This is a genomic window from Candidatus Tisiphia endosymbiont of Ditula angustiorana (assembly GCF_964026425.1).
Classification (GTDB): domain Bacteria; phylum Pseudomonadota; class Alphaproteobacteria; order Rickettsiales; family Rickettsiaceae; genus Tisiphia.
Genome location: NZ_OZ032143.1, coordinates 1960830 through 2018500, shown reverse-complemented (window position 1 = coordinate 2018500; position 57671 = coordinate 1960830). Strand labels below are relative to the sequence as shown.

The following is a 57671-nucleotide window of genomic DNA, read 5'->3' as shown; positions in this document are numbered from 1 at the left end:
ACAAAGCAACAGCTACTGGATTAGCTGATTTATTATGTGGCGAGATAAGTCATGATAAGTTTACTAGATTTTTAAATGGTAAGGCTCTAGGATCAGCATAACTTTGGATTTACATCAAAGCCGAAGTCAGGAGAAATGAGAAGAAAGCAGGCGGTGTTTTAATATTAGACGATTCAATTGAAGAGAAGCCATATACTGATGAGAACGAGATTATGTGTTGGCATTATTCGCATGCTAAATCTAGGCATGTTAAAGGTGTAAATATACTATCATGCCTTGTTCGTTATGGAGACATTACCTTACCAATAGGATATGAGATTGTCCATAAGGATGTAGTTTTTTCTGATATAGCCAGTAAAAAAATCAAGAAGAAAGCTAGCCTAACTAAAAACGAACATTTTCGTAATTTGATAAAACAAAGTATGGCAAACAAAGTGTTGTTTGAATATGTGCTAGCCGATAGCTGGTTTGGAGCAAAAGATAATTTGGAATATATACATAATTTGAATAGGTATTTTATAATTGTAAATTGTAAGCAGATTTTGACCCACTATTGTAATCACATCTGACAATTAAAAGAATATGGCAAATAAATTAATGGATTTAAAAGAGAAAATCTTACTTCGAAAGCGAAATTTAATCGAGACAGTTTTTGATTTTCTAAAGAAAAAAATGAATCTTGAGCATACAAGGCATAGGTCTGCTATAAATGTTTTTGTACACATATTATCATTCACTAAAGAAAAATAAGCCTTCAACAAAACTTGACTTTAATATGCATATCCACAACTTCCTTATCCCGAACGTAAAAAATGTTAAGAATAGTTTATATGGAATATTTAAAACACCAAAGTAAGTGGTTATTGATATTTGATAATCTCCATATTAATGAGAACGATAAAATTAAAGATATTATAGATTGGCATCATGGTGGACATATTATTATTTGTTCACAAGATGATAAATATTTAATTTCAAAAATCCCAGTGCCTTATTTAAAGGAAAAGCATGCTACTGTAATAATCAACAAGATTATGAAGAATCAATCACCTAAATCTAATTTTTACACATACAAGTAGTTATAGAAATTGCATCGTTGTTACTTTTTATAATGTTGTTGGATAAGCCATTTTATGTGGATATTATCCGCATGAGTCAAATTTAGATCCATGGAATATTTATAAACTTCTCTTATTAGTTTCAAAATATTATTAGGTTTTATTGTGTATTTATCACATATAGGAGTTATTTCTACAATAACTTTCTTGCAAGTATCCAATAAAAGAGTAAGGTTAACATTCTCCTCTTTGTCATCTTCATGTAAAAATTCTTCTATGTCTACATTTAGTGCGTCAGCCAAAGATTTTAGGATATCTATACGGGGATTGTTAGTAGTACCATGTATAATATTATGTACTACTCGTCCCTTTTTTGCTTTATTTTCTAAATCAACAACTCTCCATTCTCTCTCTTTGAGAAGTCTTTCAAGATTCTTTTTTATATTAGCAGCGTTATTAGACATAAAAATTTTATAAATGTATGCTGAATACAGTAAAATTTATTGCAAAATACAAAACTCTGTAATAATATGGTATTATTATTAAGTTAAGTAATAATACAATTAACTACCTATGGAATTTTTTGAAGTTATATAGGTATGTAAAAATAACAAAGTACCCACCAGTATTCTTCTGAGGTCGCTAAACTTTTAGATAGTACTGGTTAAACTGACAACGTTGTTTAGAACGCAGGTAACTATGCTTATAACACAAAACCATTCTGCGTGCAATAATGTAGATGATAAAAAACAGTGTAAAGAAAAGGAAGACAACGAAAATAACAATTAACAGTAAAAAAACTGTTATTGACTTTATAGGAGTATAGTTTAAAATTAAAAATGAAGTAACTGCAAAGTTACTTTGGGGTGTCGAAACCTGTAGTCCGTTAGTGGTAAGCATCAGTCATTAAATGATGAATCCTCGACTTTTATGGTCGGGGGGATGTTAGCTATGTTCAGGGCTTAAGGTGGAAACCTTAAGCCTAAAGGCTAACGTAGCTGTCTAGCGGCGGTTTTTCGAACTCCCCGATCGCCAAAGTAATCTATCAAGATTCTTTGGTGGTTAAAACTTGATAACTTTAAGTTTAATCATAAAGGGGATACCATCATGACAGATAAAACAACTTTACCTTCCAAAGCAATAATTTTTTTTGATCCAGCTTGTGACAATGCTTATGACCTTAAGCTTAGAAATGATGTCATTACTATCAGCCAACAAGAAGGACTAACAGTAGTAGAAATTATCGAATCTAAAGGATCTTATGATCATGCCACTCTTGGTCAATTAATTCGCCAAGTAATGACTTGTAGTAATAAGCCTGTCACCATATGAAAGATATTAATAACTGGCAATCAAAATTTGCACCTTGTGAATATTATTACAGGTTGATGGAGAAACCGCATCAAATGAATCAGGGAGTAAATATGCCAATAGATTTAGATGAAGTAAAAAAGGCTGTTTACTATGCCAAGAAATATCATGGCAGCCAAATGAGGCAGTCAGGTGAACCTTATTACACCCATCCAATAGAGGTAGCCTATATTGTCTCTGATTATCTTCCTCGCACTGACATTATTGTTACCAGTATATTGCATGATACAATAGAAGACACTGAATTTACAGAACCCATGATTGCCCATATTTTTGGCAATAAGGTTGCTAGCCAAGTAGAAGATTTAAGTAGAAACAAGCCCTACGGCAAGATTAGCTCAGCAGAGATGGTAAAAATATTATATAGACAAAAGAAATATGATGTCTTAATGATTAAGATAATTGATCGACTTCATAATACGCGAACTATAGGAGCTAAGTCTCCTGAGAAAATTAAGAAAATTATAGAGGAGACTTTTAAACAGTTCTTAATCCTCGCTATAGCCCTAGATATGTACGAAGTTGGAGAAGAGTTAAGTGAATTATGCTATAATCATTTAGCTTGTACTCCATTTTTAGAGGAAGATTGTAGAATGTTTTCCGAGGATCATTTCAAGCTTCAAGTTATAACTTTTGAAAATGATTTAGACCCAGTATACACCCTATAAGTATTGGCATCATAATCACTAGTAACCCGTATGAACCAAAATATTTTGTCAAATATATCATTCCAAAAGAAGTAACAAGATACATGCCAGCTCTTGAAATAGCGTATATCATACTATTATAGGTAAAACGTTTAAAAACGGGAAATTTCTTAAAAAATATGGGAAGAGCGGGTACTAGATCAAATGAAAACAACACGAGGCATACTTGTACTATTAAGACATAGAATGGATCAGTTGATTTGTTTAGAAAATATGGAGAGAGTACAATGAAAACAGTTAACAAAAATAACTTAACTTTAATAATTTTCAAAGGGTATATTTTGTAACTTAAATAACTTACACATATTAAGCCTATTAAGTGGAATATTGAAACGATGAAATTTTGATGAATAACTTGTGCGGCACTATAACCAAATGAGTTCTTTAAAATTCCTCCACATGCTATGTAGGCAAAATAGAAACATATAGGCCATGCACATTGCATTATGAAGTAATATATAGTTGTTTTCCTAGCGACCTTTTGGTTAAGAATCTCATCATTTTTTAATTCTTTTGTATCCATATTAGCTTTTTTATATTTTTGCAAAAGCCTCTTCTGTGCATCTGCAAACTCCGGTGTTTCTCTAAGTGTATTCCTTGCAACACCACCTATTACAGCAATTATAGCACCAATCCAAAAAGCGATTCTCCAATTTAGTCCAAAAGATGTTACTAAAGAAGCCATACCTAATGCGGCTGTTGTGCCAATTACTGATGCAACTGTCATGAAAGCAACTACAGGATATTGTATTGGTGGTTTTGTAAGTTCGGTTAAGTAAAGCACTGCTCCTATTATTTCTCCTATCGATGACATACCTTGAACAGCACCTCAGTACAGGACAAAGAGATTAAGGAGAGAAGAAAATAAGTAGATAACGCGTAGCCAAAGCTCTATTACTTAGGTTATTGAAGACTTAAGAGGCAAGAGAATGATTACAGCGTTATCACAATTAATAGGAGACTACTTTTTTAATAGTTTTGCAAGCATAAAATTAATAGAACAAATAATATTAGGATTATTGCAAGTGAGAGATGTAAATCTTACACAGCTTGCCTTAACGATAAAAGGAGATAAGCAAGAATCACGCTATAAGAAATTACAGAGATTTTTTGCCAAATGTGAATTATCATATACGTCCTTAGCCAAGTTACTGGTTAGGTTGGCTGGAATTGATGCTGAACAATGGTTACTAGTGCTGGATCGGACAAATTGGAAATTTGGTAAGCTTGACATCAATATTTTAGTATTATCTATTTGCCATAAAGGCATTGCTATACCAATTATGTGGGATATGTTGCCAAAAGCAGGAACTTCTAATAACGTTGAACGTCAGCAATTAATGGAAAGGTTTATTACTATATTTGGCATAGAGAAGATGTCAGCATTGCTTGGGGATCGGGAGTTTATAGGTGATTTATGGCTAAAGTTTTTAGCCGATAAAATGATACCATTTTATATTAGAATCAAAGCCAATCTTACCATTGGTAGAACAGAAGATGAGTTAGTTACTGCTAATCATTTAATTAAGAAGTTACAGAATGGTGAATATATGTTGTTTAAAGGAAAAAGATATTTGGGTAAGAATTATAAAGGACCTAAAGTATCTGTAGCAGCATTGCGTAATGCTCAAGGAGAATTAGTAATCATAGCTACCAATGATAACCCTAATATAGCACTAAATATATATAAAAAAAGATGGGAAATAGAAAACCTTTTTGCTTGCCTTAAGACGCGGGGCTTCAATTTTGAAAATACCCATATAATACATTTAGATAGAATTAGTAAATTGCTTGGTTTACTTGCTATAGCATTTACTTTTGCTTATGTTGTGGGTCAATGGCAAAATTCTATCAAACCTATAAAGCTTAAAAAACATGGTAGAAAGTCTATATCCTTATTCAGGTATGGCTTAGATTACTTGCAGAGAATATTTTTGAATATTGCAGAAATGATGGAAAAATGGATGGAAGTTATAACAAAATTTATTAAGCCAATAATACCATCTTTACTCCGATTATCACCTTGTTAATCTCTTTGTCCTGTACTGAGGAACAGCACGACAAATTGTAACTAATATAGCCGCAGAAAGTCCTATTTGCTTATATTCAGGTATATTCGTCATAACAATACAGGACATTGACATTAGAATAGTGGTCATAACAACTGTAGATTTACGACCCCATGTATCACCAATTTTACCAAAAATCAAAGCTCCTATTGGTCTAAATATGAAAGTAGAACAGAACGCAAAAGCGGAGAGGAAAGCAGCTGGGTAATGTCATATACAACATTACAAAAAAATTTAGATAAAATTATTAAAGACCGTAATTACCAAGTTACTGAACTTGAAAGAAAAGCTGGTTTAAAGAAAAATAATATATACAATATTCTAAAGGGGATATCTAAAAAACCTTCAGCAGAGTTGTTACAAACGGTAGCCGATGTACTAGGTATAACCGTTAAAGATTTATATAATACGTCAATTCGGGATAAGGTTATAATTTAGAGGGAAGTCGAGATTGCAATTTATAGAAGGTTTATTTTTCTTAAGAGAATAGGCAACTAGTGTAGAAAGTATATGAACAAAAGCATTTATAGGTGATCTGTGTCTAGTATGCTCAAGGTTCATTTTGTTCTTTAAATAATCAAAAACTGTTTCAATTAAATTACGTTTTCTTAGCATAATCTTCTCCTTTAAATCCATTAATTTATTTGGCATATTTTTCTTAATCCCATGTACCATTTTTAATCCTCTTTCATATAAACTGACGAATAAGTTTTGCTTAATATATACTACTCATAAATGAAGAGTTGCAAAGATAGGAGAGATATTATAAAGTTTAGGACATTATGAGTAAGAATGTATTGACAGAAGAACAAAGAGAAAAGTTGAAGGAACGTCATAAGACAGAACGAGACGGACGCATACGTGATCGTATTAAGGCAGTTTTGATGTATGACGATGGGTATAGTAATGTAGAGATTGCTAAGGTACTACTCTTGAGCCACGAAGCGATAAGAAAACATATTGTTGATTATCAAAAAGCCAATAAGCTTAATACCGACAATGGGGGTAGTGCAAGCAAATTAAGTGATGGTGAGAAGACAGAATTAGTGACTCACCTAGAAGCAAATAATTATGTTTATGCGAAAGATATTATGCATCACATTGAGAACAAATATGGTGTGACATATACGATAACGGGAGTAACAAAATTACTATACAAACTGGGATTTGTTTACAAGAAGCCGAAAATAGTACCGGCTAAGCTGGATTTTGACAAGCAAGAATTATTTAAGTTAAACTACAGTTTGCTAAAAGGGAATCTCAGAGATAAGGAAGCTATATATTTTATGGATGGTGTTCATCCTCAGTATCAAGCAAGGGCAAGGTGTGGTTGGATAAGAAAGAACCAAGATAAAACCTTACCAACATTCAGTGGCTGGAAAAGAAAGCACATGATTGGTGCTATTAACCTAGCCGATTTGCAGTTAGTAAGTACAGAGAACCCCAAAATAAATGGGGAGCAGATAGTTAATTTTTTACAAAAGTTAGAAGAGGAGAATAGTGACAAGGAGAGAATATATTTAATCTGTGACAATGCTAGTTACCACAAATCCAAGAAAGTCAAGGAATACCTAGTAAATACGAAAATAGAGCTAGTATTTTTGCCATCATATAGTCCAAATCTGAACCCAATTGAGAGATTATGGAAGTTTATGCACCGTATTACAACTAATAATAAATTTTATCATAATTTTGAACAATTTTCGGAAGCAATAAACAAATTTTTTAGCAACATCGGTGATTATAAAGATAGGTTACGTACCTTAATAAACGATAATTTCCAAACTATTACCGTTAACCATTTCTGCAACTCTTCAGGTTAATTGAGTATATCCTTTATCTGCATACATAACTCCAGTTAAACCATCTGTTAACTCAGGTACTGGAATCCTATCATCAACGTTTCCTTTAGTCATTTTTAATGCTATAAATTGTCCTTTTTCATTAATAATTAAGTGTAACTTGAACCCATAAAAATAACCCATCGATGATTTGCTATGTTTTGCTAGCCCCTTAAATATTTTATTACTATATAGTAAAATACATTGAATTAGGTGACAAAGAACATAGAAATAGCTTCGAATAATTTACTAGTTTCTGTTATCTTATTTTTAATCCATTTTTTCATATTAGCCCAAAATTTTTCTATTGGATTTAAGTCTGGTGAATATGGGGGTAAAAAAATAACCTTACAACCTATTGATTCTATTAATTCTTTCGTCTTCTTTGATTTATGGAAACTAGCATTATCCAGTACTACAACCTGTCCTGCTTTTAATTCTTTAATTAAAAACTTCTCAACCCAATTATTAAATAGTTCTGTATTACAAGTTCCATTAAACACAAAAGGGGCTATCGGCTTATTATTTACCAAACCAGCTATGATATTAGTTCTTTGATACTGTTTACCACTTTTTTGTCCTAGCAACAATTCTCCTATCTTACCCCAACCTCTATCTTGGCAAATAGTCCTATCTATACCACTTTCATCAAGATATACTATTTGCTCTTTGTCATATTTACTGACCTTTTCTAAATATTCAGATCGTTTCTCTGCACTTGCTTCCAAATAACGTCAATTCGGGATAAGGATATTGAGAACATGTAGATTAAAATCAAATTTTGTTGAAGGTTTATTTTTCTTTAATGAGTCGGGTAATGAAAGAAAGTTACCTTTCTCCCATCCCCTAAGAACCGTACAGGATACTTTCGCATCATACGGCTCAAGCCTCTTAAAGCCCAATTTATTTAGAACCAGCTTCAACATTGAATCTCCGATTATGGATCTGTTTATGGCAATTGATGTGTAGCATCATCAAATTTGAGCTCCTATTATCACCACCTTTTGATTTTGGGATAACATGATGTATATCCCAATCTGTTTCTAATGTGATGATTTGCGTGCAATTCGGACACTTACCTTTTTGCTTATTCCATAGACTTAATAATTTTCTGTTATCTGATAAAGATTCATACATTTTATGTTTTAATCTTTTTTCAAAATAATCATCCCATTGCTTATCATATGGATTAGCTTCGGACAAAATCTTTACATGTCGCTTAATAGGTAGTTTAGCTGGGTCAATAAGCTTATAAATAATTGGTTCTTCCCCTAATTTTGGCTTGTCAGCTATACAAGCAAATCTCCAAGCATCACCTCTTATAAACTTAAAATACTTATTCTTAACCCAGTTACTACTCTTATTTGGATGCCGACGTTTAGACCATCGCCATACAATCTTAAATATCTCGTGCCTTAATTTACTGAAACTCTCTTTAGCAACTATATGTCTATGATATAAAGTCCAACCCCTGATAATAGGGTTGAGCATAGTTATCAATAAAACTTGTTTGATCATCTTATTATCTTAGCAATTTTCCTTATCTTTCTTATGACGTTTTGTAAGTTGTTTTTAGATGGCTTGATAAGAAACTTGCCATTATATACTGCTCGTAAATGAAGAGTTGGTAGACGAAGATCAAAATCAACAAGTGCTAGGAGTGTCCAAGCCGAGGAGCACAGCGTACATTAGTACGTGAGCACCGCAGGTCTTGGACAACAACAACGCAATTGTTGATTTTCATCGAGTATATTTCCGTACATTCTGTCCTAAGAAATCAAAACCTTGATCAATATGAGTAATTTTGGTTTTAGTACTAGATAGCTTCAATCCTCGCTCTTGTAAAAATTGCTCTACAATAGGTAAAACAAGATTCTCTAATTGTTCCTTGGATCGACCTGTGATAATAAAATCATCAGCATAGATAATATAGTTGATCTTATGAGCCGGTTTTCTTGAGGATATTTTCATCGGAAACTTTTCAGCTAGTAACTTACCCAATCCACTTAGAGTCATATTCGCAAGTAATGCTGAAGCGATGCCACCTTGCGGAGTGCCAGATTCAGTAGGGTAGATATTACCAGCTTCCATATATCCAGCTTTTAGCCATTTTCTTAATATGGTTTTATCCATTGGAATATTATCTAGAAGCCATTGATGACTAATGTTATCATAACATCCTTCAATATCAGCTTCCAGTATCCATTGAGCAGCGCATTTCCTAGAAAGGACTATATAACACTGTTCTATGGCATCTGCAGCTGATCTTTCTGCTCTAAACCCATACGAATGTCTATCTGCTGTTGTTTCTGCAACTGGTTCTAATGCTAGCTTATAAAGAGCTTGCATAGCTCTATCTTTCATAGTAGGTATACCAAGTGGTCTCTTACCATTCACCTTTGGTATATAAATCCTTCTAAGAGGGGATGGATTATAACCATGTTGCCTCAAGTTTATTATTGCCTGAGATTTAAGATCAGGTGTATGCCAAATTTCTTGATCTACACCCGCAGTTCTTTTTCCTCGATTCTCAGTCACTCTTCTAACTGCAAGAGCTTTGCCGCTAAAAGAATGGGTTAATAGTCGTTGTAAAGCTTTAACTTTACCCCATCTACCTTCCTGTATTGCTTTTACGATACGCATCTGATGACTTCTAATAACTCTGTTACATCGACTCCAGTTAATACTGTGCCAACTCACATTGCTGTCAGTAGATGCACTAGCTACAATTTGATTTGTAACCACCATTTGCTTTTCTCCTTTAAAAGTTTCATCAAATTCTCTCGTAATAAGAGACCATAACGGAAGTCTGCCCGCTTTCGCGTAGGATAATGTTACAACCCTTATCTGCCTCATTACAAAACAGCCTTCGCTTTCTCCGTCTCTCCTCTACCTGCATCCCTATCAGTTTACCTTACGGCTTACTTTCCCAGTCCGGGAAGAAATACAGGCTTACTGTGTTCTATATATATGACATAGATAGGTTAGGTTCTACCTTTCTGCCGGTGATCATAAAGTCTACGTATCGTGAGCCTATAGCACAATAACCAGATCACTTATCCTTTTGGACAGAGCTTATCAGCATCTTTAGCTCCTTACGACTGTAACGACATTTATCAGTAGTTCACATATGTTAACCATACCATCTAAGCCTAGCCTCTAACCACATGATGCTTGCAGTTTAATCTTTACCTCACAGCTTAGATTCTCTTTAAAAGCCGAGTACATTGTCCTGGTAGCTTCAAACAAAGAATTACTTCAATGCATGTACCAGTAGGCTACTGTTGGTAGAACAACAGGTTTAATCAATTTTCATAGTTAAACAATCATATATATAACCTCACATCGCCCATAAGCAACAGATACATAAGGTCAATACCTATAGTTTTAATTCATTTAGTAAATCGGTGAATTTGTGTAAAACTGATAAGAAGGACGCATTTAAATTAGCATATTATGGCGATAAGATGCAACTTACAGCTAATTATTTATATCAAGTTGAATCAGAGACTTTGAAGAGATATCAGCAAAGGCGAGAAGATTTAGTATTAATTCTTAGCAATGAAAAGAAGAGGCTACATCATAGTATACTGCTCGTAAATGAAGAGTTGGTAGACGAAGATCAAAATCAACAAGTGCTAGGAGTGTCCAAGCCGAGGAGCACAGCGTACATTAGTACGTGAGTACCGCAGGTCTTGGACAACGACAACGCAATTATTGATTTTCATCGAGTATATTGATGGCATTGATAAAGAGAGTATAGAAAAACTCATTAAATTTTTACAGAATGAAATAGCTGAGCTTGATAAAAAATTAAATGAGGTAATAGACGAATCAGAAGAGTTGAAAGAGAAGGTAAAAATATTAGAGAGTGTGCCTGGTATTGGTAAATGCGTAGGTAAAAAACTAATTAGTTTTTTACCTGAATTAGGAAATAAAAATTATAGTAGTAACGAATTGTCAGCAATTGTGGGAATAGCTCCTTATGCTCGTGATAGTGGTAATAAGCAAGGACGAAGATTTATTAGAGGTGGCAGGAAAATACCACGAGATGCTTTATACACTTACTATTACCCACAAAATAACAATGGTGAAAAAGAAGTAAAAATAATATACTGATTTGCAATTAAAATATTACATTGTAGAGGTATAGTATGAGTCAAGAAATAATAAATAATTATTTGACCGAGGAATTTAGTGGAGCTATTTTGGGTGATAAAAGGCTGACAAATAGGTTAATAAAGATAGCTGATAATTTTGCAAATATACCTGAAAGCTCAATTAATCAAGCATGTGGAAATTGGGCAGAAACAAAAGCAGCATATCGTTTTTTTAAAAACGATAATGTTAAGGAATCAAAAATATTAGAAGCCCATATTGCTAAAGCAGTAGAAAGAATCAAAGAGCATGATAAAGTTCTTGTTATACAAGATACTAGTTATATCACATATACTAGTCATAAAAAAACTACTGGATTGGGTGTGTTATCAAGAAAAGAGGGAAAGAATGTTAAAAATATTGAATGTAAAGGTCTGATAATGCATACTGCCTTTGCGGTTGCTACCAATGGATTAGCACTTGGGTTGTTGGATCAAAAGATTCACAATAGACCAGCAGTGCCTGAAGAAATACAACAGTTAAAAAAAACTAGTCATGGTAATGCGGTACATATTAAAGATAAAGAAAGTATGAAGTGGCTTAATGCATTACAGAACACTATTAATGCAACGAATAATAGTAATACCCAAATTATAACTGTTTGTGATAGAGAAGCTGATATATATGATTTTTTTGAATTGGCACAAGCTCAGAAATCTAAAGTTTTAGTTAGAGCTGCACAGGATAGAGAAATAAATAAAAAGTCAAAATATTCCAAAAAAGATAGACAATATTTGTGGAAGGTAGTATCGGGTTTCCAGTGTGCTGGAGAAATAGCAGTTAAAGATACTAGTCAAGAAAATAAAGCTAATAGGATTAGACATTTGGAAGTTAGATTTGGAAAATTTATAATGAATCCTCCTGTAAACAATGTAAGACATAAAACAGAAACATTGCCAAATTTACCAGTATATGCCATCAATGTTATTGAGCGTCGTCCCCCTAGTGGAACAACACCATTAGAATGGATGTTACTAACCAATATAGTTATCAATAATTTTGAAGAAGCTATAGAGAAAGTAAGATGGTATTGTTTAAGATGGAGAATTGAAATTTTTCATAAAATTTTAAAATCTGGATTTAGGGTTGAACAATGTAGACTTGCAACAGGAGAAAGATTAATAAAATACTTGACAATCATGAGCATAATTGCTTGGAGAATTTTTTTTATTACTTTAATTGGCAGAACTAATCCTAATCTACCATGTAGTGTAATATTAGCTGAAGAAGAATGGCGAGTTTTGTATGTAAAGATACACAAAGCAGCTCCCCCTAATAATACAATTCCTACAATAAAAAATGCTATAATATGGGTTGCTAAATTGGGTGGGTATTTAGCAAGAAAAAATGATCTAGAGCCTGGTCCTATTGTATTGTGGAGAGGATGGCAACGGTTATTTGATCTAGTTCAAGGTTATCAATTAGCTAACTCTAATATTTGTGGGTAATAGTAAGGCTTTATACATGGCGGTATTGGCGGGGAAGAATGGTGTCAAGAATGGTTTTCAATATTTAAAAGCTTTATATGATAGGCTTGTTAACAATTTTAAACCTAAAAAGGTTGCTATAGTTGCATGCATGCGTAAACTACTTGAAGTGTGCCATAAACTTATTCAACAAAAACGTTGTTTTGTTATTTAGATAAATATTTTTTATTTTTTTGAAAATTTAGATAAAAGATAATTGCTGTTAACAAAGGTATAGGAAAGAAAGTAAGAATAGGGTAGAATGGTCTTAAAAAGGAGATATATATGGATCAACGATTATATCCTATTAAGGCTGATTTTTTCCGTAAAGAAATAGAGCCAATTATAGAGAAGAACTATATTTGGAAGGGTCGACCTGTTCAAATAAGTCATTACAGAGTATTTTGTGCAATAATGTATGTGCTGAGAACTGGCGTACCATGGAGAGATTTACCAAAATGTTATGGTTGCTGGCATACTATCTATCAACGTTTTAAACGAGGTAGTGAAAGAGGAATATGGTGGAAGATATTAATGCTTCTACAGTGTAGCAAGAAGATAATGATTAATATAGTTATCTCAGATAGCAGTATATTCAAGCTGCACCGACATGGCGGCGGCTTAAAAGGGGGAGTCAAACCAAGGGGAAGAGCAAGGGAGGAATGAGTACGAAGCTGCACCTTACGATGACAGTACAAGGGCATATAGTAGAAGGATTTCTGACAGGAGGGAATAGCAATGATATTGCTGTGGCAGAAGAGTTAAGTGCAGGAATTGTAGGGTGCTGTGTTATTCAAGATCGTGGATATGATAGTAATAAAAATCGTCAGAATCTTGTTTCACAAAATAATATACCGGTAATTCCCGGAAGAAAGAATAGGAAGATAGAGATTATATATGACAAGGAAAAATATAAGTTAAGAGGAGCAATAGAAAGATTTTTTGGTAAGATTAAAGAAAACAGGAGTCTTGGACTTCGTTATGAAAAAGATGATCTTTCCTTCCTGCCTTTTATTGCTTTTGCTGCTATTAAAATAAATCTTCGAAACCTTTGTTAACAGTGTCTAGAGCAATAACGGTAGCAAGATCACTACGTACTAGATTTTCTATATCAGGACTGGATTGTAGCACTAATTTGCGGGTAAAATCAGTATATGCTGCAATGCTTTTAGGGGAGAGTGTTACTTGGGCAAATGCTTGCTCGCTATGCTCAGGGCTTCTACCTTCCGATACCCAAAAAGTAGTAGCTCCACCAGTTTGTTTTGGTATTGCTACATCGCCATGCAAGCCACTCATTACTTTAGCTCCCATTTGCTTAACAAGCATTTTGTTACGCAACAGTTCAATAGACCTCTTTCGAAACTGGTTGACGTAGTTCAAAATTATAAATGCCAGAGATCAAATTAAATCTAAGACCAAATCTTTTACGTCTATTTCGATATTTGTCAGCAATAATTTTGAACCGTTTTAGCATACCAATAACGTTTTCATTTAGAACTCTTTCTCCTGCTAACCTACGATTATTCTTTTTATCATTTTTAGTTAAAGGATTTTTCTTGCTTTTTTTCTTTGGTAATTCAGAATTATTGTGAATTTTTTGTATATACTCGATGAAAATCAACAATTGCGTTGTTGTTGTCCAAGACCTGCGGTGCTCACGTACTAATGTACGCTGTGCTCCTCGGCTTGGACACTCCTAGCACTTGTTGATTTTGATCTTCGTCTACCAACTCTTCATTTACGAGCAGTATACCTTGATATCCTGTATCAGTAATCGCTTTAACCTTAGGATGGATAAGAATTTTGGATTCCTTAAATAATCTAAAGTCATGTTTTTTACCGTTAGAAAAATCTGTACATATTACTTGGTGTGTTTTCTTGTCTACCACTATTTGAGTTTTTAGTGTATGCCTTTTCTTCTTTCCTGAATAATAGAATTTTTGTTTTTTTTGGGTCTTTCTATAGGACTCTCAGTAGCATCAATCAAGACTACTTCATAATTCATATCACTCTTCATTAGAGCTTTACGACCTGGAAGAGCAAAGTTTGGGTGTTTAACTAGGGTGTCTTCTACCCATTTAACAGCTTTATATGCTGAACTTTCACTAATCCCATAGTTCTGACCTATATGGAAATAAGTACGGTATTCTCTAAGGTATTCTAAGACCATCAGCAACTGTTCCTCCAAATTGAGCTTATTTTTACGCCCACCTTTTGATTTCTTAAGACCATCAGCTTGCCTCAAAATATCCACCATCTTTGAGAATGTTCCCTTCTTTACTCCTGTTAATCGACGAAATTTTTCATCCTCTAACTCTTTAATCTGATCGAATTTCATATTATTACTTCAAATCAGATATTTATAACACCATTCTACATCATTGTCTAGTTTCGAAAGAAGCCTAATAAAATTGCTGCTTAGATAATCGGTACTAACTAGGTAACCACCGGCAACATTTGATAATTTTTCCAACGTTCTGCCTACATAACTTCTTTGCTCTATTTGTTCTAAATTGACATCAAGAGGTACAAAAAAGCTAGAAGGCTCTCGATTAATTTTTTTAGCAACTGCCATTGATGCTTCTTTTTCCAGCTCAGCATCACTCCAATTGCCTGTTACCATTGCTCTAATATACTACTCATAAATGAAGAGTTGCAAAGATAGGAGAGATATTATAAAGTTTAGGACATTATGAGTAAGAATGTATTGACAGAAGAACAAAGAGAAAAGTTGAAGGAACGTCATAAGACAGAACGAGACGGACGCATACGTGATCGTATTAAGGCAGTTTTGATGTATGACGATGGGTATAGTAATGTAGAGATTGCTAAGGTACTACTCTTGAGCCACGAAGCGATAAGAAAACATATTGTTGATTATCAAAAAGCCAATAAGCTTAATACCGACAATGGGGGTAGTGCAAGCAAATTAAGTGATGGTGAGAAGACAGAATTAGTGACTCACCTAGAAGCAAATAATTATGTTTATGCGAAAGATATTATGCATCACATTGAGAACAAATATGGTGTGACATATACGATAACGGGAGTAACAAAATTACTATACAAACTGGGATTTGTTTACAAGAAGCCGAAAATAGTACCGGCTAAGCTGGATTTTGACAAGCAAGAATTATTTAAGTTAAACTACAGTTTGCTAAAAGGGAATCTCAGAGATAAGGAAGCTATATATTTTATGGATGGTGTTCATCCTCAGTATCAAGCAAGGGCAAGGTGTGGTTGGATAAGAAAGAACCAAGATAAAACCTTACCAACATTCAGTGGCTGGAAAAGAAAGCACATGATTGGTGCTATTAACCTAGCCGATTTGCAGTTAGTAAGTACAGAGAACCCCAAAATAAATGGGGAGCAGATAGTTAATTTTTTACAAAAGTTAGAAGAGGAGAATAGTGACAAGGAGAGAATATATTTAATCTGTGACAATGCTAGTTACCACAAATCCAAGAAAGTCAAGGAATACCTAGTAAATACGAAAATAGAGCTAGTATTTTTGCCACCATATAGTCCAAATCTGAACCCAATTGAGAGATTATGGAAGTTTATGCACCGTATTACAACTAATAATAAATTTTATCATAATTTTGAACAATTTTCGGAAGCAATAAACAAATTTTTTAGCAACATCGGTGATTATAAAGATAGGTTACGTACCTTAATAAACGATAATTTCCAAACTATTACCGTTAACCATTTCTGCAACTCTTCAGGTTAATTGAGTATAGCTCTTAAAATAGAGAAGCTTCTTGCCTCCTTTGTACTCATCCCGATAATAGCTGCTTTTGGCGAAGTCGTGTTGATAATTGGATTATTACTCAATGTTTCTAGAACCTTCTGCCTAAAAGCATCAATGCTTTTGCCCTCACGAATAAATTCTATCGCCATATCGTGCATATTATGTTTATTACCGATAGTTAATATCTCATTAAGTCTAGTAGCTTCACTTTGCCTAATGTCTTTAGTAATTTGTTCGGTATTAACGGTAATCGGTGGTTGACTATTTTCTATTACTTCATTTTGCATGTTTTTCCTCATATTAATCATATTATTAGCAATTATTTCTAGTTGGTTTCGACCAATACCCACTGTATGATCAGTTGGTATACTCGATGAAAATCAACAATTGCGTTGTCGTTGTCCAAGACCTGCGGTGCTCACGTACTAATGTACGCTGTGTTCCTCGGCTTGGACACTCCTAGCACTTGTTGATTTTGATCTTCGTCTACCAACTCTTCATTTACGAGCAGTATATTGATACTAATGATACTTCTAGTGGTTTCCATTTGTTGATTCGATAAATGTTAGGATTATCCCCTTTTGACTCTTGCTCAAGTACTATGCCATTTGGTAAATAGCAATAGCCCACTGATATGTTACTTTTAATACCATCTAGCACGTCTTGGTAAGCTGCTTCAGCTAAACTACTCTTACCAAACCTTATTTTGCCCCTAGCTTTACCATCACTAGTTATTTCAGCAGCTTCAACAATACCAATTTGCTTAGTTGGGTCATGGTCAAGAAGTAGGGGAGCGTGGCCAGAATTTAACCAATCCAGCTTGACGCTTTCAGGTTTGTGGTCAAGTATCTCAAGACCAAAAAATCTCTCTACTGGTTCTTCACTTGAAAAAGACAGTTCAAAACTGCGATCTTCTCTAAGTAGCTGATCTAAAACCGTATGTCGGTATAGTATTTCACTTTTACATTAGGCTTCTTTCGAAACTAGACAATGATGTAGAATGGTGTTATAAATATCTGATTTGAAGTAATAATATGAAATTCGATCAGATTAAAGAGTTAGAGGATGAAAAATTTCGTCGATTAACAGGAGTAAAGAAGGGAACATTCTCAAAGATGGTGGATATTTTGAGGCAAGCTGATGGTCTTAAGAAATCAAAAGGTGGGCGTAAAAATAAGCTCAATTTGGAGGAACAGTTGCTGATGGTCTTAGAATACCTTAGAGAATACCGTACTTATTTCCATATAGGTCAGAACTATGGGATTAGTGAAAGTTCAGCATATAAAGCTGTTAAATGGGTAGAAGACACCCTAGTTAAACACCCAAACTTTGCTCTTCCAGGTCGTAAAGCTCTAATGAAGAGTGATATGAATTATGAAGTAGTCTTGATTGATGCTACTGAGAGTCCTATAGAAAGACCCAAAAAAAACAAAAATTCTATTATTCAGGAAAGAAGAAAAGGCATACACTAAAAACTCAAATAGTGGTAGACAAGAAAACACACCAAGTAATATGTACAGATTTTTCTAACGGTAAAAAACATGACTTTAGATTATTTAAGGAATCCAAAATTCTTATCCATCCTAAGGTTAAAGCGATTACTGATACAGGATATCAAGGTATACTGCTCGTAAATGAAGAGTTGGTAGACGAAGATCAAAATCAACAAGTGCTAGGAGTGTCCAAGCCGAGGAGCACAGCGTACATTAGTACGTGAGCACCGCAGGTCTTGGACAACAACAACGCAATTGTTGATTTTCATCGAGTATATACAAAAAATTCACAATAATTCTGAATTACCAAAGAAAAAAAGCAAGAAAAATCCTTTAACTAAAAATGATAAAAAGAATAATCGTAGGTTAGCAGGAGAAAGAGTTCTAAATGAAAACGTTATTGGTATGCTAAAACGGTTCAAAATTATTGCTGACAAATATCGAAATAGACGTAAAAGATTTGGTCTTAGATTTAATTTGATCTCTGGCATTTATAATTTTGAACTACGTCAACCAGTTTCGAATGAGGTCTATTGTTATTTGGAGGTTTTAAAGCATCTACAGCAACATTATTATTTAATGTAGGAAGATAGCTAGCATGTGTCATTAGCTCTTCTATTTCATATTCTACTGGATTATACGACCTAATCTTAACTAGATGATACTGACCCCCTTTATGGTAAACTGAGCCAGCAACCCTAATTGGTTGATGAGCTGATTTAAAATGCATGTCACCACCGAAAGCTAGGGCAATTTGGTATCTAAGTTTTAGAAGTTTCTGCAAATCATCGCCCATTACTGCCTTGGTTAACTGCCAGTAAATATGTAGCTTGGCATGACCTGAATCAGTAGTACCTCCAGACTCAACAACCATAGTTGGCTCACCTAAAGCTGCAGTTAAATCAGTTAGTTTGCATTCAGTATCACCTTCATCAATATCGATAAGCAGTGTTTGCATTTGGATGACATCAATACTGCCAGCTACTCCAGCTTTAGAAACAGTGCCGGGGACAACATAAAAAGCAGAGCTTCGTTGATTAGCTAGCTTTGCAAAATTAGCAGCATGCTCTACCACCTCATCATCAGCCTTTATCCACATATTACTTGGTGGTCGGCTGTTGTTATTGCCCTTTTCAGCAAAAGACCTCAATGGTATAAAACCTTCTAAATAGCCGAATACTACGTAAAAGTAAGTTTTTATATAATCTCTTGATGGTTGTAACATAGTTCTCTTTATGAACCCCAACATTTATTTTGGTAATGGCACATTTTACACTCGAAATAATCCTTGCTAGTAAAAGCCCTTGGCAGTAATTCATCAGCTTCTATAGCCCTGATAATATTTACTGCCTTATCACTCATTTTTTGAGCAAGTTCCCCGTCAAATGGTATCAATTCATGGTAAATTTCTGCATTATCTTTGTTAACAGCTGTAAACAAGCATGGATTCTTTGAAATACTAGGAATAGTCTCTGTCATATAAGCTTGGTACAAAGCAATCTGAGCAGCATAAAGCGGTTTAGACAAGGTTAGCCCTTTTTTTGCAGTTTCCTTCCACGCTCTATTGTTCATTGATTTTGCTTCCCATAAGGCAGGACAGGTAATATTGATTCCGCTAGGAGCAGTCTTAATAATCCCATCGATATGCCCAGCTATTCGAGTATCAGCTACCATAAAACCAAATTGCTTACCGTTGTCATCAACAGTAACCAGCTCAAATCCAGCTAGGCGTAACCATCTTGCCGCTAGTTCTTCAAACAAATGCCCGGCTTCAAAGATACGAAGTGTTTGACCGCTAAATCCTGAAGTTTCATGATGTACAGCACTAAGATATTCATACTGCAACGCTCTACTACAAGGATGACCAAGGCTAGAAGCACCTAAATAAATACTTACGTTTTGGCAACGTTTTTCTCTCTAATGTTAATGCTTGGTTCAGCAATAGATTCAACTGCTCATTAATAGTATTACTGACAGGTGTATTGATTGGTCTATTAAAATCCAGCATAATCAGCCCCAACTTGGTATATTATACTCGATGAAAATCAACAATTGCGTTGTTGTTGTCCAAGACCTGCGGTGCTCACGTACTAATGTACGCTGTGCTCCTCGGCTTGGACACTCCTAGCACTTGTTGATTTTGATCTTCGTCTACCAACTCTTCATTTACGAGCAGTATACTAAGACCCATTACAACAGCATAATCCTTATGCTCTAGACCAATGGCACATTTGATCACGTTTCTATTATTACCTTCCTGATCTTCTTCAACATCTATTTTAACCACAAACTCCAGTCCATTAAGGTCAGCAAAACTGTCAATTTTTCTAGCAGTTTGTGCAGCTTCACAATTATCCTTATCACTAAACCCTTTAGCTGAATTTAAGATAGAGCGGATAAAACTACGACCCATAGCACCCCAACGATTATTGTTTTTCTCACTGTAAAGACCAATTAGCTGCCATATTTTGTAACCTATATATTTTTCGTCTAATTTTCCTTGTAAAATTGTAAATGCACAGTTAAGGTAAACAGCCTTGCTTGCTAAATTCTGAGTAGCATAACCCAAAGTCCAACCTTGCTCTAGGTCATCCGCCCATCTTAATTCGTAAAGCAACCTTAGCTATAGTCCCGGCTGGGATTAGTTCAAAATTAAACTGTTCAATATTATTGAAATCGTAAAAGCTCATAATTATTTTCCTCCTGTTGTTATTCTTGTTCCTGATTTAATTTTTTCCATTAATTTGCCAAGGTCAGCTGGTTCGATCATTGCTAATTTGCCTGATCGGTCTTTGGCGGGATAACCATATGGATTGTTGGTATGGTTAATAAAAGCTCGGTAAGTTGAGTTATCTTGTGCTTTAAGCTCTGCCATAGTAATGACTTGATCAACTATGCCCGGTAGCTCATTTGCCGTTTTGCTACCATCTATTTGCAGAGCAAAATTTTTGCGATTTAAATCATCAAATTTTTCCTCTAAAATTCCAACAAACCATACATTCTTACTTCTGCTATGCTGTAAAGTAGTAAGCCAGCTAATCATTTCTTGTCCATGCAACCCATAGGCTGAACGCATATCTTCTTTGCCGGTTTTATCGCTAATTACCTGTGGTTGCCCCTTACACCATTGCAAGCACAAACGACCTGCAACAGTACCTTACTATTACCCACAAATATTAGAGTTAGCTAATTGATAACCTTGAACTAGATCAAATAACCGTTGCCATCCTCTCCACAATACAATAGGACCAGGCTCTAGATCATTTTTTCTTGCTAAATACCCACCCAATTTAGCAACCCATATTATAGCATTTTTTATTGTAGGAATTGTATTATTAGGGGGAGCTGCTTTGTGTATCTTTACATACAAAACTCGCCATTCTTCTTCAGCTAATATTACACTACATGGTAGATTAGGATTAGTTCTGCCAATTAAAGTAATAAAAAAAATTCTCCAAGCAATTATGCTCATGATTGTCAAGTATTTTATTAATCTTTCTCCTGTTGCAAGTCTACATTGTTCAACCCTAAATCCAGATTTTAAAATTTTATGAAAAATTTCAATTCTCCATCTTAAACAATACCATCTTACTTTCTCTATAGCTTCTTCAAAATTATTGATAACTATATTGGTTAGTAACATCCATTCTAATGGTGTTGTTCCACTAGGGGGACGACGCTCAATAACATTGATGGCATATACTGGTAAATTTGGCAATGTTTCTGTTTTATGTCTTACATTGTTTACAGGAGGATTCATTATAAATTTTCCAAATCTAACTTCCAAATGTCTAATCCTATTAGCTTTATTTTCTTGACTAGTATCTTTAACTGCTATTTCTCCAGCACACTGGAAACCCGATACTACCTTCCACAAATATTGTCTATCTTTTTTGGAATATTTTGACTTTTTATTTATTTCTCTATCCTGTGCAGCTCTAACTAAAACTTTAGATTTCTGAGCTTGTGCCAATTCAAAAAAATCATATATATCAGCTTCTCTATCACAAACAGTTATAATTTGGGTATTACTATTATTCGTTGCATTAATAGTGTTCTGTAATGCATTAAGCCACTTCATACTTTCTTTATCTTTAATATGTACCGCATTACCATGACTAGTTTTTTTTAACTGTTGTATTTCTTCAGGCACTGCTGGTCTATTGTGAATCTTTTGATCCAACAACCCAAGTGCTAATCCATTGGTAGCAACCGCAAAGGCAGTATGCATTATCAGACCTTTACATTCAATATTTTTAACATTCTTTCCCTCTTTTCTTGATAACACACCCAATCCAGTAGTTTTTTTATGACTAGTATATGTGATATAACTAGTATCTTGTATAACAAGAACTTTATCATGCTCTTTGATTCTTTCTACTGCTTTAGCAATATGGGCTTCTAATATTTTTGATTCCTTAACATTATCGTTTTTAAAAAAACGATATGCTGCTTTTGTTTCTGCCCAATTTCCACATGCTTGATTAATTGAGCTTTCAGGTATATTTGCAAAATTATCAGCTATCTTTATTAACCTATTTGTCAGCCTTTTATCACCCAAAATAGCTCCACTAAATTCCTCGGTCAAATAATTATTTATTATTTCTTGACTCATACTATACCTCTACAATGTAATATTTTAATTGCAAATCAGTATATTATTTTTACTTCTTTTTCACCATTGTTATTTTGTGGGTAATAGTAAGGCAACAGTAATGGAATCAATGAAGATAGTCTGGTATTTATCCAACATTGCAGCTTCCCCAAAGCGTTTGCAAACATCCTGATAATGAGCATTACTGTAAACAAAACCATCATGAATCGCCGGATTAGCACCACCAATAAACACTGCAAGGTCTCGACATTCTTGCCAAGTGCGAGGTCTAATAGTATCTCCTTGCCAACCTTCTACTGCTAAATCACCTGCCTCTAGGTCAAGGAATAAAGTGTTATTTTTTGGCAGCGTCCAAAGTAAACTGGTTTTACCTACTCCGTAACCACCAAAAATACATCCCTTAATACCTCTTGTTTCAGCTAAGCGTTCATCGGCACTGATAATAGGCAGCTTGCTCATAATGCTACCTCCTGATCCAGTCTGTTTAGTTTATAGATCGGCTTACTCAACTTTAAAGTTCGAGCAGGTTCAAAAATGTTCTTAATTGTGCTAGACCAACTGTTATACTTAGCCTCTAGTACATTGTAGTAGGTCTCAACGAAATCATTTAAATTACCTCCATTAACTAAAATATCAGTAGCAATTTTTGCCAACTTTTGCTGATCCCATTCAACCTTCTTAACAACATCGCAACTAATCTTAAAGCCATTATCCTCGAGATGTATAATGCCGGTATCTTTCTCAAGGCGTAGCCTTTTAGCTCTAACATGTTCGCCATACTTTAAGCTAATGGCAGACAAAAGCCATTCTCTGGTTTTTTTTGCTTGCTCAAGTTGCTCTGATACTTGCTGCAATAACTGGTACAAATCTTGTATTTGGTATTTTGCTAGCGAGCCAATTGGTACGTGTAAAACGTTATCTTTATTCATCATTAATCTCCTATTTGAAATATAAAATGCCCTTAATAGGATTCCTTGAAATTTCAACTTTTGCAATCTTAAGTTATTAAAAATAACTTGTTTAAACCGGATATCTAGCATAGATCAAGCAAAAAGCTCTTTAATTTAGTTATTTAAAATAACATTTTTCCACAGATTTATAATTTTAGATTACAGTACCCATAATTAGAAATCAGTCCATGACTCAGCACGTTTCTAAAACTCCTATGTAGAACCTTTGATTTAACAAAAAATATTTTTCTATACATGACAGTTAGCTAGGTTTTATAACCTACAATTAAAATTAAGAAGATTATGAAACTTTCAACTTGGATGTCAGTAAATAAAATAAAGCCTACTGCAGCTGCTCGCTTATTTGAAACAACTCATACCCATATTTACAAATATCTTTATGAAGCAGCTATTCCAAGAGAAAAAATTATGATGAAGATTTTTATAACTACTCGAGGAGCTGTAACACCAAATGATTTTTACGGAGCTACAGATGAATTTCTTGAACAAGAATTATTAAAGGAATTAAAACAAGATGACTACCGGTATTAAACGTAAACTTCAAACTATCCTAGCACTTGACCTTGACACGACCCTAGGCTGGGCAATACGAGATCCAACATGTCGTATTACCTTTGGTACAGTCACTTTCAAGCTAAAGCGATTTGAAGGAGGAGGCATGCCATATTTACGTTTTAAGCAATTTATAGGTAAAGGCAATGCTTCCAAACAGGAAGTAATTAAGGCAGTTAAACGCAAAGGCTTTACTACAGAAGACCATAATGAAGCTGATAGCTTAGCATTGCTGGATTTAATTTTATCGAAATATAATGAAGAAGAATTATGATAAACAGATTACCAAACGCTGATTTAGGTGATAAAAAGCCTCATAAAAATATTAAAGCTAGAAGATCAAGAGAAGAAATTTTTAACTGTTTAGCTAACTGTATTCGTAATGCTCATGATGAAGATATAAGTGAGGAGGAGTCAAGGAAATTAGCAAGAAACTTTATAAATTTTTGCCAAAAATTTGTAGAGATTCAAGTTAGGTTAGAAAAGGAGAAAGAATTACTTAAATCAAAATTGACTTTCTAAATTCTTTTTTAAAGATAATAAGTTATTTGTAAATTAAAGATTGAAAAATTAGTTTTAAATGCTAATATTAATGGGCATAAATAAATATAAAAAATTCTGTGGAGGAGTCTATTAATGATTGATCGTTATAAAGCTACAAAAGCAATTATCTTATCACGTGTTTCATCAAAAGATCAACAAGAAGGTTATTCTCTTGAGGTACAAACTGATAGATTGGAAAAATATTGTGAGCGTAAGGGGTTATTTATTTTAGACCGCTTTAAGCTTGTTGAATCATCGACCAAAGGTGATCGTAAACATTTTATGGAAATTATCAAATTTATAAAAAAGCAGCGTGAGACTATTGCTTTTGTAGCTGATAAAGTTGATCGTATTCAAAGAAGCCAAAAAGAAACGCCTATTTTAGATGATCTAATAAGGCAAGGCAAGTTAGAACTACATTTTAACAGTGAGGGTTATGTAATCCATCAGCATTCCAGTGCACATGAATTAATGATGTGGGGTATGAGTGTTGTATTTGCTAAATCTCATACTGACCTGCTTAGCGAGAATGTTAGGAAAAGTTTCAAACAAAAAATAGAAGTACATGGAGAATGGTATGGTCCAGCTCCTATTGGCTATGTAAATAAACGGGATGAAAGGGGGAGAGGACTAATAGTGGTAGACCCAGTGAGTGGTCCAATAATAAAAAAAATCTTTGAAACTTATGCTACAGGAGTTTATACTTTGTCTGAAATGGTAGCCAAGGCTAGAGAGTGGGGTTTAAGGAGTAAAAAGGGTTTTCATTTTACTAAATCACCTTTGCATCGACTTTTACAAAATCCATTTTATTACGGAGAAATGAGGATTAAAGAAGAATTATGGCCTCATAAGTATGAACCACTTACCACAAGAGAGATTTTTATGGCATGCGAAACAGTAAGAAATGGTTGGAATAAAACACCTTTTCAGTATAGAGGTAAAGAATTTTTATTTAGGGGTATTCTCAAATGTGCTGTTACTGATAAACTAATTACTGCTGATACTAAAACCAAAAGATATAAGAATGGTAAAGTATCAGAATGGACTTATTTACGTACTTGGAATCCACAAAATCCTGAAAAGATGATTTGGGTCAGAGAAGATCAAATAGTGTTACAGCTTGAAGAAGTACTGAAAAGCTTAAAAATTAAAGACCCTGAAATATTAAAACAGACGATGGAATATCTTATGAATGTTAATCACGGAAAGGCACATGAATTTAACCGTGAAGTTGGTGCATTAAAGCAAGAACATACCCAAATTCAAAATAAACTTGACTCGATTGTAGACTTAGTTACAGAAGGAGTTTTAACTAGGGAAGAATTTTTGCGTAAGAAAACACAATTAAGAGATAGGCAATATGAATTAAGTGAACTGATTAAAAGTTATGATAAGGTAGATGACAAATTATCAAAAAAGCTTGTAGACCTGATAAGTATTACTACAAACGCCTATGAAACTTTTAGGGATTCGACGATAGCTGAAAAACGGGAATTACTAAATTTTATGTTTGCGAACCTAAATCTTAATGGTTCAAACCTAGAGTACACCTTGGCTTTTCCCTTCACAGAACTAGCAAAATTAACCAATTGTCCCATTTGGCGGGGCGTAGTGGACAATTTCAGAACCATAACAGACAGTAAATTACTTATTATTCAAACGCTTACAACCTATTACTAAAGCATTGTCACCTGATATTGTAAATCCATATTTTTACCACAAAAAGCTATGGAAAGTTTAATGATTTTTTTGATATGAGAATGTTCTTTTACCTTAGTATCATATTGTTTATCTATAATCTGTTTTAAGCCCATTTGAGCTACCGAGGCTAAATCTTCAGAAGGTTTAGCGATTTTATACTCGATAATCATGGCTTTGTCACCTTTGCCAACTTTGGGGATCATGCTTACATCAGGGCGTCCATCACCTGATTCTTGTTCACTTGATATTATATAGCTCGGTGCTAACATGTTAATAATCCCTAGCATAAAGCCACTATAAAATAATTCGACCTTTTTCTCTCCCACTTGATGAAAACTAGTACTATTCAGCAGCAACTCCTGCATTCTTTGTTTAAACTCCTCTATTTTACCAGCTGGCAGTAAGCTCATTAGCGGATAATATAATGAGCTATCCATTTGTAATTGTTTGCCAAGCCATTGCAGTAATCGAGTTTCATAAATAAATTTTACTTCTTCATTTGGCGCACTTAATTCAAAAATATTTCTTGTTGGTTCAACAACGGTAGGATTCAAATAACCACTAAATAGTAATAAGCTAAACAAACCTGAACGTGAACTAATATCACTAAAACTTATTTGTTTCATAATAGGAGCAATAATAGCTTTACCAGCAGCCAATACTTGAATATCCTGCTGCATCTCATCTGACAATAAAACATTATCAATCCAACCAGTACCGCCACTGTCAACCCAATAATAATCTAGTTTCCCTTTACTTGCTAAGCATTGCATGATAGACCATGGGTTATAGATAATCTCTCCACCAAAATTATAGCCATTATACCATCTCTTAATTTCTTCTGGGTTAGTATCAAGCGGTACTTTGCTTAACAACTCTTCTACTTCTCCTGCAGTAAATCCGTAGACTTTGGCAAATGGTTCGTCTAACAAACTATACTCACGAACATTATTCAGACCAGAAAATAACTCAGCTTTAGCAATCCGCAAAATTCCTGTAATAACTCCTCGTTCGACTGGTAATTCTTGATCGCCAGTTTCCCTTTTAAAGGTAGATTTCATGATTCCACGAAAAATTTCTAACACTTTCTGAAATTCTGCCTCATTAGTACCAAACCATCTGTAAGCACTATTAATGGGTGTATCATATTCATCAATCAATACCCAAGGTTTTCTATTATAATGTTTGTAAATCAAATGGCTTAAAATAGCCAAACTATTTTTGATATTGTCTAGAGTTACCTCGCCAAATAAATATTGGTTGAAATCTGCTCGTTCATCTGATGCAAGCTTATCACTATTAGCTAAATATCTATGTGACTGAAATAATTTCCGTAACTGGCTTTTTACTCCTTGTTCGATATCGTGATAGTTTGAGCCTTCTACGCTTTTAAAAGTGATGAATATTACGGGTAATTGACCTTGATATTCCAAAATAATATGTGGATACTCAGCTACTTTGAGCTTTTGAAGTAATTTTTTTCTACCAGTTGCAAGTCCTAAATCTATTTTTCCACCTGTAAATAATTTGCTATTGTTCTGATTCTCTAATGATAAGGGATTGCCATGCTCATCTATTTCTATTTCAAAGAATCTCCTAATCATATCCATATTCAAGCTCTTACCCCAACGTCTTGGTCGGGTGATTAGAATTACTTCTCCACTGTCTTCTAGTAATTCTTTGATCATTAAGCTTTTATCAACAAATACATCACTATTTAACAATAATGTTTTAAAATCATCAGTACCTACCCTCATTCTAGGTGGATTACTATTATCCTTAACAGAATCAGTATCTTTAAATTGTATATTAGTATCCAAAAGTTTAACTATCATACTAGTTGATTATATTTAAAAATTACCATAAAGCCTTATATCTAACAAATTGTAGCACAAATAAGCTAGCATCACTAGTAATTTAAGCAAATACATAATTACATCTCGTGACAACATCGCCTAATTTATCCATATTTTAAAAAAATATTGGATAAGGATTAAGATATTTTTCTAAAGTAGGATGCTTGGTTCATCCCATTTTTACAGGTACGTCAAATAAACGACCCGGTGAAAAACTTCTGCCAAAATGCCGCAAGCCCGGTACTATAATTTTGACTACAGCTATCCCTGTATCCTTTCTAGTTTGGTTAATATAATAAGCTTCTAGCCCGGCTTTTTTCACAATATTTATGCAATTTTCTAAAGTATTGCTGTCCTTTACTGTACTGAAATCATAATTAATGTTATCCTTAGGTAATAAATATGGTTCTGATACTGTCTTAAGAGTCAAGGATTAAAATAGGATTAAAGATCAGGGTAATTTAAAGTCACAATCTAAGGTTGCAGAATAAAGTATAAACAGATTGTTTGTAATGACTATAATATTCCCTAGTTTCAGTAATTTTAGCAGAAATAGTAGCTATTATTGATATAACAAAACTCCGTAATAATGATAAAACGATAGGTGCATTATCTTTCCGAATTGTTGATTTATCTTCCATAAATACCCTGTCTTTTACCCAATTTAAATTATTCTCACAACTCCAGTGTTTTCTATTTAAATCCACAAAACTTACGCTATGTAAGGTTCTAAATAGCGTAAAGAGGGTGAACGTAACTGCTGTTGCATATAATGATCTAAAAGCCCTAACTTTATTTGATAAACCGTCTTACCTATTTTGTGTGCAGTTCTTTTTAGAAAAGCCCACACTAAAAATGCACAACTAATGTGATTACGCTGGATGCGTTGTTTTCTGCATTGGCATCGTTCTATACCGGTAAGTTGCTTGATTTCTCTATGCATGCTCTCAATTACCCAACGAAAGCCACACTCATCTTGTACGGCTTTAGAAGATTTTTGAGTTTTGTTATTGGTAACAATATAATCAACTCTGTTGGTAGAAACAGTAAGTTTAAACAAATTAACATGCTTATCTTTTGCAAAGCCCTTTATATGAATCTCCACTCCGCTCTTAATTTCCTCATCTGAAAACGTTAACTTGCTAACAGCTTTATAAGGCTTAGAAGAGGAAGTTTTAGTAACGTTTCTATTTGCTTTAATAGGAGCATAATAATATTTACCCAAGGAATCAACATGTTGCATAATTTTATGCGTAGCATACCATGTGTCAAAAAGCACAGTTTGAAAAGGAATCTTTTTGCTATACACAGCATTATTTAACATATTTAATAGGTGTTCTACTTTTGTCGCTCCATCATGTTCGGGCGAAAAAATTCGGTAATCTATTACCCAAAACTTATTAATATCCGGATTATAATATACCAAACTTACTACTCCTATACCAGTAGTAATACCACCTGTAGCCCCACTGTACTGTGATCTAGCAATTTCTATTTTCTTGGTATTTCTTTTATTTAACACCGTATCATCAAATATTGTATATCCGTTAGGCGATAAAATAACATCATCCTTAATATGTTCCCATAACAAAGAAGGTGTATATTTTTCATTTTTTAAAAATCTATTAATAACATCATGGCTACATTTTTTGGCATGTTCAGCATAGTAGGTCAAACTATAATTCTTTTGACTCACTATTAGAAATTGACAGTAATCTGTCCTATTAACTGGTATTGCTTGCAATTTTATCCTCTTGGCATTTGTAAATTATACTCAACATAATTTACCATTTTTTTTCTCATAGCGTAAGTTTTGACAGTTCTATTGCCATCTAGGTTAGTCCAATATTTACCAAGTAAATAATTATGTACTTTATGTTGGTCATCTTTTATAGAAGTTAACTTTTTCTTCTTTGGATAAATAGCTTCTATCCCTATCAAATTCATGTATTTAAGTACACGATCCTTACCGATAACCAAACCATCTTCTAATAATTGTCTATGGATATAACGATATCCATATTCCGGATTATCAGTATAGATTTCATCGATTCGATGTAAAATCTTGAGACCATCTGAACTCATAGGTTTTGCTTGATAATAAACCGAAGAACGATTAATATTTAATAACTCGCATCGCCTTGCCTTTGATAATTTATTTAGCTTGGAGTCGACAAGGTTTTTCTTATTTAATAAATCCAAGCTGTTTAGCTTTCCCACGGCCCAATCCCTTTCTACTGTAGTTTTCCCAAGTGCTTTTGCTAACTCATCATTTTGTTCTTTGAGTTTATTAATTTGTTCTTGATATTCACTTACTGCTTTTGCTGGCTCAAAAGCCAATGGAGCATTTGCTAAAAATTGCTTTTTCCAATTCTTAATAGTCTTTGTGCTAACTCCGTGTTTTGAAGCCAATACTGATATTGGATTTTCTTCCCTTAAAACTTCTATCACTATCTTGCTCTTTTCTTCTGTACTAAATACTCTTAGTTTATTTTTGTTCATATTTTTTCCTAATTTTTATCTTTTATTTTATCTTCAATTAGGAAACAAATCTCTCTATTTTTTTGTCCAGTTTCTTCAGTCCATTATAGGGTTAATTAAGCAATGCACATATTCTTTAATAGCATCATCGCAATACAGATTTTTTAGTTGATCATTGAGGTTGGTGAATCTTGGATTTAACCCCGCTCCAAACCACTTCATGATTGCAAAGTTTGCTTTGTTGATAACATGCATATCACCAGTTATCATGTCTGGAATAATTTCCGAGGTATTGTTATACCAAATATCGAACACAAAGTAACTTTCATGTTCATGTGTGCCAATAAGCTCACATTGTAATGGTATATGATTTGCAAGAATAGTGTAAGCACTAACACCTTGACCTTCTCGCAAATACTTACGTGAATAACGTGCTTTGATATTGGGCGTATCCAGTTCAAATTTCTGACCATCAACGCTGCTATAAAGTAATTCTAAATCTAAAGAATAATACGGAAAAATCTTAAGCTTTGAGATAGCATTGCTTATTATGTCGTTTGCTTCTTTCAATGTTGATAACCGTAAATACTGCTGATAAGTTGTTTCAAGTGTGCGGTATGAAATATCACTAATTTGAGACATTTTATAATTGCCGTGGTTAAAAGCTTGAGCAAGAATTGTAGCGATTAGTTTATCCTTATTGTCTGGTTCTTGTTTAGCATAACGAGGCTGTAAAGTGGTAAAAGCTGATAAAAAATTGCAATTGTTATTAACAAAGTTCAATACTTCGCTAATTTCACAAAATGGTAATTGTTTGAAGAATTTGTTTTGTAGTTTTTCATCCTTATTAGCTTTAATTTTATTCCAGCAAAGTTTCTTTTTCTCTTTATCGTACATTAAATGCGTAAGCTTACCTTGCTTTAGATTTTTATTAAAAAGTAACCAAAGATCATGTAACTCTTTGGTTAAATCATCTAATTGCTTGTTGATAGGTTGTTGTAACCATGGGATATTTAGTTTTTTTAAGATTTCCTCCTTTTGATTTATAACTACTAATTCATGATTAAAACAACGATGATTAAGACTATTTTCAATATAAAGCCCACTCGTACTAATTTGTTTATTAATTTGGCAGTAAATCCAATATTCATAACGATTAGCATTAATAGTTCTATTTTCTTCAGTGCTATTTCTTAGAAGATAACGTTGTAAATGTTTGGGAATAGTCTCGTCTGGACATTCACTAAAAGGTCTGTCAGAGAGTTTTTGATTATCTGTAAATACTTTGTGTAACCAATTGGCTGATTTGAGCCATGGATTATTTGTAATCTCACTCGAAAAATCAAGCTTCATGAAGAGAGGTCGTAAGTTCTTCTTGTAACTTTTCTGAGCTTTATCAATTTGTTGCCACTTAAATTCTTTCTTGCGGTGCGGCTTATTAAGCATCTTTTGCCCAAGAACCTGAATATCTTCTTGAGGCATAATTTTAAAAGCATGATCACGTACTTTGACAAATAACGTCGTATCGTTAAATTGCTCATCCACATAAAGCAATAGTAGGTTTCCTATTTTTTCTTGTGATTCTGTTGCTTCATCGACAAAATGAGTTTTTACTTTGTCTCGAATAGTTTTTTCAAATCTCTTTACTTGGTAGATAAAGGCTTCTACTAAATTATCATTTAATTGCTGATAGCGTTTAAGCACGTAACATAAAGTATATAAATAATCTTGGTTGTACCGCAACTTACGTAAGTTACTAATACTATAATAATGAGCAAGATTGGCATAAGTATCAATATTCTGCCTTGAAATATCTAATTTTGGTATCACGTTTATAGCAGTGCTATATAAAGGTTCTAAGGTGCTATATTTTTGTCGTTCCTTTAGCATCATTTTAAAGCCAAAATTTTTAGCATCTTGCTTAAATCCGGCTAGTGTTGAAATAGTATTTTCACTTACCATTAATTGATCTAGAGCCTCTTTATGTTCACTCTTTAGTTCTCTATCTAGTATAGCACTGATACGTTTACGTTCCGCAGTAAGACTTTTACTGACTATAGCTTGTAGAGTAGTATAAGCTGGGCGTACCACTTTGATGTTATTTAAAAAAGCAATTAACTCACGTGCTATAAAATTAGGTGAAATATCACGTTTTATTATTTGAGTTGCTTGGTTTAGGAGTACCTGCAGGAAGTCTTTAGTCCAGAGTCGGTAACCAAAGAAACCTATAATTTCTTTACGTTGAGTGTAATATTCATGATTAGTGATAGAAATTTTAGATAAATTTTTGTCATCAAAATAATGGTATATAATAAACTGTAAGTCCTCTTGTGGAATATCTTCCCATGAGAGTTGAAAAAATATCTTTTTTGCTTTAAAATAGCCAAGTTGTAATGCATAAAAAACATTGATATGGGTGTGTGGACTGCTTGTAATATTTACAAGCTCACTTTCAGAAAAACTAAAATATTCTCTTCGTTGTTTATTATTAAAATCCGGTATTCCATACAAAGCAAATTTTTCCACTTCGGAAAAAATAGCTAAATTTTTATCTTGGGTCATAATTAATTATACATTGTATTTATAATGCTTATAATGTCCGTTATATAAATATCTTTTTTATATCAAAAAGGTATATTATATGATAAACCATTATTATGGTGAAAGCACTATAAAATACGTTAAGACAAAATCAATCAAAATTAAGGTATTTTAGGATGATTTATGGATATGTTCGTGTTAGCACTCATGAACAAAATTTAGAGAGTCAGAAAAATATGATTAGCCGATATGGTATGGATCATAAATTTATAGTTGATGAATGGATTGAGCTTGAGATGTCATCACGTCAATCTACTGCTAAAAGACGTATAGATGAATTATTAGAAAAATTGTCACCTAAAGATATTGTCATAGCATCTGAATTATCACGTTTGGGGCGATCAATCAAAGAAACCTTGAATATTGTTGAAACAATTACGCAAGAGAAGCAGTCTAGGCTTATTCTCATCAAACAAAACCTAGACTTAAATCCCAAAGACAAAAATAATGTGACCAACAAAGTTTTAATCACCGTATTCTCTATGACAGCAGAACTGGAACGTGATTTTATATCGGAGCGTACTAAAGAAGGCTTGCGGACTAGGGTAGCAAAAGGCATTAAACTTGGTAAACCCAAAGGAACATTACAAAAATCAATGTACGATAATGATCAGGAGAAGATCTTTCATTTGTATAAACTTGGCGTACCATTACATAAAATTATTTCTACCCATCTTGAATATGGCAAATATTTATCACTTAAAGAATATATTGAAAAACGAGAAGCAAAGATTTCAATATATTGAAATCAAAAAAATCTGGGGTTCTACGTCAGAACGCCTAAAAGGGAATCTCAGAGATAAGGAAGCTATATATTTTATGGATGGTGTTCATCCTCAGTATCAAGCAAGGGCAAGGTGTGGTTGGATAAGAAAGAACCAAGATAAAACCTTACCAACATTCAGTGGCTGGAAAAGAAAGCACATGATTGGTGCTATTAACCTAGCCGATTTGCAGTTAGTAAGTACAGAGAACCCCAAAATAAATGGGGAGCAGATAGTTAATTTTTTACAAAAGTTAGAAGAGGAGAATAGTGACAAGGAGAGAATATATTTAATCTGTGACAATGCTAGTTACCACAAATCCAAGAAAGTCAAGGAATACCTAGTAAATACGAAAATAGAGCTAGTATTTTTGCCACCATATAGTCCAAATCTGAACCCAATTGAGAGATTATGGAAGTTTATGCACCGTATTACAACTAATAATAAATTTTATCATAATTTTGAACAATTTTCGGAAGCAATAAACAAATTTTTTAGCAACATCGGTGATTATAAAGATAGGTTACGTACCTTAATAAACGATAATTTCCAAACTATTACCGTTAACCATTTCTGCAACTCTTCAGGTTAATTGAGTATATTACCTTGTAAGTACCAGCCTCTAGCCCCTAATTTGTAGTCCATTGCCAATTTGGCTCGGATATGCAGTAAAACCCATATTTTTGGTATACTCGATGAAAATCAAGAATTGCGTTGTCGTCTTCAGGGATCTTCGGTGCTCACGTACTAAATGTACGCTCCGCTCCTCGACCCTTCGACTCCTAGCACTTCATAATTTTGATCTTCGTCTATCAACTCTTCATTTACGAGTAGTATACACTCAGAATGATATTTTTTATTTTCAATCACTCATGGTTTTATCTGTTTGTGCCAAGAACGTTTAATATTATGATAAATATTGTGCATACTATCTAAAAATGATTTTCTTTTATGCCAGAATGGTGGATTTATCCCAGCTTTTTTAATAAGTACAGTAGGTATTTTTACCACTAAACTTGTTTTTATCTTTTTATGAGGATTACCCCAAAAATTTCTAAGCCCAATTGCACTTATTTCTTTAGTAGGGATTAGGGTAGTATTTACAACGCTTGATGAACTAACATACTTTTTTATTTTTTCAGATAATAATTTTTTTTCTATTCCCCTAAATTCAAATAGTAACAAAGGATTGTAATCAATTTCTTCTGCAATCTTTAAATATAATCCTGCTATATGCTTACAAGGATTCTCCCAATCAGGACATGAACAAGAAGTTTCTATCTCTTTACTATTCTGTGGTAAAATTGTAGAGATAGTAGAAGGTAATTCTCGTGTTACTAGTTTAGCAAGCAATAAGGGGTCACTTTCAATATTGCTAATTATAGATGCTGCGTTGGACAATTTAGAGAAAGTAATTTGGCTGTTGTAATAGGGAACTTTATACACTCCAAAATATGGGTTTATATTACCCATCATGGTAGCTGAGACGGTGTTTTGTTCTTGTCGATAATTAGACAATCTATTTGGAGTACGGTAGGCACTTCCACGCTGCAATCTTCCCTCTTCTATAAAAGACTTTAAAACTTCTAGAAATTTCTCTCCCCACCACGTTTTATTATTCACCTGATAGAGCCTCCTGTCGTAATTTTATTAAATCCATGAAAGTTTGAGTATTTATACCTTTAAGCCATGATGAATCATCACTTAGCACAGATTCTGACAAAGTGACTTTATCTGTAATAATTTGATCTATTGTCTCTTCTAAAGTACCTTGAGTAATAAATTTGTGTACTAAAACCTTTTTCTGTTGTCCAATACGAAAAGCCCTATCTGTTGCTTGATTTTCAACGGCAGGATTCCACCACCTGTCAAAGTGTATTACTTGACTTGCTTTTGTTAATGTAATGCCGACACCCCCTGCTTTTAATGAAAGAATAAATATTGCTGGAGGTGTGTTATCACTTTGAAACTCTTCAATCATACTATCTCTTACAGTTCTACTAGTAGAACCATGTAATAGATAAGTATTATACTTTAAAGCAAAAAATTTATTTATAGCTTCACAAATTTCCTTATATTGAGAGAAAACCAAAATACTTTCTTTATTTTCTATACCCTCATCAATTATTGATTCTAATCTTTGTAGCTTTAACGATCTGTTTGCCGTAAATTCACTATTATCTTGCAAATATTGCATAGGATGATTACAAATTTGCTTTAATCTAGTTAAACTAGATAGCATGTCCGCACTCGAAAATTCTCCGCTTTTAATTTTATCGCTGATCTTATTAACTACGGCTTGATATAATGAGGCTTGTTCTTTAGTAAGTTGGCAATAAACTTTTTGTTCAATTTTATCTGGCAATTCCGATATAATAGACTTATCACTTTTAAGTCTACGCAATATAAACGGCTCTATAAGCCTCTTTAACTGGGATCTATTTTCATCTTCTCCATGGAATTTTTTCTTAAATATTTTTAAATCTCCTAAATAATCCTTATTTAGAAAGTTAAATATTGACCAAAGATCAACTACGCTATTTTCTATAGGTGTGCCGGTTAATGCAATATAGTGTTTAGCTTTTAAACCAAATAAAGATTTGCTTTGTTGGGCTTTTGGATTTTTTATGTTTTGTGCCTCATCAAGAATAATTCTATGCCATGCAGCGTCAGTAAATACTTTATAATCTTTACGGATCATAGTGAACGTTGTTAAAACTACATCGCAGTGAGTAAAATCACGATCTTTGTTTTTAGCATGATAGGTTTTTATAGAGAGAAGGGGAGCAAATCTTTTAAATTCTCTTTCCCAATTGCCCATGACCGAAGTAGGAACAACCAAGAGATTGTTCCCTGTATTATTTGTTGCCGTAATGTGTGCAATAATTTGAATAGTTTTACCAAGACCCATATCATCTGCTAAACACGGATTCAACCCCATTTGCTCCATATACTGCATCCAAGAAAAACCTTGTGTTTGATAAGGTCTTAGTATTCCATAGAATGCACTTGGAGTATCTAGTATTTTAAAGCTTTGTTTGCTATAAAGAGACATAAGGAATTGATCGGTACTGTGATCAAATTCAATATCAGGATGAGAAGCTTTGTTAAGTAGTTGAAAAATATTCATATCCTCTACTTGATTATTTGCCCAAAAATCAAGTATGCGATCCATATGTTCTAAATCAAGCTGTACCCATTCTCCTCTAAATTGCACCAACTCTTCCTTATTGGCAATTAATTGTCTCCATTCTTCAAAAGTAATGTCTTGCCCGTTTAAAGATAATGAGTATTCAAACGATAAAATACCGTCAAGGGTGAAATAACTATTTTCATTTTGTGATGCAGTGCCATTATTTTTACGTTTAAGCTTCAATTTAGCTGTATTGTATCCTTTTGGCGTATACCAAGAAGGTATAATTACGCTAAAGCCGGATTGTTGTAATGTCCAAGCAGTCTCCTTGAGAAAGAGCCTAGCCTCTTCTTGCGTTAATTCAAACGGTATAATTTTATCTTTACTAAATGCCTGTTCTAGGTCAGGATAAATGCGCATTGCCAAACCTAAATCATTTAAGCAATCATGCCATTGATTATTAATAAGTTCATACTTTGACTGTTCGTCATCATCTTTTTTGAGCAGAGTAAGATTCCATTTAGAATTTTTATTTTCAGGGGCTTCAAGTTTGATGCAGATATTATGTTTAGTTTTATCTAGAGCTGATTTCCAAATTAACCAATGTTCTTTATCAGCATGAGAAAACTTCTTTTGTTTTGAATTAAAAAAACTCTCTAAAAAAGTTCCTGTGATAATTTTAGTTTGTTCTGTAGACAAGTATGTTTGCTTAGCAATATTTGTAACAGTATGATCAAAAAAATGTTGTAATAATTCGGATTTATCATAACAATTATTATTAACATAACAACATACCTCCGGCATCTGTTTAGCTAATTGCCTCACATCAGGATGATATGTAGTCCAGATTGGTTCATCGTTCTGATCAATGCTAGGTATATATAATTCATACTCTAGGATTTCAGAGATTATATCGGTTAGTTGCTGCCAATACATGAAATCTTGTGCCAAGCGTAAAGTATCTGAAGGTAATATATTTTTAATTTCCGAAACATTAACATAGAGACAATTGACTTGATGATATTGCCAACCTATCTTATCCGGAATTTCTAAGTTGTATTCTCTTTCTATTAAAGGTGAGGCAACTGGCATTGTATCGTATGTAGGAAGTAAAATATCAACTTTTCCTCGTTTACCGAAAGCTAGCTGCTTATCCGGAGTGTATATTTTGTTCTTTGTTTCGAGCCAAAGACATATCTGATTTTCGGCAGGGTGCCATATTCCGTGTAATACTTCCATAATATTAAGACTTACTGTACATATCTAAATAATTATACCATTAACTCTTCTATTTCTTTTTTAGATAAACCAGTAGACGCAGAAATTATCTCAACTGACACACCAGCTTTAAGCAAGTTTCTAGCTACAGCCATAACTTTTTTCTTTTCTCCTCTAGCTTCTCCAATTTGGATTCCGTACTGTGTACCCTCTTCTATATATTTTTGTGCAACAGTCTTCATAATGTCTCCTTTTTCTTCTTCAGATAAAGGCTTAGCAAAGACCTGCTCTAATTTTGGTTGCTGATCCTCTAGTAATTTGGTGTCAGTATACCATAAGAATGATCTAAGGTAAATATAGCCTTTTTCTTTATCTACTAATATTTCTAAGTAATAAATTGAAAATAGAGCATTATGAGAACAATAGTTGACATACCTGATAAACAAATAGAAATTCTAGATCAGCTATCTAAAAGAAAAAAAGTATCAAGAGCGGAAAATAGAGTTAAAATACCTGATGCCATAATATGGGCAACTACTCAATATAATAATGGTTTACTAATAACAAGAAATATTAAAGACTTTCCTAATCGTTCATCGGATATAGAGATTCCGTATTATATATAAGTTAGAATATTATATGAGATTATTTGGTTATGTCCAATAAATTATAATTTATTGGACAGTGACTTAAGATAGCTTGCACTTTAAAACTTAATGAGTACTATAGAGATTTTAAGAATTCATAAGTTAATTTTGCTTTAAAGGCTTATTTTCTGTAATAGTACCAACTACTGTACCATTTAAGCTTACTCTATTGCTCCCTAAAATTATAGCTTTACGATAGTTTATATTGCGACAATATATTCTCAAAAATTTACGTATTTTAGTTTTAGACAAATACTCTTGCTCTAACAAAAGTAACTCCTTATGAATACCAATAGCTAGGGGAGTAGGTGGGGTGGTAAAACATTTGGGGTAAGTAGTTTGCAGCAAGTTTAAGATATTAGTATATTCATCCTTACTTAGTAATATTTTTGGTCGAGCTTTTAATTGAATTTGGGTGTTCTTCTCTTTGGAAGTGATGTTGGTATGGTTGTTTGTCTGTATAATTACAGGCTGAGCTGTATTATTGCCTGCTAGCTCAGCATTATTGTTAACGCTAGGTTTGACTTGAGTTATATTTGTCTTTAATCTTAATATTGGTCTATTATACATAATATATCTTATCATTGGTAAGCGATATAGATTGAATTATCTAGAAGATTTTAGTTTTTGGATTTCTTCAATAGTTCAACATCTAGTCGCTTATTAGATTTATAATTAAACTAATCATTAATTCTTTTTGCATTGGATCACTTTCTGCAATAAGCAAGGCAAGCGATGTCATGCTATTTGTTCCCATAGTGTTAAGCCCAATTTTTGCTTTACTCAAATAAAGCAAAAATAATAAACTACCTATTCTCTTATTACCGTCACTAAATGGATGATCCTTGATAATGAAATATAATAGATGTGCTGCCTTGGCTTGCGATGATTGATATAATTGCTCTCCGCCAAATGTTTGATCTATATTACCTAAAATAGCACTCAAGGCATCATCCCTTTCAACTCCAAATAAATTGCCGGCTTCTGCTCCTTGTTGTTGTAATTCTTGTCTTAATACTAGTATTGCCTGTATTGATTCTTGGTAGTTTAGTAAACCACTACTTGCCTCCTGCAAGTTCGTTGGCATATTTAAATTATCTTCGTCATACTTAATCAGCATATCCCATGTTTTACTATAGGCTTTAATTAGACTAACTAGTTCTCTACCAGTATCATTAACTAAATTATGATTGATCAAAGTCGTTGATAATAGCTCAACTGTTTGCTTTAACTGAACTAGCCTATTTTGCACGACTTTATCTTGATTAATGCTATACCCTTTAATGAGATAATCTTTTAATATTTTGGCTGCCCATTTCCTAAACTGCACTCCTCGTTTAGAGTTTACCCGGTATCCAACGGATATTATCATGTCCAAATTATAATATTTCGTATCATATTTCTTACCATCTGATGCAGTATGTGCAATTTTTGCACATACTGTGTTATCAAGCTCCTCTTCTGCTAAGATTTTATTAATATGTTTAGTAATTACTGTTCTATCTTTATCAAAAAGTTCTGCTATCTGTTGTTGAGTAAGCCATACCGTGTCATCATGTATTTGTACGTCAACTTTGGTTTCACCATTTTCAGTTTGATAAATAACTAAATGATTATTTAGCATTTTATTCATAGATATTCCTAATGTGTTTTAAGACATTTTTAATGCATTTACAAAAAGGTTTATTTCTAACCAACGCGGTTTTTCTAAAAAACAAATATGGGGTCAAATTACAGAAACGGGGCAAAAGCGAACTAGCAGCATGAAATTTGCCCGAAATAACTTCTTTTTATAAAACATATCATAGCATAAATTATAACGTCCCATCTATGCATTCCTTGAGATATATACCTTGGAACAACTAAAGCTAAGAAATCTAATCGTATAATAATACTTATACGATTAGAAAATTGTAAGATAATTTTAGAAAATACCTAAAAAATTGCCAAAAAACATCTCCTAATGTCGGATTTGGTCTCTACTTGTCATATTATGTAAATTGTAATATGTTTTTGACCCACTATTGTAATCACATCTGACCCACCTCTTGCAATAGTAAAACCCTGATTAGATATGGATTGTGGAGATTAAATTATGAACTTAGATGGGTCAATAGTTCATTACAATAGTGGGTCAAAAACACATTACAATTTACAAAATAGGAGATGAAGGGGCTAAGTATCTAGCACAAGCCTTACAGCACAATAACTCTGTCACTACAATAGATTTGGGGGTGAACCAAATAGGAGATGAATTACTAAAAGATATAATGGAATATTGCCAAGAATCACTGCCTTTACTTGGTGTTAGTGAGTTGTAGTTAAGGAAGTTGCACTGTATACTTGCAGTTTTCAGCACTTTTAAAGTGCCTTTTTGGTATCCAAAGCACAAATCCCCGCCGATAAACTAGGATGCTCTATGTACCTTATATCTCTAGGTTTACAAGGTTGTTTTTAGATTTTTTTGTAACTGTGCAACTATATCCTCTATTTTTATTGTCTCTTTTACTTGCATAAACTCATATTTGCCGATAAAGTTAATATGTTCCCACCTTACTGGAGACACGCTGTTTAAATAGTTTATTCCCTCTATATTTCCTTGTGTGGTAAGCTCTGCAAGCAGTTTGTCTAGTATAATTGCATTGTATAATATTATAGAATTCGCCAGTAATCTAGAACATTGATTCCATATCTCATTCTCTAAAATGGTCTGTCCTCTAAACTTCCCACTATGTACTTTTGCTATAGCTCTACGTAGCTGGTGGTAAGCTTCAACCCTGTTTAAAGCTTTACGAATTTGACTCCGTAAAATGTCATCATCGATGAAATCTAATAAATAGAGACTTTTCAGTATTGAATCATATTCCCAAAGAGCTGTTTTAATTCTGCTGTACCTCTTATGAGATGACAACTTACCTATAATAGTAGCTTGGGTTGATTCCATCGTCGCGAGCGATATAAATATTCTTTGAATATTATCCCATTCTTCTGTGATGAGTTTTCTATTGGCGAGTTTAGTTGGTTTGATAAAGCAGTCTTTGTATAAGGTCAAAGGCTTCATACTTCTAAGGCTTTTGACTTGTTCTTTTGGGTCGCTAAAATTTGGCATAAATAATTTGCTTATGGAATCAAGCACAGCAAAGTTAACCCTGTTAATTGAATGCATATCTCCTGATATGGCGTTTGGATCAATGTCAGAGGTATTATTATATATAATGTCGTAGGTATAATGGCTCTCATGCTCATTCGCACCAATCATCTTGCAATTGATCGGCACATGGTTAAGTACCATACTAAACGGAACAATGCCTTTATATAAGCCAAAATATTTGGGAGAGTATCTTGCTTGCATAGTATCTAACCTTGTTTCAAACTTTTGGCCATCTACTGCAGCTAGTAATTTATCCGTCAAAATGTTCCACGAGTTAAATACCTTAAGACTAGCTATTTTGTTACTGATAATATCATTAGCCTCTCGTAAATTTTCTAGGCTCAAAAAGTTTTTTTCTATATTACTCAGAGTGCTATAGCTTATATCACAACTTCGTGCCATGCGATAAGTACCAAAACTAAACCCATTGGCTACAATGCAGGCAATGATTCCTTCATAATCAGCTTTTTGCTTAGAGTAACGTGGTTTGATATGATCAAAAGCTTCACAGAAGTTGGTTTGCTCATTGATACAATATAACAACTCACTAATATTAATATTTGGTATTCCAGCGAAGAAATTATCATCTCTCTTATCTACAGTAGGATTGATTAAGTGCCATTTGTAGTTCTTGTTACCATCTTTATCCTCTTTGCCAGCTTTAGTCTTACTCTCTTTTATTTTAATGTGGCTATTTTCTTTACTAGCAATTTTTCTATTCACTTCTAAAGTTTTTGCATGAAGTTTTGTTTCTAATTCATCAAGTCTTTGTTCTATATCAACAGCAATATTAGGGTAGTTCAGTTTTTGTATGAGTTCGTCTTTATTTTGCCATACCTTATCAGAAACAAGATCCGTGCTTAGGCTTTTATACTTAGTACTTTCATTACAAAAAATATTCCCCTTATCAATTTCCTTTACAATAGATTGGTATAGATAAAACTCATATTTATCTAGATGATAAGCATTGGAGGTTGTAGCCGTGCTTGAGGTTGGTTTAGTTGCTGTAGTAACAGCCGTAGGAGTTGTGGTTACGGCAGTTCCAGCCAAGATTTGACTTTGGTTGGACGTAGGTGACGTTTGTGCTGCATCAGAGGGTTTGGTGTTAGTTTCATTGCCTTTAAAAATATATAGATATTTTCTGATACTTTTTGGAATAAATGTGTCAGGAAATTTATCGTTAGCGATCTTACTTAGCGGCACTTCTTTATCAAAAACATCCTGTAGAAAGGATATTGCTTGCATTAAATCATCATCCTTTTTACTGCTACAAAACTCTATTGATCTAAATAGCATACGGAGATTACCCTTAATACGCTTGGCTTTATTAACATAGAATTCCCATTTAGCAGACTCAAAGTCAAAGGATTGTCCCTCAATATAGTCAGCTGTTGGTAGATACTGAGTTTTAGGGAGAATATTGTACGCAGATTTCCAAAAATTTGTATGCTCTATTTGTTCCGCCTCTCCCATAAATCTTAATAAGCTACTTACTTTTGGTAAATTATCATTATAATGAACTGTATGGAGTACGAGTTGCTGATGAGCATATTCATTGGACTCTTGAATGAAGTTGTTATTACAATAGATAAAACTAGTAACTAAATTATTGATGATCTCTTTGTATCTCTGATTAATGTAGCATAGCAAATACAGGTTTCTAAGTGGTTTGCTAAATTGCTCTAATCTGTAAATATTATACTCATCTGCAATACTGGCGTAGTACCTAATACATTTAGGTGATATTTCAAGTTTATCTATTAGCTGTTTGGATAGTTTATAATATTCTGAATATATACGAGACTTAGCACATTCTTCTTTGAGTTCTGAGTATTTAAAATTCTTTGGTTCTCGCTTGAGTGTTGATAAATTCATTGTAGAGCCTGATTGAGTCATACCTAACAAAAAATTATCAAGTGCTGGAGGTATATTATCTCGAAGTATATTTTCTATACGTTTAAATTCGATACTGATTGATAGGCTGATTATATCGTGTAATATAGTGTAACTTGGTAATACAATTTGTTTTATCTGAATCTGAGATAGTATTTCCCTAAAAATATCTAGATGATTTGCATGAATACGCACTAAAAGCAAAGCTTGTTCTACAAGCTCTTTACGTGCTTTATCATTGAAGTCTCTAAAATTCAGTAAAGCCAAAATTTTCTTATTGCTTTCTTCTTTTTTTGCCTTAAGCAATATACTTTTACGCTTATCTTGTATGGCAAAATACTGAGTTAACACATAATCCAAGTCTAGCAGAACATCTTTGTAGTCAAAAGAAAATAACCGACCTTTAGCTTTAAAATAGCCAAGTTGTAATATTGCATGAACTTTAGAAGAAATATCGGGAATTTTTTCAATGAGCTGCCTCTCCTTCTTATTTAAAGAAAAGAAAACAATCCTTTCTTCTAATGTGAACTTTGGCAAAGAATAAAGATCATTGACTTCAGCCTCGCTTAAAATTTTGATGCGTTTATAACCTGTAACCATAAAACCATAAATCATAGCTTTTTGTATATGATAAAACGGTCGATAAGATACTGCTATTTTGTAAGTGCTATATATGTTATATAAATAATACAATATGTATAGTTTTTTCATAAAAATACAGTTAAAACTTAACAGGCTAGAGAATGACCAAAATTATAGCTTATATTCGTACCTCAACCGATAAACAGGAATTAAATAATCAAAAACTTGCAATATTAGAGTATGCCCAGAGAAATAATCTAAAAATATCTGAGTTTATTGAAATTCAAGTTTCTTCTAGAAAAACTTCTAAACAGCGAAGGATAGAAGACGTTTTAGGAAAACTCTGTAGTACTGATATGTTGATTGTAACAGAGCTGAGTAGGCTTGGCAGGAGTACTCCTGAAGTCATAGATCTGGTCAATGAATTAGTAAAAAAAAATATCAGAGTGGTAATACTTAAACAAAACCTTGACATTAGCAAGCAGGATATGAATTCCAAAGTCACAATTACCTTGTTTGCATTATTTTCAGATCTTGAACGTGATCTAATCAGTGTTCGTACTAAAGATGCCCTTGCACTTAAAAAAGCTCAAGGACAAATATTAGGTAAACCAATTGGTAGTATACAAAAAAGCAAGTTTGATAAAGACGTTAGTAAAATTAAAGAATTACTAAAACTAGGTCTGTCGGTAAGAAAAATATCCAAATTCTTTGGTTATAATAACCATATATCGCTTAATACTTATATTCAAAAAAGAAAATTGAAAGATAGTTTAAATGGAGACAAAAATACGAGTTTTTAAATGGTTTAATTAATAACACAAAAAACACTCTAAAACCTATATTATAAAAGGCTTAGTTCATGCTGGTTTATCGGCGGGGATTTGTGCTTCGAACCCCTATTTCATCTATATCTTATCCCGAACTGACGTAATTTGGTTTTCTAGTAAAGAGGCTTTTAGTGAAAAAGAAGTTATAGCTCTCAGGTGGTGTGAAGCCATAACGCGTGGCTCTTTCGAAAAGGTTGACGAAATGAAAGATGAACTATTACAGCGTTTTTCTGAGAGGGAAATTGTGGATATTACGAGCTGTATTTCAATTATGAACGCCTTAAATAGAATAGCTATAACCTTAAAAACGCTTTAACCATAATTGAAACGTAGACCCAATATACCAAAAAGAACCAATTAATACAAGGGTATGAAGCCCTTCTACCCAATTTATATATTTTAGAAGATGCCATAGATGTGCTTATAAATTCGAGGCTTTTGAGCCGATGTCATAACGGGCTTATAACTAAAAACGAATTAGATGGGTTTTTAGCACAGCAATACTTTTTCTCTATTGATATTATTACTATAATTGCTTAGTGGAATCACTAAAAGATGCTAAAATATCTTGTACCTCCCGTTTAATATATGGCAGTTCTTTAACAAGTATAATGACCCCATAAACTAGACCAGTGACTAAGTCATTTATTACCTTATCACGCCAATCATACAAGTCACTGGTCTAGTTTTATAGGGTCATTATAGTATATATGTCATTCTCACTTTCGCACACTGGTTCTACAACCAAATTGGAGAAAGAATTTTTGACAAAAACTCTTTATGTTTTTGTAACTCTTCCTTAGTTGGTTTGATAACTATAGTATTCTTTTTATTTGCCATAGTAGTTTGAACCACTAACTCGTCTATATTTTGTGCCTTTTGGCTATTAATATTGAAACTTATCTGCCTACCTCCAGTAAGTTCAACATAAACTTCTGCCAGTAATGCTGCATCTTTAAGCGCCCCATGCAACTTACGTGCAGAATTGTCAATTTTATATCTTTTACATAATGCGTCAAGATTAGCTTTCATTCCAGGAAACATCTTCCGAGCTAAAGCAAGAGTATCGATAATATTGGAAAGTTCTAAATACTCTGTAGAAGGTCTTTTGAGCAGAGATAACTCATAATTAATAAACTTAACATCGAATGCTGCATTATGGATAATAAGCCTGCTATTGTTAATAAACCCTAGGAATTCGTCAACAATTTCTTCAAAAGGTGGTTTGTCTTTTAAAAATTCCCCAGATATGCCATGTATGCGATAAGCTTCCGTCGGCATATCTCGCTTTGGATTAATATAAAAATGAAAATGTTTGCCGGTTAGAACTTTATTAACCATCTCAATAGCACCAATCTCAACAATTCGGTGACCACTTTTGGGGTCTAAACCAGTTGTCTCAGTATCTAAAATTACTTCTCTTAATTGCTGCATTTTAATTCTTCTATTAGTTGAGTTATTTGTTTATCTAAATCTACTAGATTAACATCCGTATTAATAACAAAATCTGCTTTTTCTATTTTAATCTGTTGTGGCAATTGAATTTGTGCTATTTTATTATAAGCTGTTAAATTAAAAGCCTCTCTAGACATTGCACGTTTTAATCTAGATTCTTCTGAGCAGAATGTTGTAACATAAAAATCAAAATATTGATTAAATCCAGCTTCAAAAAGTAATGGTATCTCAGCAAATGTAATCTCTGATTTACTATTTTGCTGTTTAAAAAGAAACAAACTCTCCTCTACAAATGGATGAATAAAATTTTGCAGTTTGTTTCTTGCTGAATCATTAGCATAGATTAGCTCTGCAATTTTTCTTTTATCAAAGCTTTTTAGATCAGGTAGTAAGTTAAGAACCATATTTTGTATTTCTGACTCTTCGTATAGGTTCTTAACATATTCGTCAGCAGAAAAAGTTATAAATCCTAAATTAGCTAAATAATTTAAGACAAAAGTTTTGCCTGAAGCATAACTACCGGTGATTCCTACCGCGATCATTCTAATAAATATTTTATTTTTTCTAAGTAATTTTCACTTTAAGGGATTTAATTTAGATAACGTAATTACCTAACTCATAATTTTTCATTTCTTTTATAAATTCATACATTCTCAATTGCAATTGAATGTTATTACCTGGGTGAGTTGGGTCGGTTTTTATTTTATGCGAACATAATTTACCATTCCCACCTTTTCTTTTAAAAGTTATCAAATTCCCAATAAGCAAATTACCACCTTTAGGTGTAAAAGATATGTCATATTTTAAATGTTTTAAAATATTTTTCATTGAATAAATATGCATGACACTTTCTTGTCTATCGTATAGTACTAATATTTCTCGAGCTTTCTTATAAGACATAGACCATTCCACTATATCTTTTACAATAGGTTTAAATATTAATAGTGCTTTCTCTTTTTCACTTTCTGGGAAAAAATCATACTTTGTAGCTCCTCTTTTGGCTTTTTCAACAAGTAGATTTTGCAACCACTTTAAGCAATCTAAATTAAATTTTTCGCAGAATTTTTCAGGTGTGGTTCTTGTTAGTTGATTTAAACCAGTCTTAAAAGCCTTTATATTGGCATCAATATTTCTCCCACAAGAAAATTCCATTTTTACATCTACTTTTTCATTATGTACTCCGCTACAAATCGCAGTTATGAAGTTTCCTTGTATTTTAAAGTTTTCTTGAATTTTTTGTATGATTTTTTTATGATCTCCTATGCTATTTTTAAACAGAACCTCAACATTTTTTCCTATATAAGCATTTCTATTCATAATTATGATATTCCAATTGAATCATAAATATTACTGATCATCTTTGGTATAACAGCATTGCCAAGCTGTTGATAACCTTTTATCCCTTCTATAACATGGTGATTTTTTGGGAATCCCATTAAGCTTTTACATTCATTAATTGATAATCGTCTAATTCTATTATTAATTAAATATAAGCCTGTTCTTGCACCTACTCCTCCACCAAAAGCGGAAAGAGTTACTGCATGTCCCAAAGGGCTATAGATTCTTTCTCCTTGACCACCTTTATTAACATAACCAATTCTTAGAGGTCTTAAATTTCTTTCAATTTCTTTATTGCCATCTATTACTATGTCATCTCTTTTAATATATAAACTATCATCAACTTTTTCTTCTAAAATATCATCTAAATAAACTCTTGCAAAAGTTTCTTTTGGCGGTAAATATTTAAATTTTAGATCATTATCGTAATCTTTACGTAAACAAACAAAATAAACCCTTTCTCTTGATTGAGGTATGCCAAAAAAAGAAGAATTTAGAATATGCCTATAAACTTTATAACCAATTTCATCCAATTTTATATCTATTGTTTTAATTACCGATCCATTATCAATATTAATTATGTTTTTGACGTTCTCAAGCAATAAAACATATGGTTTATGATATTGGGCGATTCTAATTATTTCATAAAATAATCTTCCGTTACTGCCTTTTAATCCCAATTGCTTACCAGAAATACTAAAAGGTTGACAAGGAAAACCTGCACATAAAATATCGTGTTTTGGTATTTTTTTTTCTGAGATTTCGTTTAAATCGCCATAAGGTCTTTCCCCGAAATTTTTTGCATAAGTTTCTTGAACGTCTTTATCTATATCTGAAGAAAAAACACACTCCATTCCTTTTCCTTCTAAAGCAATCCTAAATCCACCGATACCGCAAAACAAGTCTATAAATTTATACACATTATTCCTGTTTAAATAAGTTATGATATAGTTAATTCATTTAGATTTGATCAGGGCAATTTAAGATTCGCAACTAATAGTTGGTATAAATATAATCTTAACTATTGCCGATGTCATTCCTGCAAAAGCGGGAATGACATCACTTTTAGCTAAGATATAACATTAACATATAGCTAAGACCTTCTTGGGTTAGCTATATAGGGTGTTGGCAAAGTCATATAAATGCTATATAAAGCAAATTTTTAAGTAATTTTCTAGTTAAATTGCCAACAAAATAAGTAAAATTATATAATATATTCTCAAAATATGACGATAATTTTACTTTATTACTACTTTGCCAACACCCTCTAGTATCATTTGAGTATATATACTCTAGAATAGAAAATCAAGAATTACGTCGTCATTATCCAAGATTCTAGCGGTATACCTGATGAATTTCAAGAGTTGGCTAGGCGTACGAGTGGCGAGCGAACCTTACTATTACCCACAAATATTAGAGTTAGCTAATTGATAACCTTGAACTAGATCAAATAACCGTTGCCATCCTCTCCACAATACAATAGGACCAGGCTCTAGATCATTTTTTCTTGCTAAATACCCACCCAATTTAGCAACCCATATTATAGCATTTTTTATTGTAGGAATTGTATTATTAGGGGGAGCTGCTTTGTGTATCTTTACATACAAAACTCGCCATTCTTCTTCAGCTAATATTACACTACATGGTAGATTAGGATTAGTTCTGCCAATTAAAGTAATAAAAAAAATTCTCCAAGCAATTATGCTCATGATTGTCAAGTATTTTATTAATCTTTCTCCTGTTGCAAGTCTACATTGTTCAACCCTAAATCCAGATTTTAAAATTTTATGAAAAATTTCAATTCTCCATCTTAAACAATACCATCTTACTTTCTCTATAGCTTCTTCAAAATTATTGATAACTATATTGGTTAGTAACATCCATTCTAATGGTGTTGTTCCACTAGGGGGACGACGCTCAATAACATTGATGGCATATACTGGTAAATTTGGCAATGTTTCTGTTTTATGTCTTACATTGTTTACAGGAGGATTCATTATAAATTTTCCAAATCTAACTTCCAAATGTCTAATCCTATTAGCTTTATTTTCTTGACTAGTATCTTTAACTGCTATTTCTCCAGCACACTGGAAACCCGATACTACCTTCCACAAATATTGTCTATCTTTTTTGGAATATTTTGACTTTTTATTTATTTCTCTATCCTGTGCAGCTCTAACTAAAACTTTAGATTTCTGAGCTTGTGCCAATTCAAAAAAATCATATATATCAGCTTCTCTATCACAAACAGTTATAATTTGGGTATTACTATTATTCGTTGCATTAATAGTGTTCTGTAATGCATTAAGCCACTTCATACTTTCTTTATCTTTAATATGTACCGCATTACCATGACTAGTTTTTTTTAACTGTTGTATTTCTTCAGGCACTGCTGGTCTATTGTGAATCTTTTGATCCAACAACCCAAGTGCTAATCCATTGGTAGCAACCGCAAAGGCAGTATGCATTATCAGACCTTTACATTCAATATTTTTAACATTCTTTCCCTCTTTTCTTGATAACACACCCAATCCAGTAGTTTTTTTATGACTAGTATATGTGATATAACTAGTATCTTGTATAACAAGAACTTTATCATGCTCTTTGATTCTTTCTACTGCTTTAGCAATATGGGCTTCTAATATTTTTGATTCCTTAACATTATCGTTTTTAAAAAAACGATATGCTGCTTTTGTTTCTGCCCAATTTCCACATGCTTGATTAATTGAGCTTTCAGGTATATTTGCAAAATTATCAGCTATCTTTATTAACCTATTTGTCAGCCTTTTATCACCCAAAATAGCTCCACTAAATTCCTCGGTCAAATAATTATTTATTATTTCTTGACTCATACTATACCTCTACAATGTAATATTTTAATTGCAAATCAGTATATTATTTTTACTTCTTTTTCACCATTGTTATTTTGTGGGTAATAGTAAGCACCCCTGCGTAGACAGGGGGCTAAAATAACTTAACACAACCTAATCTTGGTCATTTTTCTAGATTCCGCACCGAAGCAGGAATGACATAAACCCTACGCAAGGAGAACATAAACACAACGATGTCACCCCTGCGTAGGCAGGGGGCTAAAATAACTTAACACAACCTAATCTTGGTCATTTTTCTAGATTCCGCACCGAAGCAGGAATGACATAAACCCTACGCAAGGAGAACATAAACACAACGATGTCACCCCTGCGAAAGCAGGGGTCTAAAAAAGTTGAATAGTCTTCTTGGCTATTTTTTTAGACCACGCTACTTTCGCAGGGGTGACATCGTTGTGAGTAACTACAACTGTAGTACTAACTACTTTAGCATTATTGACGAATATGCCTTATATTACTAAGTTTCGTAACATCTAAACTACAACTAGACCGTATAGGATTAATATCTATGCCACCACGTCTTGTATATCTTGCATAAACAGTTAATTGATCGGGAGTACAAAACTTATTAATATCACAAAAAATACGCTCAACACATTGTTCATGAAACTCATTATGATTACGAAATGATACAAAATATTTTAATAAAGAACTATGGTCAATTTTCTTGCCTCTATAACTAATTTGTACTGATGCCCAATCTGGCTGGTTAGTAACTAAACAATTCGATTTTAACAAATTAGAATATAGCACCTCATCTACTACTTGCGTATTGTCTTCAGACAATTTTGGTAAATTTTGGCTAGTCTCAAAACTAATAATTGTTACTTCCAACTTATCCAAATTTATGCCTGAAAAGGACTGCAGCTTTGTTCCCTCATATGATTCTAAATCTTTTATAGAAACAGTTACAGGTGCTTGAAATATTAGACTTAAGTCCTTTGCAATTAATTCTTTTACTTGGTCTCCACTGTCAAACTTAGTGTTATTAAAAGAATTTAAATAAAGCTTTAGTGATTTTGATTCTATAATATTAAGCGAATCGCTACCCACCACAAACTCCAATATTTTTACTTCAGGTTTACCACTTTGACTTAGCCAAGAAACTTCATAACAATTCCAAATGTCAAACCCATAGAAAGGCACACAACCTACTATCTGTAGTTGACTTCTTGCAAATTCACGACTGATTGGGTATAGTAAACTATTGTCATACAAATCTGCATATTTAATTTGCTTTCCAAGTACGGTTTCAAGAAACATTATTTTATCCAATAAGTCCTATAGTTTGGGTGCTCTGTATCATTCAACAAATATTTGAGGCCTATAGCGATCCTTAATATAAACCAAACAAACAAGCATGCGTACAGCACCGGACCAATTAGTATTATAGTGGTTATCATAGATATTATAATACCAATAAATCCTATGCAAAAAGTACGTAATATAAAAGTGTAATGGCTAGCTAAAAGTCCATCTTTAATATCCTTATTAATATATGCAAAAACTGCTCCAATAATAGGTAATAACGGTGCAACTACTCCACACAGAAATAATATATAAATTACTATAAGGTTTGTTTTTCCTGAATTTATATATTTCTTAATCTCCTTATCCATGTTCATCTCTTTAAAATTAGTGTATCTAGCGTCATTGCGAGACCACGCAGTGGTCGTGGCAATCCATTTCTAATCACTTTTATGGATTGCTTCGTCGCCACTAAAGTGACTCCTCGCAATGACAATTAGGTAAGTCTACTAAAATTCTTAACCACTAAGTGCATTATACTACCATGTTTTATATAGTCTATCTCATTATCTGTAAAAACTTGTAATATTACTTTGATAGTCTCAACTATACCACTTTTTCTCTTTATGATACAATTAAGTTGCTCATAAGGCGTTATTTCATTACTCAAGCCGGTAATGGTGACATACTCAGAACCATCAAGTTTTAAGTCATTTACAGTAGAAGAAGCAAGAGCAAGTGGTAAAACACCCATCCCAACTAGGTTTAACCTATGAATTCTTTCAAAACTTTCAGCAATTACTGCTTTTACTCCGAGTAAACTAGTACCTTTTGCTGCCCAGTCTCTTGATGAACCAGAGCCATATTCTTTACCTGCAAAAATTACTAAAGGCACAGAATGAGCTTTATAATCCATTGCAGCATCATAGATACTCTCTTGATTACCTAGTTGGTTTATAGTTACCCCTCCTTCAATTCCGGGACACATGGCATTTTTAATCCTATTATTGGCAAAAGTGCCTCGCATCATTACTTCATGATTGCCACGCCGTGATCCATAAGAGTTAAAATCGAGAGGTAGAATGCCCTGCTCAGTTAAATACTTAGCGGCAGGACTTGTTTTACTAATATTGCCGGCTGGAGATATATGATCAGTCGTAATAGAATCGCCAAAAATAGCTAATATTCTAGCAGATTCTATATCGTGCAAATTACTAGATATATGTTCAATACCTTCAAAATAAGGAGGATTGTTGATATAAGTACTATCTTTACTCCAATTATAAGTATCGGTTTTAGTTACCTTAATATCTTGCCACTCTTTATCACCTAAAAATACTTCACTATATTTGTCTTTGAACATTTTAGAGTTAATAGATTGATCTATTAACTCTTTTATCTCTTGGTGGGTTGGCCAAATATCCTTAAGATATATATCCTTACCATTATGACCTTTACCTATCACGTCAGTTTCAAGATCAATGTTCATAGTACCTGCTATGGCATAAGCAACGACTAAGGGAGGAGAAGCCAAATAACTAGCTATTGTCAAAGGGTGTACCCTTCCTTCAAAATTCCTGTTACCAGATAACACCGAAGCAACAACAAGATTGTTCCCGGCAATAGTCTCTTCTATTTCCTGCATAAACGGACCAGAATTGCCTATACAAGTAGTACAACCATAGCCGACAAGATTAAAACCTAAATTATTTAGGTACTGGTCAAGTCCACTTTTTTTCAGATATTCTGTTACTACTTTTGAACCAGGGGCTAACGAAGTTTTAACCCATGGTTTTTTAATAAGTCCAAGTTCTACTGCTTTCTTGGCAAGCAAGCCTGCCCCAATCATCACAGTAGGATTCGAAGTATTTGTACAGCTTGTGATTGCAGCTATTACGACATCACCATGACCTATACTATATTGTTCATCAACAGGGTACTTTTTATCAATATCAACATCACCTCTAGTTAGAGAAGGTAGTTCAGTTTTAAAATTACTAGCAGCATTTTTTAGGTTAACCCTATCTTGCGGACGTCTTGGACCAGCTAAGGAAGGTTCTAAAGTAGATAAATCCAACTCTAATATATCAGTATATTCTGGAGTAATTATTGGATCAAACCATAATGACTGTAGCTTGGCATATTGCTCTACTAGCTTTATTCTATTTTGATCTCTAGCTGTAAAATTAAGGTATTTTATAGTCTCATTATCAATTGGGAAGAACCCACAAGTAGCACCATACTCAGGAGCCATATTTGATATAGTCGCCCTATCTGCCAATGTAAGGCAGGAAAGTCCATCTCCATAAAATTCAACAAACTTGCCGACTACATTTCTCTTTCTTAGCATTTGGGTAACTGTTAGCACCAAATCTGTAGCAGTAATCATACCATTTAAAGAACCACTTAACTTAAAGCCAATTACCTCTGGTAAAATCATTGATAAAGGTTGACCGAGCATTGCCGCCTCAGCCTCAATTCCTCCAACTCCCCAACCAAGAACTGCTAAACCATTAATCATCGTAGTATGACTATCTGTGCCAACTAATGTATCCGGATAAGCAAAAGTTACACCTTCTTCTTGCTTAGTCCACACAACATTAGCTAAATATTCCAAATTAACTTGATGACAGATTCCTGTTCCTGGAGGTACTACTCTAAAATTATCAAATGCTTCTTGCCCCCATTTCAAAAATTCATAACGCTCTAGATTCCGTGCTACTTCCATTTTGACATTCTTAGCAAAAGCATCACTTGTTCCATAATAATCAACTTGTACAGAATGATCTATGACAAGGTCAACCGGGATCAGAGGATTAATCTTTAATGGATTACCCCCTAGTTTTTTTATAGCATCACGCATAGCAGCCAAATCAACAATAGCAGGAACTCCGGTAAAATCCTGCATTAGCACCCTAGCCGGCATAAACGGTATTTCAGCGTCGGATTTTCTAGCCTTAAGCCATTCTTTAAATAGTAATAAGTTTTCTTTATTACCAGTTAGACGAAGGACATTTTCAAATAATATCCTTAAGCTATAAGGTAGACGCTTTAACTCAAGATTAATATCACTTGCCGCTTTATTTATATCAAAAATTTTATAAAGATTATCTCCTATAAATATTTCTTTAAGATAATCAGGATTCATTCCCGTTCCTCCAAATTTTTTTAATCATTAGGGTTTCACTTTAAGTATACACTTAAAAATACCTACCACTAAGCCTTTCATTTAACTTAACTTGAAAAAATAAATATTTGAAGTAAATTATATAAAAACTTTCTTAGAATCGTATAAATGCTGTCATTTGAACAACTAACTCTTATTATAGACGAAAAAACTATCTTCTCTAATATTAGTGTGACTTTTTTACCATCCTCTATAGTTTATTTACAGGGAGCAAATGGTTGCGGGAAGACTTCACTACTTAGAATTGTAGCTAATATACAAAATCCAACAAGTGGTAATGTTTTGTATAGATCATTGAACTGTAAATATTTAAAGAAACCTTATTGTAATTATATTGGACATAATCTTGGATTAAAATCCCAAATAACTGTATTAGAGCATCTAAAATTTTGGTCTACAATTTATGATTCCCTTGAAACTTTAGAATCTTCGATATACTATTTCAAGTTACATAATATTTTGTATGAGAAATGTTACAAGCTGTCTGCTGGTAACCAAAAGAAAGTTGCCTTAGCAAAACTCATTGCTTGCCAGTCAAATTTATGGCTATTAGATGAAGTAGAAGCAAACCTAGATCAAGAAAACAAAGAATTACTATATAACTTGATTATTTCGAAAGCAAATAATGGTGGAGTTATTGTGGCTACTTCTCACTCCAATATAGATATTCAGTCAGCACAAATAATCAATCTTAAGGATTATAATTTTTAGACCTTAGTAAGTTTTTGTAATATCGATTTAAGACTTTTACACCCAAAATCCAAACTACACAAACAACAAGAAAAACAGCCATCAGAAAACCAGCTAGATCGTTATGTACAGTATTTGGGAAAATACTGAAAGAGACAAATTGAATAATTGCTCCAGAAGATTTTCCTATTTTGTATCCAAGTACATCTACTGCTGCCTTTCCCTTAGTTTTCATTTCATTATCAAGAGGTATATATACCATTTCTTTAGTAGAATCAAACAATGAATATTTTACGCTTTTCCCTAAAACATGCCACAAACCACCTACAAAAACAATGATCATTAATGGAGAAAGATAACTAAGACCAGTCATAATTGCCAATAAAGGTTTTTCTAGTACAACAAAGGTAAAAAACATCATACCTGATAACAGTGTTACGATAGGGGTGATCACTGCTCCCCAAAACCAACCACAAATCCTGACTAAACTACTACCTAGAAAAGAACAAATTAAAGTAAGTACTCCCGTCCAAAAAAACACCTCACCTTGATAAGATATAAAGGCTTGGATAGAGGGATATAATTGCTTGGTTTTGGACATCCATAATCCTTCAATTAGGTTGATTGTCATGGAATATGAAATCATTAATACACAAATAATTCCTAAATATTTAGATGTAAAAATTATTTTGCTGCTGTCAACTAACCCTAGTTTTAGTATATCGGTTCTTTTATTTTTGAATCTAATATTTTTAGTAGTTTCTATAATTTTCGATTCAACAAATCTATGCAAGATTAAACAAATTAGACCGGAAATTATAATGATTAGCATAAACGATTTAAGGAGAATTTCTGTTTTGTCACTAAGATGGGAAAATAGAGGTAACAAAAAATGTTCCCCTTTGGCAAAATATATAATTATACTGCCAGATATTAGTAAGTTAGTTTGACCAAATAAGGAAAAAAACGTATAAAATCTTGGAGCTTCTTCAATACTGGTAATCTTATTAGCAAGTTGCCAGTATAACAGTGTAAATACAATTACTGGCCACAACTCCCCCATTATATAAAATAACACAATACTCCATTTTCCCCAAATGATGATAAACCATTTTAAATGTGGAAGTACGGTAACATAATAGGCTATTACTTCAGGATCTGGATGAAAATATTCCCGGTATGGAAACAGCACAAAAGCAAATAATATGAAAAATCCCAAGAAAAAAGATACTACTATCCTAAACACTTGCTCAGTTGTCATAATATTACAAAGTTTGGAGTAAAGAATGACAAATAAGACACCCATAGGCATCTCACCCCAAAGTTTTATAAAGCTTAAAACTTCCGTACTAATTAATGTCACTACCAAACTATCTTTAATACTACGTACTAAATTCTGGTTAAGGAGAA

At 33.2% G+C, this 57671-nt stretch carries 61 protein-coding genes and 6 pseudogenes (1 of these 67 only partly in view); 26 read left to right on the top strand and 41 right to left on the bottom strand.

The window, feature by feature from the left end:
- The first annotated feature begins 107 nt into the window (after nt 1-107).
- The 3 genes and pseudogenes from AAGD29_RS09775 (at nt 108) to AAGD29_RS09765 (ending at nt 1079) form a co-directional block, all read left to right on the top strand.
- Nucleotides 108-569, top strand: coding sequence for a transposase (locus AAGD29_RS09775; protein WP_341758795.1), 462 nt, complete (start codon nt 108-110; stop codon nt 567-569).
- Nucleotides 570-576: 7 nt separating this feature from the next.
- A pseudogene (locus AAGD29_RS09770) lies at nt 577-732 on the top strand (transposase); the annotation flags it as partial.
- An 80-nt stretch (nt 733-812) separates the two neighbouring features.
- Nucleotides 813-1079 (top strand): hypothetical protein, encoded by a 267-nt coding sequence (locus AAGD29_RS09765; RefSeq protein ID WP_341757986.1) that lies wholly within the window; start codon nt 813-815, stop codon nt 1077-1079.
- Nucleotides 1080-1099: 20 nt separating this feature from the next.
- On the opposite strand, the gene AAGD29_RS09760 is transcribed toward AAGD29_RS09765, so the two are convergent.
- Complete coding sequence (locus AAGD29_RS09760; RefSeq protein WP_341757985.1) at nt 1100-1522, bottom strand: helix-turn-helix transcriptional regulator; 423 nt, start codon at nt 1520-1522, stop codon at nt 1100-1102.
- Nucleotides 1523-2165: 643 nt separating this feature from the next.
- Here AAGD29_RS09760 and AAGD29_RS09755 point away from each other — a divergent pair.
- Together AAGD29_RS09755 and AAGD29_RS09750 are read left to right on the top strand one after the other, a co-directional pair.
- Nucleotides 2166-2390, top strand: coding sequence for a hypothetical protein (locus tag AAGD29_RS09755; protein WP_341757984.1), 225 nt, complete (start codon nt 2166-2168; stop codon nt 2388-2390).
- A complete protein-coding gene (locus AAGD29_RS09750; protein WP_341757983.1) occupies nt 2387-3097 on the top strand; it encodes an HD domain-containing protein in 711 nt (236 codons plus the stop codon). The genes AAGD29_RS09755 and AAGD29_RS09750 overlap by 4 nt, the downstream gene beginning before the upstream one ends.
- On the opposite strand, the gene AAGD29_RS09745 is transcribed toward AAGD29_RS09750, so the two are convergent.
- On the bottom strand, nt 3054-3950 hold the full coding sequence (locus AAGD29_RS09745; protein WP_341757982.1) for an MFS transporter: 897 nt from the start codon (nt 3948-3950) through the stop codon (nt 3054-3056). The genes AAGD29_RS09750 and AAGD29_RS09745 overlap by 44 nt on opposite strands.
- Nucleotides 3951-4065: 115 nt before the next feature.
- Between AAGD29_RS09745 and AAGD29_RS09740 the strand changes: the two genes are divergently transcribed.
- Entirely contained in the window at nt 4066-5166 is a 1101-nt protein-coding gene (locus AAGD29_RS09740) for an IS4 family transposase (protein ID WP_341757626.1), read from the top strand.
- On the opposite strand, the pseudogene AAGD29_RS09735 reads toward AAGD29_RS09740, so the two are convergent.
- Nucleotides 5155-5385, bottom strand: a pseudogene (locus AAGD29_RS09735) (MFS transporter); the annotation flags it as partial. The gene AAGD29_RS09740 and the pseudogene AAGD29_RS09735 overlap by 12 nt on opposite strands.
- 27 nt (nt 5386-5412) lie before the next feature.
- On the opposite strand from AAGD29_RS09735, the gene AAGD29_RS09730 reads away from it, so the two are divergent.
- Nucleotides 5413-5643 (top strand): helix-turn-helix transcriptional regulator, encoded by a 231-nt coding sequence (locus tag AAGD29_RS09730; RefSeq protein WP_341757980.1) that lies wholly within the window; start codon nt 5413-5415, stop codon nt 5641-5643.
- Here the strand turns inward: AAGD29_RS09730 and AAGD29_RS09725 are convergent.
- Complete coding sequence (locus tag AAGD29_RS09725) at nt 5617-5925, bottom strand: transposase (protein WP_410521212.1); 309 nt, start codon at nt 5923-5925, stop codon at nt 5617-5619. The two genes, AAGD29_RS09730 and AAGD29_RS09725, sit on opposite strands and share 27 nt — an antisense overlap.
- Nucleotides 5926-5987: 62 nt before the next feature.
- On the opposite strand from AAGD29_RS09725, the gene AAGD29_RS09720 reads away from it, so the two are divergent.
- A complete protein-coding gene (locus tag AAGD29_RS09720) occupies nt 5988-7028 on the top strand; it encodes an IS630 family transposase (protein WP_341757979.1) in 1041 nt (346 codons plus the stop codon).
- Nucleotides 7029-7034: 6 nt separating this feature from the next.
- Here the strand turns inward: AAGD29_RS09720 and AAGD29_RS09715 are convergent.
- From AAGD29_RS09715 to AAGD29_RS09700, 4 genes and pseudogenes are all read right to left on the bottom strand, one after another.
- Nucleotides 7035-7232 (bottom strand): annotated as a pseudogene (locus tag AAGD29_RS09715) (transposase); the annotation flags it as partial.
- Nucleotides 7233-7255: 23 nt separating this feature from the next.
- Nucleotides 7256-7774, bottom strand: coding sequence for an IS630 family transposase (locus AAGD29_RS09710; RefSeq protein WP_341757978.1), 519 nt, complete (start codon nt 7772-7774; stop codon nt 7256-7258).
- Between the two features lie 175 nt (nt 7775-7949).
- On the bottom strand, nt 7950-8564 hold the full coding sequence (locus AAGD29_RS09705) for a group II intron maturase-specific domain-containing protein (protein ID WP_341757326.1): 615 nt from the start codon (nt 8562-8564) through the stop codon (nt 7950-7952).
- Between the two features lie 231 nt (nt 8565-8795).
- Nucleotides 8796-9794 (bottom strand): annotated as a pseudogene (locus AAGD29_RS09700) (reverse transcriptase domain-containing protein); the annotation flags it as partial.
- Nucleotides 9795-10453: 659 nt separating this feature from the next.
- Here AAGD29_RS09700 and AAGD29_RS09695 point away from each other — a divergent pair.
- From AAGD29_RS09695 to AAGD29_RS09670, 6 genes are all read left to right on the top strand, one after another.
- The gene (locus tag AAGD29_RS09695) at nt 10454-10729 is read left to right on the top strand and encodes a hypothetical protein (RefSeq protein WP_341757290.1); all 276 of its coding nucleotides are present in this window, start codon (nt 10454-10456) and stop codon (nt 10727-10729) included.
- A gap of 34 nt (nt 10730-10763) precedes the next feature.
- Complete coding sequence (locus AAGD29_RS09690; protein ID WP_341757977.1) at nt 10764-11165, top strand: transposase; 402 nt, start codon at nt 10764-10766, stop codon at nt 11163-11165.
- A 35-nt stretch (nt 11166-11200) separates the two neighbouring features.
- The gene (locus AAGD29_RS09685; protein ID WP_341757292.1) at nt 11201-12652 is read left to right on the top strand and encodes an IS4 family transposase; all 1452 of its coding nucleotides are present in this window, start codon (nt 11201-11203) and stop codon (nt 12650-12652) included.
- Complete coding sequence (locus tag AAGD29_RS09680; RefSeq protein ID WP_341757316.1) at nt 12645-12845, top strand: hypothetical protein; 201 nt, start codon at nt 12645-12647, stop codon at nt 12843-12845. Before AAGD29_RS09685 ends, AAGD29_RS09680 begins: the two co-directional genes overlap by 8 nt.
- Before the next feature lie 110 nt (nt 12846-12955).
- Entirely contained in the window at nt 12956-13336 is a 381-nt protein-coding gene (locus tag AAGD29_RS09675) for a transposase (RefSeq protein WP_341757976.1), read from the top strand.
- 20 nt (nt 13337-13356) lie between these two features.
- Entirely contained in the window at nt 13357-13728 is a 372-nt protein-coding gene (locus AAGD29_RS09670) for a transposase (protein WP_341757975.1), read from the top strand.
- Here AAGD29_RS09670 and AAGD29_RS09665 read toward each other — a convergent pair.
- The 3 genes and pseudogenes from AAGD29_RS09665 to AAGD29_RS09650 all read right to left on the bottom strand — a co-directional run bounded on the left by AAGD29_RS09665 (nt 13700) and on the right by AAGD29_RS09650 (nt 15293).
- Nucleotides 13700-14008 carry a phage major capsid protein gene (locus tag AAGD29_RS09665; protein WP_341757974.1) on the bottom strand — a complete coding sequence of 103 codons (309 nt, stop codon included), beginning with the start codon at nt 14006-14008 and terminating at the stop codon, nt 13700-13702. The two genes, AAGD29_RS09670 and AAGD29_RS09665, sit on opposite strands and share 29 nt — an antisense overlap.
- A gap of 4 nt (nt 14009-14012) precedes the next feature.
- Nucleotides 14013-15008 (bottom strand): annotated as a pseudogene (locus AAGD29_RS10415) (IS5 family transposase).
- 9 nt (nt 15009-15017) lie between these two features.
- Nucleotides 15018-15293, bottom strand: a complete 276-nt coding sequence (locus tag AAGD29_RS09650; protein ID WP_341757973.1) for a hypothetical protein — start codon at nt 15291-15293, stop codon at nt 15018-15020.
- Nucleotides 15294-15362: 69 nt separating this feature from the next.
- Between AAGD29_RS09650 and AAGD29_RS09645 the strand changes: the two genes are divergently transcribed.
- Nucleotides 15363-16403 carry an IS630 family transposase gene (locus tag AAGD29_RS09645; protein ID WP_341757344.1) on the top strand — a complete coding sequence of 347 codons (1041 nt, stop codon included), beginning with the start codon at nt 15363-15365 and terminating at the stop codon, nt 16401-16403.
- Here AAGD29_RS09645 and AAGD29_RS09640 read toward each other — a convergent pair.
- A complete protein-coding gene (locus AAGD29_RS09640) occupies nt 16400-16711 on the bottom strand; it encodes a hypothetical protein (protein WP_341757972.1) in 312 nt (103 codons plus the stop codon). The two genes, AAGD29_RS09645 and AAGD29_RS09640, sit on opposite strands and share 4 nt — an antisense overlap.
- Nucleotides 16712-16842: 131 nt before the next feature.
- Nucleotides 16843-16971: a hypothetical protein gene (locus tag AAGD29_RS09635; RefSeq protein WP_341757971.1), complete on the bottom strand. Its 129-nt coding sequence runs from the start codon at nt 16969-16971 to the stop codon at nt 16843-16845.
- 487 nt (nt 16972-17458) lie between these two features.
- On the opposite strand from AAGD29_RS09635, the pseudogene AAGD29_RS10410 reads away from it, so the two are divergent.
- A pseudogene (locus AAGD29_RS10410) lies at nt 17459-18424 on the top strand (IS5 family transposase); the annotation flags it as partial.
- On the opposite strand, the gene AAGD29_RS09620 reads toward AAGD29_RS10410, so the two are convergent.
- The 7 genes from AAGD29_RS09620 to AAGD29_RS09590 form a co-directional block, all read right to left on the bottom strand.
- Entirely contained in the window at nt 18390-19142 is a 753-nt protein-coding gene (locus AAGD29_RS09620; protein WP_341757970.1) for a hypothetical protein, read from the bottom strand. The pseudogene AAGD29_RS10410 and the gene AAGD29_RS09620 sit on opposite strands and share 35 nt — an antisense overlap.
- Before the next feature lie 8 nt (nt 19143-19150).
- Nucleotides 19151-19762 carry a hypothetical protein gene (locus tag AAGD29_RS09615; RefSeq protein ID WP_341757969.1) on the bottom strand — a complete coding sequence of 204 codons (612 nt, stop codon included), beginning with the start codon at nt 19760-19762 and terminating at the stop codon, nt 19151-19153.
- 238 nt (nt 19763-20000) lie between these two features.
- A complete protein-coding gene (locus AAGD29_RS09610; protein ID WP_341757968.1) occupies nt 20001-20534 on the bottom strand; it encodes a hypothetical protein in 534 nt (177 codons plus the stop codon).
- A 75-nt stretch (nt 20535-20609) separates the two neighbouring features.
- Entirely contained in the window at nt 20610-21056 is a 447-nt protein-coding gene (locus AAGD29_RS09605; protein WP_410521153.1) for an AAA family ATPase, read from the bottom strand.
- 24 nt (nt 21057-21080) lie between these two features.
- Nucleotides 21081-22532 (bottom strand): IS4 family transposase, encoded by a 1452-nt coding sequence (locus tag AAGD29_RS09600; RefSeq protein WP_341757292.1) that lies wholly within the window; start codon nt 22530-22532, stop codon nt 21081-21083.
- Nucleotides 22533-22601: 69 nt separating this feature from the next.
- Complete coding sequence (locus AAGD29_RS09595) at nt 22602-22991, bottom strand: AAA family ATPase (protein ID WP_341757966.1); 390 nt, start codon at nt 22989-22991, stop codon at nt 22602-22604.
- Complete coding sequence (locus tag AAGD29_RS09590) at nt 22988-23461, bottom strand: hypothetical protein (protein ID WP_341757965.1); 474 nt, start codon at nt 23459-23461, stop codon at nt 22988-22990. The genes AAGD29_RS09595 and AAGD29_RS09590 overlap by 4 nt, the downstream gene beginning before the upstream one ends.
- 324 nt (nt 23462-23785) lie before the next feature.
- Between AAGD29_RS09590 and AAGD29_RS09585 the strand changes: the two genes are divergently transcribed.
- The 4 genes from AAGD29_RS09585 (at nt 23786) to AAGD29_RS09570 (ending at nt 26278) form a co-directional block, all read left to right on the top strand.
- Nucleotides 23786-24034 (top strand): hypothetical protein, encoded by a 249-nt coding sequence (locus AAGD29_RS09585; protein WP_341757964.1) that lies wholly within the window; start codon nt 23786-23788, stop codon nt 24032-24034.
- The gene (locus AAGD29_RS09580) at nt 24018-24329 is read left to right on the top strand and encodes a hypothetical protein (RefSeq protein WP_341757963.1); all 312 of its coding nucleotides are present in this window, start codon (nt 24018-24020) and stop codon (nt 24327-24329) included. Before AAGD29_RS09585 ends, AAGD29_RS09580 begins: the two co-directional genes overlap by 17 nt.
- Nucleotides 24326-24577 carry a hypothetical protein gene (locus AAGD29_RS09575; RefSeq protein WP_341757962.1) on the top strand — a complete coding sequence of 84 codons (252 nt, stop codon included), beginning with the start codon at nt 24326-24328 and terminating at the stop codon, nt 24575-24577. The genes AAGD29_RS09580 and AAGD29_RS09575 overlap by 4 nt, the downstream gene beginning before the upstream one ends.
- A gap of 114 nt (nt 24578-24691) precedes the next feature.
- Complete coding sequence (locus tag AAGD29_RS09570; protein WP_341757961.1) at nt 24692-26278, top strand: recombinase family protein; 1587 nt, start codon at nt 24692-24694, stop codon at nt 26276-26278.
- Here AAGD29_RS09570 and AAGD29_RS09565 read toward each other — a convergent pair.
- From AAGD29_RS09565 to AAGD29_RS09540, 6 genes are all read right to left on the bottom strand, one after another.
- Nucleotides 26275-28134 carry an AAA family ATPase gene (locus AAGD29_RS09565; protein WP_341757960.1) on the bottom strand — a complete coding sequence of 620 codons (1860 nt, stop codon included), beginning with the start codon at nt 28132-28134 and terminating at the stop codon, nt 26275-26277. The two genes, AAGD29_RS09570 and AAGD29_RS09565, sit on opposite strands and share 4 nt — an antisense overlap.
- Nucleotides 28135-28324: 190 nt before the next feature.
- Nucleotides 28325-28585, bottom strand: coding sequence for a YcaO-like family protein (locus tag AAGD29_RS09560; protein WP_341757959.1), 261 nt, complete (start codon nt 28583-28585; stop codon nt 28325-28327).
- 37 nt (nt 28586-28622) lie between these two features.
- Nucleotides 28623-28796 (bottom strand): hypothetical protein, encoded by a 174-nt coding sequence (locus tag AAGD29_RS09555; protein ID WP_341757958.1) that lies wholly within the window; start codon nt 28794-28796, stop codon nt 28623-28625.
- A gap of 71 nt (nt 28797-28867) precedes the next feature.
- Nucleotides 28868-29899: a transposase gene (locus AAGD29_RS09550; protein ID WP_341748048.1), complete on the bottom strand. Its 1032-nt coding sequence runs from the start codon at nt 29897-29899 to the stop codon at nt 28868-28870.
- A 2-nt stretch (nt 29900-29901) separates the two neighbouring features.
- On the bottom strand, nt 29902-30657 hold the full coding sequence (locus AAGD29_RS09545; protein WP_341757957.1) for an IS3 family transposase: 756 nt from the start codon (nt 30655-30657) through the stop codon (nt 29902-29904).
- Between the two features lie 75 nt (nt 30658-30732).
- On the bottom strand, nt 30733-33198 hold the full coding sequence (locus AAGD29_RS09540) for a Tn3 family transposase (RefSeq protein ID WP_341757956.1): 2466 nt from the start codon (nt 33196-33198) through the stop codon (nt 30733-30735).
- Between the two features lie 155 nt (nt 33199-33353).
- On the opposite strand from AAGD29_RS09540, the gene AAGD29_RS09535 reads away from it, so the two are divergent.
- Nucleotides 33354-33983 carry a recombinase family protein gene (locus AAGD29_RS09535; RefSeq protein ID WP_341757955.1) on the top strand — a complete coding sequence of 210 codons (630 nt, stop codon included), beginning with the start codon at nt 33354-33356 and terminating at the stop codon, nt 33981-33983.
- Entirely contained in the window at nt 33919-34593 is a 675-nt protein-coding gene (locus AAGD29_RS09530; RefSeq protein ID WP_341757954.1) for an IS630 family transposase, read from the top strand. The genes AAGD29_RS09535 and AAGD29_RS09530 overlap by 65 nt, the downstream gene beginning before the upstream one ends.
- A 155-nt stretch (nt 34594-34748) precedes the next feature.
- Here the strand turns inward: AAGD29_RS09530 and AAGD29_RS09525 are convergent, their stop codons facing one another.
- From AAGD29_RS09525 to AAGD29_RS09510, 4 genes are read right to left on the bottom strand one after another with little or no spacing between them, the layout of a single operon-like run.
- On the bottom strand, nt 34749-34871 hold the full coding sequence (locus AAGD29_RS09525; RefSeq protein WP_341757953.1) for a hypothetical protein: 123 nt from the start codon (nt 34869-34871) through the stop codon (nt 34749-34751).
- Nucleotides 34872-35624 carry an SWIM zinc finger family protein gene (locus AAGD29_RS09520; RefSeq protein WP_341757952.1) on the bottom strand — a complete coding sequence of 251 codons (753 nt, stop codon included), beginning with the start codon at nt 35622-35624 and terminating at the stop codon, nt 34872-34874.
- Nucleotides 35617-38373 carry a DEAD/DEAH box helicase gene (locus tag AAGD29_RS09515; RefSeq protein ID WP_341757951.1) on the bottom strand — a complete coding sequence of 919 codons (2757 nt, stop codon included), beginning with the start codon at nt 38371-38373 and terminating at the stop codon, nt 35617-35619. The genes AAGD29_RS09520 and AAGD29_RS09515 overlap by 8 nt, the downstream gene beginning before the upstream one ends.
- 32 nt (nt 38374-38405) lie before the next feature.
- Complete coding sequence (locus AAGD29_RS09510) at nt 38406-38798, bottom strand: transposase (RefSeq protein ID WP_341757950.1); 393 nt, start codon at nt 38796-38798, stop codon at nt 38406-38408.
- On the opposite strand from AAGD29_RS09510, the gene AAGD29_RS09505 reads away from it, so the two are divergent.
- On the top strand, nt 38766-38978 hold the full coding sequence (locus AAGD29_RS09505) for a hypothetical protein (RefSeq protein WP_341757949.1): 213 nt from the start codon (nt 38766-38768) through the stop codon (nt 38976-38978). The genes AAGD29_RS09510 and AAGD29_RS09505 overlap by 33 nt on opposite strands.
- A 123-nt stretch (nt 38979-39101) precedes the next feature.
- Here the strand turns inward: AAGD29_RS09505 and AAGD29_RS09500 are convergent, their stop codons facing one another.
- Complete coding sequence (locus tag AAGD29_RS09500) at nt 39102-39569, bottom strand: ProQ/FINO family protein (RefSeq protein ID WP_341757948.1); 468 nt, start codon at nt 39567-39569, stop codon at nt 39102-39104.
- Nucleotides 39570-39651: 82 nt separating this feature from the next.
- Nucleotides 39652-40632, bottom strand: coding sequence for a virulence protein RhuM/Fic/DOC family protein (locus AAGD29_RS09495; RefSeq protein ID WP_341757947.1), 981 nt, complete (start codon nt 40630-40632; stop codon nt 39652-39654).
- 496 nt (nt 40633-41128) lie between these two features.
- On the opposite strand from AAGD29_RS09495, the gene AAGD29_RS09490 reads away from it, so the two are divergent.
- Complete coding sequence (locus tag AAGD29_RS09490; RefSeq protein WP_341757946.1) at nt 41129-41320, top strand: hypothetical protein; 192 nt, start codon at nt 41129-41131, stop codon at nt 41318-41320.
- A gap of 119 nt (nt 41321-41439) precedes the next feature.
- On the opposite strand, the gene AAGD29_RS09485 is transcribed toward AAGD29_RS09490, so the two are convergent.
- Nucleotides 41440-44754, bottom strand: coding sequence for a Tn3 family transposase (locus AAGD29_RS09485; protein WP_341757362.1), 3315 nt, complete (start codon nt 44752-44754; stop codon nt 41440-41442).
- Nucleotides 44755-44786: 32 nt separating this feature from the next.
- Between AAGD29_RS09485 and AAGD29_RS09480 the strand changes: the two genes are divergently transcribed.
- Nucleotides 44787-45428 carry a recombinase family protein gene (locus AAGD29_RS09480; protein WP_341757363.1) on the top strand — a complete coding sequence of 214 codons (642 nt, stop codon included), beginning with the start codon at nt 44787-44789 and terminating at the stop codon, nt 45426-45428.
- A 765-nt stretch (nt 45429-46193) separates the two neighbouring features.
- Here AAGD29_RS09480 and dnaQ read toward each other — a convergent pair.
- The 7 genes from dnaQ to acnA form a co-directional block, all read right to left on the bottom strand.
- Nucleotides 46194-46889 carry a DNA polymerase III subunit epsilon gene (gene dnaQ, locus AAGD29_RS09475; protein WP_341754448.1) on the bottom strand — a complete coding sequence of 232 codons (696 nt, stop codon included), beginning with the start codon at nt 46887-46889 and terminating at the stop codon, nt 46194-46196.
- Nucleotides 46877-47452 (bottom strand): dephospho-CoA kinase, encoded by a 576-nt coding sequence (coaE, locus tag AAGD29_RS09470; RefSeq protein ID WP_341757945.1) that lies wholly within the window; start codon nt 47450-47452, stop codon nt 46877-46879. The genes dnaQ and coaE overlap by 13 nt, the downstream gene beginning before the upstream one ends.
- Nucleotides 47453-47504: 52 nt before the next feature.
- On the bottom strand, nt 47505-48227 hold the full coding sequence (locus tag AAGD29_RS09465; protein WP_341757944.1) for a hypothetical protein: 723 nt from the start codon (nt 48225-48227) through the stop codon (nt 47505-47507).
- Between the two features lie 2 nt (nt 48228-48229).
- Nucleotides 48230-49168 (bottom strand): DNA cytosine methyltransferase, encoded by a 939-nt coding sequence (locus AAGD29_RS09460; protein WP_341757943.1) that lies wholly within the window; start codon nt 49166-49168, stop codon nt 48230-48232.
- Nucleotides 49169-49648: 480 nt separating this feature from the next.
- Entirely contained in the window at nt 49649-51100 is a 1452-nt protein-coding gene (locus tag AAGD29_RS09455) for an IS4 family transposase (RefSeq protein ID WP_341757292.1), read from the bottom strand.
- Nucleotides 51101-51568: 468 nt separating this feature from the next.
- Entirely contained in the window at nt 51569-52399 is an 831-nt protein-coding gene (queF, locus tag AAGD29_RS09450; protein ID WP_341757942.1) for an NADPH-dependent 7-cyano-7-deazaguanine reductase QueF, read from the bottom strand.
- Between the two features lie 481 nt (nt 52400-52880).
- On the bottom strand, nt 52881-55532 hold the full coding sequence (gene acnA, locus AAGD29_RS09445) for an aconitate hydratase AcnA (RefSeq protein WP_341757941.1): 2652 nt from the start codon (nt 55530-55532) through the stop codon (nt 52881-52883).
- A gap of 147 nt (nt 55533-55679) precedes the next feature.
- On the opposite strand from acnA, the gene ccmA reads away from it, so the two are divergent.
- Nucleotides 55680-56282, top strand: a complete 603-nt coding sequence (ccmA, locus tag AAGD29_RS09440) for a heme ABC exporter ATP-binding protein CcmA (RefSeq protein ID WP_341757940.1) — start codon at nt 55680-55682, stop codon at nt 56280-56282.
- Here ccmA and AAGD29_RS09435 read toward each other — a convergent pair.
- Nucleotides 56263-57671, bottom strand: partial view of an NTP/NDP exchange transporter gene (locus tag AAGD29_RS09435; RefSeq protein WP_341757939.1) — the 3' portion only. The gene runs 130 nt beyond the window's last position; only the last 1409 of its 1539 coding nucleotides appear in the window; the start codon falls outside the window, past its right edge; the stop codon is at nt 56263-56265. The two genes, ccmA and AAGD29_RS09435, sit on opposite strands and share 20 nt — an antisense overlap.

What these genes read in the sequence shown, in the direction of transcription:
- AAGD29_RS09620 (WP_341757970.1), bottom strand. Translation starts at nt 19,142, where the DNA reads ATGTTACAACCATCAAGAGATTATATAAAAACTTACTTTTACGTAGTA.
- AAGD29_RS09535 (WP_341757955.1), top strand. Translation starts at nt 33,354, where the DNA reads ATGATTTATGGATATGTTCGTGTTAGCACTCATGAACAAAATTTAGAG.
- acnA (WP_341757941.1), bottom strand. Translation starts at nt 55,532, where the DNA reads ATGAATCCTGATTATCTTAAAGAAATATTTATAGGAGATAATCTTTAT.
- AAGD29_RS09495 (WP_341757947.1), bottom strand. Translation starts at nt 40,632, where the DNA reads ATGAATAAAATGCTAAATAATCATTTAGTTATTTATCAAACTGAAAAT.
- AAGD29_RS09565 (WP_341757960.1), bottom strand. Translation starts at nt 28,134, where the DNA reads ATGATAGTTAAACTTTTGGATACTAATATACAATTTAAAGATACTGAT.
- AAGD29_RS09670 (WP_341757975.1), top strand. Translation starts at nt 13,357, where the DNA reads ATGACAGTACAAGGGCATATAGTAGAAGGATTTCTGACAGGAGGGAAT.
- ccmA (WP_341757940.1), top strand. Translation starts at nt 55,680, where the DNA reads ATGCTGTCATTTGAACAACTAACTCTTATTATAGACGAAAAAACTATC.
- AAGD29_RS09505 (WP_341757949.1), top strand. Translation starts at nt 38,766, where the DNA reads ATGAGAACAATAGTTGACATACCTGATAAACAAATAGAAATTCTAGAT.
- AAGD29_RS09740 (WP_341757626.1), top strand. Translation starts at nt 4,066, where the DNA reads ATGATTACAGCGTTATCACAATTAATAGGAGACTACTTTTTTAATAGT.
- AAGD29_RS09675 (WP_341757976.1), top strand. Translation starts at nt 12,956, where the DNA reads ATGGATCAACGATTATATCCTATTAAGGCTGATTTTTTCCGTAAAGAA.
- AAGD29_RS09530 (WP_341757954.1), top strand. Translation starts at nt 33,919, where the DNA reads ATGGCAAATATTTATCACTTAAAGAATATATTGAAAAACGAGAAGCAA.
- AAGD29_RS09705 (WP_341757326.1), bottom strand. Translation starts at nt 8,564, where the DNA reads ATGATCAAACAAGTTTTATTGATAACTATGCTCAACCCTATTATCAGG.
- AAGD29_RS09640 (WP_341757972.1), bottom strand. Translation starts at nt 16,711, where the DNA reads ATGCAAAATGAAGTAATAGAAAATAGTCAACCACCGATTACCGTTAAT.
- AAGD29_RS09760 (WP_341757985.1), bottom strand. Translation starts at nt 1,522, where the DNA reads ATGTCTAATAACGCTGCTAATATAAAAAAGAATCTTGAAAGACTTCTC.
- AAGD29_RS09480 (WP_341757363.1), top strand. Translation starts at nt 44,787, where the DNA reads ATGACCAAAATTATAGCTTATATTCGTACCTCAACCGATAAACAGGAA.
- AAGD29_RS09455 (WP_341757292.1), bottom strand. Translation starts at nt 51,100, where the DNA reads ATGAGTCAAGAAATAATAAATAATTATTTGACCGAGGAATTTAGTGGA.
- AAGD29_RS09585 (WP_341757964.1), top strand. Translation starts at nt 23,786, where the DNA reads ATGAAACTTTCAACTTGGATGTCAGTAAATAAAATAAAGCCTACTGCA.
- AAGD29_RS09745 (WP_341757982.1), bottom strand. Translation starts at nt 3,950, where the DNA reads ATGTCATCGATAGGAGAAATAATAGGAGCAGTGCTTTACTTAACCGAA.
- AAGD29_RS09595 (WP_341757966.1), bottom strand. Translation starts at nt 22,991, where the DNA reads ATGAGCAAGCTGCCTATTATCAGTGCCGATGAACGCTTAGCTGAAACA.
- AAGD29_RS09500 (WP_341757948.1), bottom strand. Translation starts at nt 39,569, where the DNA reads ATGTATAATAGACCAATATTAAGATTAAAGACAAATATAACTCAAGTC.
- AAGD29_RS09635 (WP_341757971.1), bottom strand. Translation starts at nt 16,971, where the DNA reads ATGGAAACCACTAGAAGTATCATTAGTATCAATATACTGCTCGTAAAT.
- AAGD29_RS09650 (WP_341757973.1), bottom strand. Translation starts at nt 15,293, where the DNA reads ATGGTAACAGGCAATTGGAGTGATGCTGAGCTGGAAAAAGAAGCATCA.
- AAGD29_RS09720 (WP_341757979.1), top strand. Translation starts at nt 5,988, where the DNA reads ATGAGTAAGAATGTATTGACAGAAGAACAAAGAGAAAAGTTGAAGGAA.
- queF (WP_341757942.1), bottom strand. Translation starts at nt 52,399, where the DNA reads ATGTTTCTTGAAACCGTACTTGGAAAGCAAATTAAATATGCAGATTTG.
- AAGD29_RS09600 (WP_341757292.1), bottom strand. Translation starts at nt 22,532, where the DNA reads ATGAGTCAAGAAATAATAAATAATTATTTGACCGAGGAATTTAGTGGA.
- AAGD29_RS09555 (WP_341757958.1), bottom strand. Translation starts at nt 28,796, where the DNA reads ATGGAAGATAAATCAACAATTCGGAAAGATAATGCACCTATCGTTTTA.
- dnaQ (WP_341754448.1), bottom strand. Translation starts at nt 46,889, where the DNA reads ATGCAGCAATTAAGAGAAGTAATTTTAGATACTGAGACAACTGGTTTA.
- AAGD29_RS09485 (WP_341757362.1), bottom strand. Translation starts at nt 44,754, where the DNA reads ATGAAAAAACTATACATATTGTATTATTTATATAACATATATAGCACT.
- AAGD29_RS09750 (WP_341757983.1), top strand. Translation starts at nt 2,387, where the DNA reads ATGAAAGATATTAATAACTGGCAATCAAAATTTGCACCTTGTGAATAT.
- AAGD29_RS09765 (WP_341757986.1), top strand. Translation starts at nt 813, where the DNA reads ATGTTAAGAATAGTTTATATGGAATATTTAAAACACCAAAGTAAGTGG.
- coaE (WP_341757945.1), bottom strand. Translation starts at nt 47,452, where the DNA reads ATGATCGCGGTAGGAATCACCGGTAGTTATGCTTCAGGCAAAACTTTT.
- AAGD29_RS09515 (WP_341757951.1), bottom strand. Translation starts at nt 38,373, where the DNA reads ATGGAAGTATTACACGGAATATGGCACCCTGCCGAAAATCAGATATGT.
- AAGD29_RS09570 (WP_341757961.1), top strand. Translation starts at nt 24,692, where the DNA reads ATGATTGATCGTTATAAAGCTACAAAAGCAATTATCTTATCACGTGTT.
- AAGD29_RS09545 (WP_341757957.1), bottom strand. Translation starts at nt 30,657, where the DNA reads ATGAACAAAAATAAACTAAGAGTATTTAGTACAGAAGAAAAGAGCAAG.
- AAGD29_RS09685 (WP_341757292.1), top strand. Translation starts at nt 11,201, where the DNA reads ATGAGTCAAGAAATAATAAATAATTATTTGACCGAGGAATTTAGTGGA.
- AAGD29_RS09580 (WP_341757963.1), top strand. Translation starts at nt 24,018, where the DNA reads ATGACTACCGGTATTAAACGTAAACTTCAAACTATCCTAGCACTTGAC.
- AAGD29_RS09575 (WP_341757962.1), top strand. Translation starts at nt 24,326, where the DNA reads ATGATAAACAGATTACCAAACGCTGATTTAGGTGATAAAAAGCCTCAT.
- AAGD29_RS09730 (WP_341757980.1), top strand. Translation starts at nt 5,413, where the DNA reads ATGTCATATACAACATTACAAAAAAATTTAGATAAAATTATTAAAGAC.
- AAGD29_RS09540 (WP_341757956.1), bottom strand. Translation starts at nt 33,198, where the DNA reads ATGACCCAAGATAAAAATTTAGCTATTTTTTCCGAAGTGGAAAAATTT.
- AAGD29_RS09465 (WP_341757944.1), bottom strand. Translation starts at nt 48,227, where the DNA reads ATGAATAGAAATGCTTATATAGGAAAAAATGTTGAGGTTCTGTTTAAA.
- AAGD29_RS09645 (WP_341757344.1), top strand. Translation starts at nt 15,363, where the DNA reads ATGAGTAAGAATGTATTGACAGAAGAACAAAGAGAAAAGTTGAAGGAA.
- AAGD29_RS09755 (WP_341757984.1), top strand. Translation starts at nt 2,166, where the DNA reads ATGACAGATAAAACAACTTTACCTTCCAAAGCAATAATTTTTTTTGAT.
- AAGD29_RS09590 (WP_341757965.1), bottom strand. Translation starts at nt 23,461, where the DNA reads ATGAATAAAGATAACGTTTTACACGTACCAATTGGCTCGCTAGCAAAA.